60 protein-coding genes and 1 pseudogene (1 of these 61 cut by a window edge) are annotated in these 55,291 nt (G+C 52.2%); 36 read left to right on the top strand and 25 right to left on the bottom strand.

Annotated features, from left to right (window positions below):
* The 10 genes from QCD69_RS17970 to QCD69_RS17925 all read right to left on the bottom strand — a co-directional run.
* Positions 1-230, bottom strand: the 5' portion of a protein-coding gene (locus tag QCD69_RS17970; RefSeq protein WP_301252975.1) for a hypothetical protein. Its footprint begins 406 nt before the window's first position; the window shows 230 of its 636 coding nt (coding positions 1-230); the start codon lies at positions 228-230; its stop codon lies off the left edge, out of view.
* A gap of 173 nt (positions 231-403) precedes the next feature.
* Positions 404-640: a hypothetical protein gene (locus QCD69_RS17965; protein ID WP_111534594.1), complete on the bottom strand. Its 237-nt coding sequence runs from the start codon at positions 638-640 to the stop codon at positions 404-406.
* Between the two features lie 708 nt (positions 641-1,348).
* Positions 1,349-1,537, bottom strand: a complete 189-nt coding sequence (locus tag QCD69_RS17960; RefSeq protein ID WP_069025398.1) for a hypothetical protein — start codon at positions 1,535-1,537, stop codon at positions 1,349-1,351.
* Positions 1,538-1,645: 108 nt separating this feature from the next.
* Entirely contained in the window at positions 1,646-3,592 is a 1,947-nt protein-coding gene (locus tag QCD69_RS17955) for a replication endonuclease (protein ID WP_301252998.1), read from the bottom strand.
* A 166-nt stretch (positions 3,593-3,758) separates the two neighbouring features.
* Positions 3,759-3,986 carry a TraR/DksA family transcriptional regulator gene (locus QCD69_RS17950; protein ID WP_202940020.1) on the bottom strand — a complete coding sequence of 76 codons (228 nt, stop codon included), beginning with the start codon at positions 3,984-3,986 and terminating at the stop codon, positions 3,759-3,761.
* Positions 3,986-4,213, bottom strand: a complete 228-nt coding sequence (locus QCD69_RS17945) for a DUF2732 family protein (protein WP_064690408.1) — start codon at positions 4,211-4,213, stop codon at positions 3,986-3,988. The genes QCD69_RS17950 and QCD69_RS17945 overlap by 1 nt, the downstream gene beginning before the upstream one ends.
* A 69-nt stretch (positions 4,214-4,282) precedes the next feature.
* The gene (locus tag QCD69_RS17940) at positions 4,283-4,621 is read right to left on the bottom strand and encodes a DUF5347 family protein (RefSeq protein ID WP_033786606.1); all 339 of its coding nucleotides are present in this window, start codon (positions 4,619-4,621) and stop codon (positions 4,283-4,285) included.
* On the bottom strand, positions 4,585-4,773 hold the full coding sequence (locus tag QCD69_RS17935) for a phage filamentation protein Fil family protein (protein WP_074399313.1): 189 nt from the start codon (positions 4,771-4,773) through the stop codon (positions 4,585-4,587). The genes QCD69_RS17940 and QCD69_RS17935 overlap by 37 nt, the downstream gene beginning before the upstream one ends.
* 3 nt (positions 4,774-4,776) lie before the next feature.
* Positions 4,777-5,286, bottom strand: a complete 510-nt coding sequence (locus tag QCD69_RS17930) for a phage regulatory CII family protein (RefSeq protein WP_301252971.1) — start codon at positions 5,284-5,286, stop codon at positions 4,777-4,779.
* Between the two features lie 34 nt (positions 5,287-5,320).
* A complete protein-coding gene (locus QCD69_RS17925; RefSeq protein WP_211728512.1) occupies positions 5,321-5,557 on the bottom strand; it encodes a regulator in 237 nt (78 codons plus the stop codon).
* An 89-nt stretch (positions 5,558-5,646) separates the two neighbouring features.
* On the opposite strand from QCD69_RS17925, the gene QCD69_RS17920 reads away from it, so the two are divergent.
* The 10 genes from QCD69_RS17920 (at position 5,647) to QCD69_RS17875 (ending at position 14,838) form a co-directional block, all read left to right on the top strand.
* On the top strand, positions 5,647-6,252 hold the full coding sequence (locus tag QCD69_RS17920; RefSeq protein WP_301252969.1) for a phage repressor protein CI: 606 nt from the start codon (positions 5,647-5,649) through the stop codon (positions 6,250-6,252).
* A 9-nt stretch (positions 6,253-6,261) separates the two neighbouring features.
* On the top strand, positions 6,262-7,281 hold the full coding sequence (locus QCD69_RS17915) for a phage integrase (protein ID WP_301252968.1): 1,020 nt from the start codon (positions 6,262-6,264) through the stop codon (positions 7,279-7,281).
* 95 nt (positions 7,282-7,376) lie between these two features.
* A complete protein-coding gene (locus tag QCD69_RS17910) occupies positions 7,377-8,105 on the top strand; it encodes a hypothetical protein (protein WP_301252966.1) in 729 nt (242 codons plus the stop codon).
* Positions 8,102-8,986: a hypothetical protein gene (locus QCD69_RS17905; protein ID WP_301252964.1), complete on the top strand. Its 885-nt coding sequence runs from the start codon at positions 8,102-8,104 to the stop codon at positions 8,984-8,986. The genes QCD69_RS17910 and QCD69_RS17905 overlap by 4 nt, the downstream gene beginning before the upstream one ends.
* A gap of 1,211 nt (positions 8,987-10,197) precedes the next feature.
* Complete coding sequence (locus QCD69_RS17900) at positions 10,198-10,578, top strand: hypothetical protein (RefSeq protein WP_253455684.1); 381 nt, start codon at positions 10,198-10,200, stop codon at positions 10,576-10,578.
* A gap of 19 nt (positions 10,579-10,597) precedes the next feature.
* Positions 10,598-10,816 carry a hypothetical protein gene (locus tag QCD69_RS17895; RefSeq protein ID WP_301252963.1) on the top strand — a complete coding sequence of 73 codons (219 nt, stop codon included), beginning with the start codon at positions 10,598-10,600 and terminating at the stop codon, positions 10,814-10,816.
* A 664-nt stretch (positions 10,817-11,480) separates the two neighbouring features.
* Positions 11,481-12,395: a TauD/TfdA family dioxygenase gene (locus QCD69_RS17890; RefSeq protein ID WP_301252962.1), complete on the top strand. Its 915-nt coding sequence runs from the start codon at positions 11,481-11,483 to the stop codon at positions 12,393-12,395.
* Between the two features lie 11 nt (positions 12,396-12,406).
* Positions 12,407-13,219: a sulfite exporter TauE/SafE family protein gene (locus QCD69_RS17885; protein ID WP_253455693.1), complete on the top strand. Its 813-nt coding sequence runs from the start codon at positions 12,407-12,409 to the stop codon at positions 13,217-13,219.
* The gene (locus QCD69_RS17880; RefSeq protein WP_253455696.1) at positions 13,219-13,797 is read left to right on the top strand and encodes a GNAT family N-acetyltransferase; all 579 of its coding nucleotides are present in this window, start codon (positions 13,219-13,221) and stop codon (positions 13,795-13,797) included. Before QCD69_RS17885 ends, QCD69_RS17880 begins: the two co-directional genes overlap by 1 nt.
* Before the next feature lie 153 nt (positions 13,798-13,950).
* Positions 13,951-14,838, top strand: a complete 888-nt coding sequence (locus tag QCD69_RS17875; RefSeq protein WP_253455699.1) for a LysR family transcriptional regulator — start codon at positions 13,951-13,953, stop codon at positions 14,836-14,838.
* A gap of 119 nt (positions 14,839-14,957) precedes the next feature.
* Here QCD69_RS17875 and QCD69_RS17870 read toward each other — a convergent pair whose 3' ends face one another.
* From QCD69_RS17870 to QCD69_RS17850, 5 genes are all read right to left on the bottom strand, one after another.
* On the bottom strand, positions 14,958-16,172 hold the full coding sequence (locus QCD69_RS17870) for an acyltransferase family protein (protein WP_253455702.1): 1,215 nt from the start codon (positions 16,170-16,172) through the stop codon (positions 14,958-14,960).
* 156 nt (positions 16,173-16,328) lie between these two features.
* The gene (locus tag QCD69_RS17865; RefSeq protein ID WP_253455704.1) at positions 16,329-17,168 is read right to left on the bottom strand and encodes an MBL fold metallo-hydrolase; all 840 of its coding nucleotides are present in this window, start codon (positions 17,166-17,168) and stop codon (positions 16,329-16,331) included.
* 10 nt (positions 17,169-17,178) lie between these two features.
* Positions 17,179-17,505 (bottom strand): hypothetical protein, encoded by a 327-nt coding sequence (locus QCD69_RS17860; protein WP_301252961.1) that lies wholly within the window; start codon positions 17,503-17,505, stop codon positions 17,179-17,181.
* Between the two features lie 26 nt (positions 17,506-17,531).
* Positions 17,532-18,095 carry a peptidylprolyl isomerase gene (locus QCD69_RS17855; RefSeq protein ID WP_253455710.1) on the bottom strand — a complete coding sequence of 188 codons (564 nt, stop codon included), beginning with the start codon at positions 18,093-18,095 and terminating at the stop codon, positions 17,532-17,534.
* A gap of 62 nt (positions 18,096-18,157) precedes the next feature.
* On the bottom strand, positions 18,158-18,940 hold the full coding sequence (locus tag QCD69_RS17850) for an alpha/beta fold hydrolase (protein ID WP_253455713.1): 783 nt from the start codon (positions 18,938-18,940) through the stop codon (positions 18,158-18,160).
* A gap of 545 nt (positions 18,941-19,485) precedes the next feature.
* On the opposite strand from QCD69_RS17850, the gene QCD69_RS17845 reads away from it, so the two are divergent.
* The 7 genes and pseudogenes from QCD69_RS17845 to QCD69_RS17815 all read left to right on the top strand — a co-directional run bounded on the left by QCD69_RS17845 (position 19,486) and on the right by QCD69_RS17815 (position 28,092).
* On the top strand, positions 19,486-20,913 hold the full coding sequence (locus QCD69_RS17845; protein ID WP_253455715.1) for a bifunctional 2-methylcitrate dehydratase/aconitate hydratase: 1,428 nt from the start codon (positions 19,486-19,488) through the stop codon (positions 20,911-20,913).
* Between the two features lie 44 nt (positions 20,914-20,957).
* Positions 20,958-22,100 carry a hypothetical protein gene (locus QCD69_RS17840; RefSeq protein WP_253455718.1) on the top strand — a complete coding sequence of 381 codons (1,143 nt, stop codon included), beginning with the start codon at positions 20,958-20,960 and terminating at the stop codon, positions 22,098-22,100.
* The gene (locus QCD69_RS17835; RefSeq protein WP_253455721.1) at positions 22,097-23,077 is read left to right on the top strand and encodes an aminoglycoside phosphotransferase family protein; all 981 of its coding nucleotides are present in this window, start codon (positions 22,097-22,099) and stop codon (positions 23,075-23,077) included. The genes QCD69_RS17840 and QCD69_RS17835 overlap by 4 nt, the downstream gene beginning before the upstream one ends.
* A gap of 27 nt (positions 23,078-23,104) precedes the next feature.
* Positions 23,105-24,487 carry a DHA2 family efflux MFS transporter permease subunit gene (locus tag QCD69_RS17830; RefSeq protein WP_253455724.1) on the top strand — a complete coding sequence of 461 codons (1,383 nt, stop codon included), beginning with the start codon at positions 23,105-23,107 and terminating at the stop codon, positions 24,485-24,487.
* Between the two features lie 154 nt (positions 24,488-24,641).
* On the top strand, positions 24,642-25,007 hold the full coding sequence (locus QCD69_RS17825; RefSeq protein ID WP_253455727.1) for a hypothetical protein: 366 nt from the start codon (positions 24,642-24,644) through the stop codon (positions 25,005-25,007).
* A gap of 49 nt (positions 25,008-25,056) precedes the next feature.
* Positions 25,057-26,268 (top strand): annotated as a pseudogene (locus QCD69_RS17820) (FAD-dependent oxidoreductase).
* Positions 26,269-26,886: 618 nt separating this feature from the next.
* Entirely contained in the window at positions 26,887-28,092 is a 1,206-nt protein-coding gene (locus tag QCD69_RS17815) for an FAD-dependent oxidoreductase (RefSeq protein ID WP_301252957.1), read from the top strand.
* 26 nt (positions 28,093-28,118) lie between these two features.
* On the opposite strand, the gene QCD69_RS17810 is transcribed toward QCD69_RS17815, so the two are convergent.
* Both QCD69_RS17810 and QCD69_RS17805 read right to left on the bottom strand, forming a co-directional pair.
* Positions 28,119-29,228: an AI-2E family transporter gene (locus QCD69_RS17810; RefSeq protein ID WP_253455732.1), complete on the bottom strand. Its 1,110-nt coding sequence runs from the start codon at positions 29,226-29,228 to the stop codon at positions 28,119-28,121.
* 641 nt (positions 29,229-29,869) lie between these two features.
* Positions 29,870-30,025: a Hok/Gef family protein gene (locus QCD69_RS17805; protein ID WP_253455735.1), complete on the bottom strand. Its 156-nt coding sequence runs from the start codon at positions 30,023-30,025 to the stop codon at positions 29,870-29,872.
* A gap of 387 nt (positions 30,026-30,412) precedes the next feature.
* Between QCD69_RS17805 and QCD69_RS17800 the strand changes: the two genes are divergently transcribed.
* The 3 genes from QCD69_RS17800 to QCD69_RS17790 all read left to right on the top strand — a co-directional run bounded on the left by QCD69_RS17800 (position 30,413) and on the right by QCD69_RS17790 (position 33,597).
* Positions 30,413-30,757, top strand: a complete 345-nt coding sequence (locus QCD69_RS17800; RefSeq protein ID WP_301252955.1) for a hypothetical protein — start codon at positions 30,413-30,415, stop codon at positions 30,755-30,757.
* An 11-nt stretch (positions 30,758-30,768) separates the two neighbouring features.
* Complete coding sequence (locus tag QCD69_RS17795) at positions 30,769-32,772, top strand: NADPH-dependent 2,4-dienoyl-CoA reductase (protein ID WP_301252954.1); 2,004 nt, start codon at positions 30,769-30,771, stop codon at positions 32,770-32,772.
* A gap of 111 nt (positions 32,773-32,883) precedes the next feature.
* Positions 32,884-33,597, top strand: a complete 714-nt coding sequence (locus QCD69_RS17790) for a polyphenol oxidase family protein (RefSeq protein ID WP_301252952.1) — start codon at positions 32,884-32,886, stop codon at positions 33,595-33,597.
* Here QCD69_RS17790 and rlmG read toward each other — a convergent pair.
* Both rlmG and QCD69_RS17780 read right to left on the bottom strand, forming a co-directional pair.
* Entirely contained in the window at positions 33,594-34,721 is a 1,128-nt protein-coding gene (gene rlmG / locus QCD69_RS17785) for a 23S rRNA (guanine(1835)-N(2))-methyltransferase RlmG (RefSeq protein WP_301252951.1), read from the bottom strand. The genes QCD69_RS17790 and rlmG overlap by 4 nt on opposite strands.
* Before the next feature lie 195 nt (positions 34,722-34,916).
* Positions 34,917-35,432, bottom strand: coding sequence for a thioredoxin family protein (locus QCD69_RS17780; protein WP_301252949.1), 516 nt, complete (start codon positions 35,430-35,432; stop codon positions 34,917-34,919).
* A 146-nt stretch (positions 35,433-35,578) separates the two neighbouring features.
* Between QCD69_RS17780 and QCD69_RS17775 the strand changes: the two genes are divergently transcribed.
* A complete protein-coding gene (locus QCD69_RS17775; protein ID WP_253455745.1) occupies positions 35,579-36,079 on the top strand; it encodes a M48 metallopeptidase family protein in 501 nt (166 codons plus the stop codon).
* A 45-nt stretch (positions 36,080-36,124) separates the two neighbouring features.
* On the opposite strand, the gene QCD69_RS17770 is transcribed toward QCD69_RS17775, so the two are convergent.
* Positions 36,125-37,816: a chloride channel protein gene (locus QCD69_RS17770; protein ID WP_301252947.1), complete on the bottom strand. Its 1,692-nt coding sequence runs from the start codon at positions 37,814-37,816 to the stop codon at positions 36,125-36,127.
* A gap of 166 nt (positions 37,817-37,982) precedes the next feature.
* Here QCD69_RS17770 and QCD69_RS17765 point away from each other — a divergent pair, with 166 nt between their 5' ends.
* The 3 genes from QCD69_RS17765 to sstT all read left to right on the top strand — a co-directional run bounded on the left by QCD69_RS17765 (position 37,983) and on the right by sstT (position 41,601).
* Positions 37,983-38,972: a Gfo/Idh/MocA family protein gene (locus QCD69_RS17765; protein ID WP_301252945.1), complete on the top strand. Its 990-nt coding sequence runs from the start codon at positions 37,983-37,985 to the stop codon at positions 38,970-38,972.
* Positions 38,973-39,216: 244 nt separating this feature from the next.
* Positions 39,217-40,185: a TerC family protein gene (locus QCD69_RS17760; protein ID WP_301252943.1), complete on the top strand. Its 969-nt coding sequence runs from the start codon at positions 39,217-39,219 to the stop codon at positions 40,183-40,185.
* Between the two features lie 177 nt (positions 40,186-40,362).
* Positions 40,363-41,601, top strand: a complete 1,239-nt coding sequence (gene sstT, locus QCD69_RS17755; RefSeq protein WP_253455753.1) for a serine/threonine transporter SstT — start codon at positions 40,363-40,365, stop codon at positions 41,599-41,601.
* A gap of 99 nt (positions 41,602-41,700) precedes the next feature.
* Here the strand turns inward: sstT and QCD69_RS17750 are convergent, their stop codons facing one another.
* Both QCD69_RS17750 and uxaC read right to left on the bottom strand, forming a co-directional pair.
* Positions 41,701-43,191: a UxaA family hydrolase gene (locus tag QCD69_RS17750; RefSeq protein ID WP_301252941.1), complete on the bottom strand. Its 1,491-nt coding sequence runs from the start codon at positions 43,189-43,191 to the stop codon at positions 41,701-41,703.
* 179 nt (positions 43,192-43,370) lie between these two features.
* Positions 43,371-44,780: a glucuronate isomerase gene (gene uxaC, locus QCD69_RS17745; RefSeq protein WP_301252940.1), complete on the bottom strand. Its 1,410-nt coding sequence runs from the start codon at positions 44,778-44,780 to the stop codon at positions 43,371-43,373.
* Positions 44,781-45,131: 351 nt separating this feature from the next.
* On the opposite strand from uxaC, the gene QCD69_RS17740 reads away from it, so the two are divergent.
* The 9 genes from QCD69_RS17740 (at position 45,132) to QCD69_RS17700 (ending at position 50,792) form a co-directional block, all read left to right on the top strand.
* A complete protein-coding gene (locus tag QCD69_RS17740) occupies positions 45,132-46,433 on the top strand; it encodes an MFS transporter (RefSeq protein WP_253455761.1) in 1,302 nt (433 codons plus the stop codon).
* 67 nt (positions 46,434-46,500) lie between these two features.
* Positions 46,501-47,277 carry a transcriptional regulator ExuR gene (exuR, locus tag QCD69_RS17735; protein WP_301252938.1) on the top strand — a complete coding sequence of 259 codons (777 nt, stop codon included), beginning with the start codon at positions 46,501-46,503 and terminating at the stop codon, positions 47,275-47,277.
* Positions 47,278-47,581: 304 nt separating this feature from the next.
* On the top strand, positions 47,582-48,256 hold the full coding sequence (locus QCD69_RS17730) for a DedA family protein (RefSeq protein ID WP_253455768.1): 675 nt from the start codon (positions 47,582-47,584) through the stop codon (positions 48,254-48,256).
* The gene (gene mzrA, locus QCD69_RS17725; protein WP_253455772.1) at positions 48,253-48,627 is read left to right on the top strand and encodes an EnvZ/OmpR regulon moderator MzrA; all 375 of its coding nucleotides are present in this window, start codon (positions 48,253-48,255) and stop codon (positions 48,625-48,627) included. The genes QCD69_RS17730 and mzrA overlap by 4 nt, the downstream gene beginning before the upstream one ends.
* A gap of 165 nt (positions 48,628-48,792) precedes the next feature.
* The gene (locus tag QCD69_RS17720; RefSeq protein WP_148101255.1) at positions 48,793-49,167 is read left to right on the top strand and encodes a DUF1090 domain-containing protein; all 375 of its coding nucleotides are present in this window, start codon (positions 48,793-48,795) and stop codon (positions 49,165-49,167) included.
* 41 nt (positions 49,168-49,208) lie between these two features.
* A complete protein-coding gene (locus QCD69_RS17715) occupies positions 49,209-49,514 on the top strand; it encodes a DUF883 family protein (protein WP_125290365.1) in 306 nt (101 codons plus the stop codon).
* 2 nt (positions 49,515-49,516) lie between these two features.
* Positions 49,517-49,909 (top strand): phage holin family protein, encoded by a 393-nt coding sequence (locus QCD69_RS17710; RefSeq protein ID WP_125290364.1) that lies wholly within the window; start codon positions 49,517-49,519, stop codon positions 49,907-49,909.
* Positions 49,909-50,190 carry a YqjK-like family protein gene (locus tag QCD69_RS17705; RefSeq protein ID WP_253455775.1) on the top strand — a complete coding sequence of 94 codons (282 nt, stop codon included), beginning with the start codon at positions 49,909-49,911 and terminating at the stop codon, positions 50,188-50,190. The genes QCD69_RS17710 and QCD69_RS17705 overlap by 1 nt, the downstream gene beginning before the upstream one ends.
* 209 nt (positions 50,191-50,399) lie before the next feature.
* Positions 50,400-50,792 (top strand): DoxX family protein, encoded by a 393-nt coding sequence (locus QCD69_RS17700; RefSeq protein WP_125290362.1) that lies wholly within the window; start codon positions 50,400-50,402, stop codon positions 50,790-50,792.
* 160 nt (positions 50,793-50,952) lie between these two features.
* On the opposite strand, the gene QCD69_RS17695 is transcribed toward QCD69_RS17700, so the two are convergent.
* Complete coding sequence (locus tag QCD69_RS17695; RefSeq protein ID WP_301252936.1) at positions 50,953-51,240, bottom strand: hypothetical protein; 288 nt, start codon at positions 51,238-51,240, stop codon at positions 50,953-50,955.
* Between the two features lie 328 nt (positions 51,241-51,568).
* Between QCD69_RS17695 and QCD69_RS17690 the strand changes: the two genes are divergently transcribed.
* On the top strand, positions 51,569-52,555 hold the full coding sequence (locus QCD69_RS17690; protein ID WP_301252935.1) for a glutathione S-transferase family protein: 987 nt from the start codon (positions 51,569-51,571) through the stop codon (positions 52,553-52,555).
* Positions 52,556-52,561: 6 nt separating this feature from the next.
* Here the strand turns inward: QCD69_RS17690 and QCD69_RS17685 are convergent, their stop codons facing one another.
* Positions 52,562-53,476 carry a LysR family transcriptional regulator gene (locus QCD69_RS17685; protein WP_301252934.1) on the bottom strand — a complete coding sequence of 305 codons (915 nt, stop codon included), beginning with the start codon at positions 53,474-53,476 and terminating at the stop codon, positions 52,562-52,564.
* A gap of 128 nt (positions 53,477-53,604) precedes the next feature.
* Here QCD69_RS17685 and QCD69_RS17680 point away from each other — a divergent pair, with 128 nt between their 5' ends.
* Complete coding sequence (locus QCD69_RS17680; RefSeq protein ID WP_301252933.1) at positions 53,605-54,309, top strand: pirin family protein; 705 nt, start codon at positions 53,605-53,607, stop codon at positions 54,307-54,309.
* A 47-nt stretch (positions 54,310-54,356) separates the two neighbouring features.
* On the opposite strand, the gene QCD69_RS17675 is transcribed toward QCD69_RS17680, so the two are convergent.
* Complete coding sequence (locus tag QCD69_RS17675) at positions 54,357-54,584, bottom strand: hypothetical protein (RefSeq protein WP_253455785.1); 228 nt, start codon at positions 54,582-54,584, stop codon at positions 54,357-54,359.
* A 148-nt stretch (positions 54,585-54,732) separates the two neighbouring features.
* On the opposite strand from QCD69_RS17675, the gene QCD69_RS17670 reads away from it, so the two are divergent.
* Positions 54,733-55,089: a hypothetical protein gene (locus QCD69_RS17670; RefSeq protein WP_301252931.1), complete on the top strand. Its 357-nt coding sequence runs from the start codon at positions 54,733-54,735 to the stop codon at positions 55,087-55,089.
* Positions 55,090-55,291 lie beyond the last annotated feature (202 nt).

The raw sequence follows: 55,291 nt of genomic DNA, 5'->3' as shown, positions 1-55,291 counted from the left end.
TGCTTGAAAAAGGCAACCTGTCCATTGTCGTTCTTGAAGCCGCTCAGTATGTTAGCTGCCAGATAGATCCCAAATCTTGCTGCCTGAGTCCATACCACAGCAGCAAGAACCATACTCAGAGATAAAAGTATCAGCCATGATGCCAGACGGTTATCTTTCGAATTATTGCTGAGGTCAATCCATGCTGTTAGCCATGTTGCTAAAGTGAAGCCAGGTACAAGCCATTTCATCAGATAAGCGGCGCAGACAGAGGCGATCAGACACCATATGCCATATGTGGCCACCTTCATGTAGAGAAGCTGGCCATCATATCTGTGTAAGCGGAAGTAGGTTTTGATTCTGTAGGGTGAGGAAATTATTATCTGCCCACTAGCGAGCAATGGAATTATGAGAAGTGCGAACATTAGTCGTCGTCGCTGTCCTTGCTTCCTGCAGCAACAGCATTAGCGTCTTGCTCTACAAAACGCTTAGCTGCTTCACGGTAATGAGACAACTTCTCTCCGTTATCATGCACGATAACCGAACCGCGACCAACAACGCGTATGTCCTTAACTCCGGACTTTTCTAAGCGATCAGCCATGGCCTTACCACCTGCCACATAACCATTCAGACCGAACATTTTCATCACTAACTCTTGCATACAAACCTCCTTAACCTTCCCACGTAAACCGGTTCAATTCTTAACGATTTACAGGTACTGCCCGTATGGGGCGGCGAAGTTTAGCACAGATGCGCCACGGCATTAAGCGCTTTATCTGTACAGATTAGACAGAACTTATCCTTCATAGTTCTGTTTTGGGTTGACCACCTTTTGACCGTAATTAACAACGTCATCTTTAAAAGCTCACTTAACTTAAGTTGCAGCCAGCCATTTAATCAAGTGCAAAATTCGCACAACACGATAAAATTTACTGCTTAAAGTTTTGAAGGAAGGAATGGTAAGCTTTGACACTTCACTGCAATGTTTCAGTACGGAATCTAAATGTAGCTTCAATTCTCGACTTGCTGAGTTAGTACATTCATGGCTGATTTCATCAAATACCCACCAGAGCGCCTCAGCACCATCCTGCGAGGCGCTCTTTTTTTTCAACCTCTAACCTGTCCTGTTCCCACCGAGACGCCAGCGGCCCGGAAATTGCGCCGCATTCTGACCATCAGCCCCCATCAGCGCGCGCTCGTAGCCCCGCCACGCCTGCCCGCTTTATGCAGTGGTTTTCATGCACCTGCATGACATAAACAAAAGCCCGCCAGTACTGGCGGGCCTGAGCATCAGAGATCCTTTTGGGATCATGCGATTTCATGCAGCATAGTCATGCACTCACGGCTCGTAGTTCTGTTAGGCCTTTCATCACTCAGCCTGATTCATTGAAAGGCTGTATTCATGCTTGCGTAGACGAGCCATTAACTCATCTGTGAGTTCGGAAACCCACTCAATTGCCATGCGTTTTTCTTGATCACTACATTCGCTGACAGCAACAAGTTTTAAAAAGAAATCAATACGCTGAAGCTTCACCGACTCCAAAAGATAGTCCTGCATGTTCCCTCCTCCGCTTACAACTACTGTTTATGCATACAGTATAGAAAATCCGGTCGGAATTGAAACTATTTTTTATGTATCAATGGGATTGATCTGAACGTTGCCAGATCAGAATGGTTCTTCCTGAAGTCTGCCGTTCCGGTAGAAAAGCCGCATTTTCGCCCCTGCATTGAGGCTACAGCCCTTAAGCAACAGTCCAATCTCATATTCATCACCGTTAAATCCCCTGGCTTTTAGTTCCAGCTCTAACCGTCGGCGCTCTGGCCCCGTACAGTTATTGACAGAACTCCAAGGGGCGGCAATGCCGCCAGAAAAACCAGCCTCCGCTGGCGCTTCGGCCAACTTAGCAACCTTTTCCCATTTGACCAGGCGTGTCATGACTTCTGAATCCGGAACCATCGGCGAATAAATACCCTGCACCCGTTGAACATCTTCGCCGTACTCATTACCCATTTCGGTCAGTTCATAGCAAAGGCGGATCACTAAATCCTCACGCGCAACTAACGGCCCACCCTGCGCCATCGTATAGGACGCCCAACAGCTGGCAACAGAAGCTGACGCCAGCACCGCATCCATCTGCTTATCTGGCAGATGTGCATCACCCATACGGCGCAGCTCACGCCAGACAGTCACAGGCGCACCGCCGATCTGCTGAAACTGACGAATACGCCAGCGTGAAGCCCATGCCGAAACAGCCTTAGCCATGTCGCGCATATTTGCGCCGGTTTCATCATCTTTCTCGCCGTCCATCGCGTAACCGTCGATATTCTTTGAAATATATTTGGCGATATAGCCTGTCGCACTGCCCTTCTCAGGGTCGATCGGCTCGGCATGAAATCGTGCTTTCATTGCCTGCGGTGTGGTCAACTCCCCGGAATCCTCTTTATAAGCCTGATCACGCATGATTTGCTGAACCCGCTGGACGTTTTCAGGGCGCATAAACAGCAGCATGTGCCAGTGCGGCGTGCCGTCGTGGTGAGGTTCAACAACGCGAAAGCCAAAGACATGAATAGCTTCGCGTGACAGTGCCGCGCGGATCCTCACCCATACACGGCAGAGATAACGCTGGGTGTCACGTGGGCTTGAACCGTTCCACTGAGAAACAAAGCCGCCCTGGCTGTAAACTGCGTGATAACGTGATGGTGCTGTGATTGTATAAAACTCACCTACGCACCCTGTTTCATTAGCGACATCCTCAAACCCACGCATTCTGGTCATCAATTCGCGGCGGCGTATTGCCGGATTGGACACGCTGCGGTTGACCATTTCATCCAGCGCAATACGTTCCCCGTCCTGATTGATGAGATCAAAGCGTTTGAAGAATTCACGGTTACGTTTTTTCTGCTCTATCCATTCGGCCAGCGTGCTGCGGGAAACGTAAGGTGATGCGGCTTTCTGTACCTGCCCAACCGCGATAGCCATGTGTTCACGCTGTAAATCTCGCATCTGCTTCAGGCGGCCACGCCACCATTCAGGAGCCACCATGCGAAGCAGACCAGACTGGGCTTTGCGCAGAGGCAATTCACCTTTAGCTGAACAGAACTCTGCCCAGTAAGGTGGCTGCGTTCCTGTCAGCGCAGCCAGTTCAGCGATGTAACGGTATCCGGTGAGCGTCACGGGCAGTTCGTCCGCCTCCTGTGGTATGGAGACCTTATCAACGAACTCAGCCAGACTTTGTGACAGGAAGGAGGCCATCTTATAAGCCAGATCGCGAATGTCCTGGCGGTCTAGCGTCGGAAGGCGATCAAGCTGTTTGAAAAAAGGCAGCTCAAACTGCGCAGCATCGTTCAGCCGGTAGCGGGTGCGTACAAGCTGCAGGCGTGGCAATACGCTCTGGCCAATGGTCTGGCGCAGAAACGCATTGGCCCGCCGACGGCCATGTTTTCCTGAAAGGATTTTTTGATAACGGTCAGCGAAGTACCCGGCTAGGTAGTCTGGCATGTCATGCAGGTATTGGCTGCGCCAGCTGTGATCGTCGGGGTTAGCGTTCCACAGCTTCAGCTCAGCCAGGGTCATGTTACGCGGCGTTCTGACGCCATAATTCTCACGCTGCATTTTCAGGGCAGCGTGATAGTCACCATTAAACTCAACGGCGTTTACGGCAATATCGGTCACAGTGAAGCCACATGCTCAATATGCGGGACGAGAATGATCTTGATTGCGCACTTGCCTTCTTCGGCAGCAAGGCCGGACTTACTGCCGGCCGACTTCAGGATGCTGCTCATAATGCCGCACCTTTGTAATGCGCACTTTTTAGCTCACTGACTTCTTTGCAGGTTACGCAGAGGGAAACGCCCGGCAGTGCGCGGCGGCGCTTCTCCGGGATTTCTTCGCCGCACGACAGGCAGAAAAACTCACTCGCCCCTGCCGGGCGGTGAGTAGCGTTAGCCAGATTGCGCGCCAGCTCTTCCTGCACGCGCTGCTGTACCAGATCCATTGAGTCAGCCATCAGTGCAGCTCCTGCGCCTGGTTCTCAAAGCGTTCCGCCTCTTTGTCCAGCAACTCGATGATTTCCGCTGCGGACATTTCATTTTTACGGGCATGAATTGCCAGTGCGGCCAGGCGGATAGAAACGGACAGCGCATCATCACTACGCTGTTCGGTTTTGGCCTTACTCAGCAGGACGGCCAGCGCGTCCTCATCGGCTTTAAAATTACGGGTCTCGATATTTCGCATTTCACTTTCTCCTGAATTCGGGCAAAAAAATGCCCGGCGGGTTTACGCCATTTAATTTCGTTGGGTTAATTAATTAGGTAACGTCAGATTCTTTGGAAATAAACTCACGACTGCCTTTAAGTGATTCATCGCGCTAATCAGCGCCGTTAATTCGTCACTCGTCAGTTCACTGAAATCAACGCTGTGACGTTCTTTGCTGATATTTGCCAGGAAGAATATTGCGCTCAGTGCGCGGCCATTTTGTTCAGCCTGGTGATCGCGCTTATTACGCATATCTGCGATAAAGCGTTTGAGTTCGTGGCTGCAATCGCCGTACATCATGGTACGAAGCGCAGAGATATGATTAAGCGCACTTGCACGCTGCCCCGCGTTCATCTGAACAGTGATACTCTCAGCTTTGTAACCCATGATTCTTTCCTCTTACCGGTTAATTCTGCCAGCAGTTCGGCCTGTGAAATTGCCGGATGCCAGCGCCTGCCCTTATCTGCTGCAATCCAGCCGTGGCCGTATGCGTGGGATGGGCTTTGCCGCTTCAGAAGCGGGGCCACTGAAAAGGCCATATCTCACACCATCCCGATCGATGCACCGATACCACTTAACACGTCAGCAGTACCTGAAAGCGCAGGGTTAGAATGAACGCGAGCCTGAACCGCCAGAGCTGCAAGAGTCAGGCACCGGATACCTGCGTGTACGTTCTGAACCAGTCCACGGCGGCAGGCTGCTGTTAATTGCTCATGGCTCACAACGCCCGCAGCTAACTGCCCTACTTCAGCGGTGGCTTTAAGAACATAAGCAGGCAGATTCTCCTGCGCCATTTCGTTAACCGGAACACATGGCAGGCATTGCAGTTGTGCCAGCGCGCCGTCAATCAGCGTTGCGTCTTCCGTCAGATCGGTCAGTAGCAGCAATTCACGAACGGTTAACTGGTGAACCTGCTCTGGGTTGAGTTTGTTACGGATGGTCTGTGGATTCAGCCCGGCTTTGTTAGCCAACTGAATGATGTTGTGCTTCAGCGCAAAAGCTCGGCACGCATCATCGAAATGGTTATGTGTGGAGACACGAAAATCAAACATGATAAATCCCTTTTGCTATCCCAATATGGATGCGTCAAGCCTGCATTGTGATTTCACAGCCAGCGGCCGCTTCAATCGTCAATGCAACCATGTTGATCTCGATGAGACCGTTAACGCCCTCTTTCTTCCTGATGGGCAGGCGGTTCTCGCGGTACATCTGGCGCACGGTGCCTTCCTTGTAACCAGTGCGGCGGCAAAACTCTTCAACCGTAATGTACGGTTCGGAGATGACCAGATTGATTGATGGGCGCATTGAAAGTTTACGGGTCATGATGCACTATCCTCTGTTGAGTTTTAATCAACTCTATTTATCACTATTAAACACGTCGCCATACGACGAGTGAATATTAGGATCACAAATTGGAAAGGTCAACGAAAGATTTTACGAATCGTAAAGCACCAAGTTTACCAGAGGGGGGTAAAGAACCCATTGAACGTATCGTTAAGGCTTATGGTTTTTCATCCCGGCAAGCGCTATGCCGTCATTTGAACGTGTCTCAAAGCACTATGGCTAACCGCATAATGCGTGGGAATTTCCCCGCTGATTGGGTTCTGATCTGTTCTATGGAAACCGGTACTTCGCTGGAGTGGCTGACATATGGCCTCGGTGATTCAAACATCACAAACGAAGACATGCCATCAACCAAAATCGAACTTAAAAAAATCACAAATGGGAACTTTTCATCATCTGATTGGGTTGAATATGATGCGCAACTCTTACCCAGTGATGTTAAAGCCCCTTTGTTAGTAAATTTTGAGAAACAGAATTACTTGGTAGACATGACCGCCGCAGAGATCACGGATGGGCTGTGGCTCATCGAGATCGATAAGCTCATCAGCATTAAGGAGCTATATCGTTTTCCTGGCGGGCGTATTCGCGTTGAGAATGGAAAAGCCTCATTCGAATGCAAAGCAGACGACATCAAGGTTTTGGGCAAAGTCGTTGCCCGCATTGAGTATCTATAAAGGCACAGCATGGCGATCAGTAAATTATCCAACGGGAAATGGCAGGCACAGGTTTTCCCAAACGGCCGTGACGGCAAAAGGATTCGCCGCCAGTTTGCAACGAAGGGCGAAGCACAATCCTATGAGAAGTTCGTAAAAGAGCAGGCTCAAAATAAGCCTTGGCTGGGAGAGAAAGCAGATAAGCGGCGAGTAATTGAGTTGGTTGAATTGTGGTTCAACACGCATGGCATCACGTTAGCGGATGGTGAGAAGCGGCGAACCACAATGGCGTTCGCCTGCGAGGCGATGGGAAACCCACTCGCAACCGAGTTTAACGCGAAAATTTTTGCGTCTTACCGCGAGCAGCGGTTAAGCGGGAAGATCACCCGCTCCAGTCGAGTGAAGACGGTTACGCCGCGCACGGTTAATTTAGAGTTGGCTTATTTCAGAGCGATGTTTAACGAGCTACGCCGGTTAGATGAATGGACCGCTCCAAATCCGTTAGAGAACGTGCGCGAGTTTAAAATCAGTGAATCAGAGATGGCGTATCTCACCATTGATGAAATTAGAACGCTCCTCACCGAGTGTGAGAAGAGCCGATCCAAAGACCTGACAGCCATCGTGAAAATCTGCCTGGCTACTGGCGCACGATGGAGTGAGGCCGAAGGCTTGAAGGGCAACCAAATCCGCGCCGGTCAGATCATCTACGTGAAAACTAAAGGCAAGAAAAACCGAGCGGTGCCGATAACTGAAAAATTACAGGCTGATCTGCCATCCAGTAGGAAAGCGCAGTTGCTCTTTAAACCATGCTATTCAGCGTTTAGAAAAGCTATGCAACGCGCCGGTATCGAGACACCTGCCGGTCAGCTTACGCACGTTTTACGCCACACGTTTGCCTCTCATTTTATGATGAACGGTGGCAATATCCTTGTATTACAGCGAATATTGGGGCATACAGACATTAAAGTCACAATGCGTTATGCGCATTTTGCGCCAGATCATCTTTTAGAGGCTATGCAGCTAAATCCATTGTTCCAAATGGATTTATAAGGGAATATGTGTAGAAAAATATCTACATTACTTATTTCTTCGAAAGATTAACTAATAACTCACTAAATATCCAAGCAGAATTGAGAGGCAACCTTATGATTAGCGCTAGTTCAAGAGAGCGTTGGAATACTAAAACAATAATGGTTATTACATTTTTATTTTCGATAATACTAATCATCAGCTCATTTTTTTATACAGAAAACTATAGTGATTGGAAGAACATACAAATTAGTGTCGCTTGCTCAATACTTGCTAGCAACATAATTATGTATTTAAGCTCTGAGTTTATGATAAGGAGTCAACGGAGAGCAGAATTAATTGACAGGTGGGGCATGGAGGCAATATATAAAACAAGAGCTGAGATGAATGAGTCCTCTAACATTTCACTATCTTTATGTAAACAGGAAATTGAAATTATAGCCTTTGGCTTAAAATCCTTCAGAGAATCAAAATCTGATATAATTGATGGACTTTTGTCTAAAGGCGTCCGTATCAGAATTATAACAGCAAGTCCTACATCGAAAATCTTAGAATATGTTGACAAAAGGGAGAATGTAGTTGAAGGCTCTACCAAGAAATCGATTGAAGGATTAATTACTTGGGTCGGAGGGTTAAAAGAAAAATCAAAGAAATATAATATAGAAATAAGATATTATGATGAACTACCATTGGATTTTTATTTTAAGGTAGATGATAAAGTTTATGTTGGCCCATATCTTAAAGGCATTTCAAGTCAGCAAACCATATCATATGAATTTTCAACAGGGGAAGGTTATAGTTACTGGAGTAAATACTTCTCTATTTTATGGGAAAATTGCAAATGATCCGGAAGCCTGATTATGAAAGAGGCCGCTTCTTTGTTAGCCCTTTATTGGGGTGTAATGCTAGTTGCCGTTTTTGTTATATATACGATAAAGGATACACTAAGAAGGCCATCAGAAATGAATTCGATATTCACCTAGTTATGGATTTTCTCGAATCACATGAAAGTTTTTCAAAAGGGATTCAGGGTTCAATTATTTCAATCGGCGCTTGGGGAGACCCATTCCCAAGATATAATAAAGAACTTTGTACGCACAGCTTGGAATGGCTGAAAAAAATATCTGAGTTGCAAAACCCAATTCAAATTATGAGTAGGTACGAGTTAAATACAGAAATTATTAATGGAATAGTTGAGTGCAACAAATACAAAGGCCATATTTTATATTCAACATCTATAAGTTCAATTAATAATTTTAGAAAAATAGAGCCTTATGCCGATGATCCCATAAATAGACTTAGAAGCATTGAAAAACTTGATAATTTAGGTGTAGCTACAAATGTTATGATCAAACCTTTCATACCGGGAATTACTGACATTGATGTTGAAAATATTGTTAAGGCATTAAAAGATCACAATGTTAGGCAATGTGTTGTTGGCGATCTCCTTTTGGATGATACGATTAAGATAAAACTTTCAGAGATTGGCTTTAATATATCAGAACCTATTGATATGCAAGTCCTTGATTGCACCTCTGGTGAAAGTTACGAATTAGGAAATTCTGGACAATCAGAATCGTTCTGTCAGAGTATTTCAGACTCAGGCATAAAGGTTTTCAGAAAATCTAGTTGTGTTAATTCATACATCCTCAACAGACCTAATCCAGCGAATTATATAAATTTCGACCCAAATAACTACTGCATAAAATGTGGGGTTTGCAAATGAAATTTTCTGAGCTTGAAAGTCTCAATAATTTTTTCTAAAAAACTTATTTGTTATACTCAAATTTACCCGGCAGTGGCAGCAAAGTGGCAGCAGAGCTCAACGCTATGTGCCACTTTTCATCACTATTCGGCCTAAAGAAAATATAAAAATCAGTAAGTTACTGATTTTAATCAGTTCAAATTGGGACTCATAATCGCTTGGTCGCTGGTTCAAGTCCAGCAGGGGCCACCAGATTTAATGATGAAAATCATGCAGTTAAGCCACCCTTTATGGGTGGCTTTTTTGTTTGTGTTTTTTGAGTGGCGATGAAATGGCGATGTATTTTTCATTCCTCTGAAATTAGCGACAAAAAATCCCGCTTTCACGAGCCCTTCATCAGAGCAATCATGCTTTGTCTGTCATTGTACTAAAAAATCGACACCTTTCCGTCTGGCCGGGCAAACGCTCTCCCCGTCACGCCTGTCCGTTTTGTAAATCAATTTTTCATACAGCCATATCGAGCCATTAAAACGGTGCTAATACAGGTCGGCAATATCAAAAATGAGAGGAAGTAATGCATGTATAATAATGCACTCAATGCATGCATAACTTTGATGAAGGTGATTATCGGTAATGCATGCTTCACTTGCTCTCAGGGCGTGACCATGATCGATAGATTTTGCTCACAGCGGAGACAGTGAGAAAAGCCAAGACGACGGAAAAAAGGCCCAGGAAAATTATTAGCGAGAGTAAGGGGTTCATCGCTCCCCCTAAGCTCGTAAAATCACTCATCCTCGCGAGCTGCTCAGGCGTTAATACACGAAGAATGACCTCCGGTATAATTAAAAATAAAATAATAACAGTCGAGACATAAATCAGCAATTTTTTTGTTTTTCCCATCTTCTTTCTTGCTCTTGTTGGTGAATATGATCAAAAATTGGGCGAATAACACAACAAGGATCTAAGGTAGATCACAAACCTATTTGCAATTGAAGATGCAGGCCAATAAGAAATTAGCTATTGCATTAACAAACTCTCTAAATGACCTCAATGATGATTATATGTCTACTATCGAAAAGATAAAGCTGGGTGAGCTGCGTATTATTAATTATGGATCTTGCCTTGTTCCAAATTAATATTATCGTAGTTCATGCCGCGATACATTCAGAGAAGATAAACGGTTAGTCTTTTCTTTAAGTGAGATATATAGAAGAAACAATATAGCTCTGGATATGGTTGAAATTTACTTCCGCAAAACATTAGCAAGACCTGGAGATGAAAAAAGCTATAAACTTGCATCTCATATCCAAAATTTGTTAGGTAAAGCAGCAGAGCATGCATCAACCAAAGCCAGCAAATTGGTTCTGTCCTTCACAATTGCTAACCTGGTACTTAATAGTGCCGAATTCAAAGAAAATCATATAAGAATTGTTAATTCTTTTTCAACGTGGTTTGTGAATGCCGCGACACTTTATGCAAAAGCGCAAGTAGCTGCATCAGCCGCAAACAGGCTAAAGTTCCAGAACCCTTCATATTATCAAGCGCTATGTAAAGAAAACATTGAAATGCTTTATTTTCTTATTGAATCCCAAACATCTGAAATAATCTATTAGGTAAACTCTGAAGATAACAATGAAGAAAAAATTGCAGATGCGCTGTATGAGATTTTACGCAAATGAAGCGCGCATTATTATGGCTACTTCAGTAATTTTTTATTTGGTACCTGCCGCAATCATTGTGGCAGGCGTGTATGTTTTTATACGTTTCATCCCTGGCTATGCCGCACCTCTTATTTTATTATGGGTAATTATCGTTTCTTTGGTATATGTCAGGTATAATAAATGGTATTAATAATACCCAGCCCCCTAAAAGTTAGCTTGTAAGGGCAGTTATTAAAATTATTATAAGATGCTGTATTATGCGCTCATAGAAAATATCATCATGTTTAATAAGGCGTATAACACCATTCCTGAAAAGTAGATCCTCAGCCTTTTGATGCTGGCAAACATCGTTATATTCATCGGTGAAACAAGATGTGTAATACAGCAGACGGGTAGCTCCTTTTTTCAACTCTCAGCTTGATTAGCAACCGGCTGCCCGACCGCAGAAACAGCCTAGTAAAGCTGAGCACTGCCACCATGAAAACGCCGCCCCGGAAAGATGAATAATTTTGTTGTGGGGAACAGCCCTGTAAAAAACTCACACCCCGAAAGACTCCACTAATCGCTGGCCCTACTCCACCATTACAAGCATCTCAAATACGGGTTTCCCCGCTGCTAAAGCGCCTCAGAAACCTTCTCATAACGTCGGAACAAAAATTTGTTAGCGCACCTTCTGCAAGAACTTTCGACTGTAAAGAAACGTAGTTAAATGTAAATAAACCAATTTTTAGATAAACGTTATTTATGCATTTGCCGCACGTTAATCATATGTTAAATATATATCCACCTTCAAATCAGCATTTTATCTTAGTTGAATCAGAGCTATTTCTATTGAAAGGTTGGCAGTTCAAATAATGAAGAATGGACTAATTTTAACAAAAGCGGGCAGGATACGTGATGCACTGCCGATGAGTACCGTGGAATTTACCACCGGGTTAAAAAGAGAGTGTTTTGTATTATGGTCTTTGCCGCAATTCAGGGCAGACGAGCTTACCAAAACGCCTCTTTTTCCATCAGATGCAGATCTTGTTGAAAGTAAAAATTCAGATTTACACGGGGCTTTATTATCGGCGCATTTCGAGGCTGGCCTGTGGCCCGTAGTCTATCAGGGTGAGAATAACGGCCATTTAATCCGCCACGTCTGTCCGATGATGAAAGCAGAAGATAAAATCAGTTCTCAGGGAGGAAAGTATGATTTTTATCCGCACGTCGATAATCCCGATCTGCCGATTACCGGAGAAACGCCGTTTTCAACCTTAGGTAATTGTCCCGATACGCTGACGCTTCTTTGTTTACGAAAAGAAGATAATGTCAGGACCAGTTTACTGAAGCTGGATTCAGTCATCGCCCTTCTGTCTGAAGAAACAAAATTTATTCTGACGCAGCCGTTTTTTAAAGTCGACAGGCCGGCAAGCTTTGAAGGAAATGCTTCTGTAGAAGGCGTCCCTGTTCTTGTAGCAGAGAGCGGCGTATGGTACTCGCGCTTCGACTGGCACAATACCAGCGGCATGAATCCTGAAGCAGAAAACGCGCTGAAAATTATGCGTGAACTCACTCTGGACCGAAGCCTGTGGTTTGATGCGCCGCTCAATCCCGGCGATGCCATTACTTTTTTAAACCAGAGAACCATGCATACCCGAAATGCATTTCAGCCACGTTTTGACGGCACGGACAGATGGCTGCTGCGGGTCTTTGGTTTACTCAATCGTCCGCTTAACAGTCAGCTGCTTGACGCTGCAAACTGCCTTCATCACTTACGCACTATTTAACGGAAAGAAGTATGCCTGAATTATTTAATTCCTCATTTTTTATTGAGGGAAGCCTCATTGCCCACTATTTTTTTATTGGCTTAATTCTGCTGGTCGCAGCCTCTTTTGTCGCTGGTTATATTGATGCCATTGCCGGTGGAGCGGGTCTGATTCTTATTCCTGCCTTTATTTTAACCGGGCTTCCTCCGCAGCTCGCGCTCGGTCAGGAAAAATTAGTCAGTACCATAGGCACCATTGCAGCAATAAAAAACTTTATTAAAAACAAGTCAGTAATATGGAGTGTCGTACCAGCCGGTCTGATATCTGCGCTCGTTGGCGCCTATGTCGGTGCCCGGGTAATACTTTTATTACCTGCTGAGGCGCTATCTCTGGTTATCGTTGCGTTGCTGCCTGTCGGCTTACTGGCCGCCACCATCAAAGGCAGGGTAAAAACCACGGCGCAATCTGCAGGTAATGCCTCGTTTCTGGCCGTGTTCCTGGTTTGCTTTACCGTGGGTTTTTATGATGGTTTCTTCGGGCCGGGCACGGGGAGCCTGTTTATTATTGCGTTGACGGTAATTAATAAGTTTGGGCTTTTACAGGCCTCTGCTACCAGTAAAATATTCAATTTCTCTTCAAATATCGGCGCGTTTGTGGCTTTCGCCATTGCCGGAAAAATGGCTTATCTTATCGGCATTCCAATGATCGTTGCCAGTCTGCTGGGCAATCATATTGGCAGCCTGCACGCGATACGCACTAACGGTGAAATAATAAGAAAAGTTCTTTTTGTTTCCGTTGGCGTGATGATGATTACTTTACTGGTTAAATATTTTACGGGTTTTTAATGATGAAAAATTGTGCTGAAAATATCACTTACCGTTTGGCAACCCACGATGATATCGCCGGAGTTAAACAGCTGCTGGAGCGGCATCACGTTAAGAATCTGAATAGCGACCAGCGTGAGAACGGCTTTGTTACTACCGATATGACCGAGCAGCAGCTACAGGATTTAAGCGATAGAGAGAACGGCGTGACCATTGCTTACGATGAAAAAGAGAAAAAAGTCGTTGGCCTGTTATTAGGGGCATCATGGTTTTTTTTAAAACCCTGGCCGATGTTCGATTATATGGCGAGCATTCTTAAAGATTATTCGTTCAATGGCGAGGCGCTTTCCGCCGATACTTCCTATCAGTACGGGCCTGTTTGTATTGATGTTGCCTACAGAAGCCAGGGAATTGGCGAGAAATTGCTGGCCCATCAGCGTAAGGTTTTTGCCTCTCGTTATAAGCACACCGTGACTTTTGTTAATGTGCTTAATCCTCGCTCTTACGCTTTCCACCACAGGAATAATTTCGAAGACTTAGGCTTCTTCGAATTCAACAGCAATAAATATTATATGCTGGCCATTAACACCGCAGAGTAAAAAGCTTTTCAACCCGGCCCTGGCGACGTCAGGGCTTTAGTCTGAAAGTGAATTGTCCGTACGGCCACAGAAGCAAAAGAAAGTGACAAATTTATTAATAAACCTTATAAATTGTTTTGTGCCGATGGTTTGGTTTTTAGCATGGGGTATTAAATGAAGTTAAATGAACTTCTTGCGTTCGTAACGGTTGTGGAGACAGGAAATATTACTCAGGCCGCCGAGCGTCTGAATCGCGTGCAGTCGAGCATTTCACACCGAATCAGAAGCCTTGAAGATAATCTGGATGTCACCCTGCTCGACCGGAAAAGCGATGGCTGTTCGCTGACGGCGCAAGGCCAGATACTCTACGACTATGCAGTTAAAATACTGAACCTCGCGGATGACTGTAAAAGCAACATCTTCCACTCCAGAAGCAGCCAGGTGAACATGCGTATTGGCATAATCGAATGCCTGCCCGCGTGGGTGATCAGTTCAATGATCGACTCAGGTTACGATCTGGGCTGGAACATCGATGTGTCGATTGGCAATACTATCAGCCTGCTCAACGCTTTCGATCAGAATGAATATGATGCAGTAATCATTGGTGCCGGTTTCTCTAATGCGCAGCATACGCGGTCGACTTTGCTATCCAGCGAGCTGGTCATCATTACAGAAAAGGATTTTCCGACCATCACGGATATCTCCACGCTGGATGACGAAGTTTTTATGCTTAGCAGCAAAAAGTGTGCAACCTCGACCCGCAACTATACCACTTTGTTCAAAGAAGGCCGTATCACCCCAAGACGAATTGTCGAGTGCGGCTCTTATCCCGTGCTGTTTTCAAGCGTTGCTGCGGGTAAAGGCGTCTCTCTGGTATTGCGCTGTTCAATCAGCAGCGAGGTACAGAACAAAATTAAAATCCATGAGCTCTCCGGCCAGTTTAACGACTTCAGAATCGAGCTCGTTTACCGTGCCGATTGCGCTAACCTGGACAGCACGAAATTCAGAAGCGTGATGACATCCGTTTTTCAGGATCCCCGTCTGCACAATCCCGGTCATTAAGACCTGGCCTTTCCGCCAAAGCGCATACGGACTTCCTGCTGAGCCAGCAGGAAGTCCGTAATCTGCTACATGCTCTCAACCTGAATAACCGAGCTGTTTGTTGATCCCGTTGCCTTAAGTTATGAAGGCTTACGCACAATGACCAGCGCCTTGGTTCGGCACTTTTCCAGAATCAATTTCATCACTGGCACTTCAAAATACTTGTACATAAATGACGCCAGCGAAACGGAGAGCACCAGCGCAACGGCGATCAGCGCGATACCTTCCGGCAGGCTGAATTTTCTTCCCGCCGTAAGGTTTAAAAAATAGAACAGTACTAAAAAGTGAACCATATAGAACGCATAGGATATTTCTCCCAGCCATACCGAGGTCTGATTATTCAGCACGGTCTTTCTGGTTTTCAAATCATCGCCAGCCATAGAGATAATCAACAGGCAAACAGGAATGATGAATACCACGCTCATGCTGAACTGGTAGGGAATATACATTGAGCCGACGTAAGTCGCCGCCAGAATGGCAAGCGAGGCCGTTTTACTCAGCACCAGTGCCCGACCGTTAATCAACAACCTGGCGGCAAACATACCGGCGAGAAACTCAAATATACGCGCCGGGGGAAAAATATATGACACCCAAAAATGCTGCTGCGAAATCGGAAATGCGCCCATCATGTGGTTCGGCTCAACCCAGAGATAAATGCCGGTCTGCACCAGCAGGGAGGCAGCAGTAACGGCGATTAATCCGGGCAGGTCAAATTTTGCCGGTATCGCTTTCATGACCCTGAAGAGGAAAGGAAAGGAGAGGTAAAACATCGCTTCGATGCACAGTGACCAGCTGGGGCGGTTGCCCACAAAGAAATAATGTACATCATCAAACCAGGTATTCAGCAGCAGCAGGTTCACGGACCACAGCTTATATTGATAAAGGCTGGTCGCGCCAATAATAAACGCCATCACCCAGGTGAGGCAGTGGGTAGGATAGATCTTGGCAAAACGACGCAGATAGAAATCGCCAGGCGTATCGTTATTTTTCGCTGACCATACCATGATAAAGCCGCTGAGTATGAAGAAGTAGGAAACGCCGAGCCAGCCCGCTTTCCCTACCATCACCGTAAAGATGTGCTGGATGTTGGCATCAGCAAACGGCGCCAGATCGCTTGGCAACGATGAATGAAATAAAAAAACTAAAAAGGCGGCCCAGAATCTGCTCCCTGTTAATGAGGGAAGTTTAGGCAGCCTGGGAAGTTCTCCTGGGCCCAGCGATTGACCGTCATTAAAATGATTCACCTCGCCGCAAGCGGCATTAACACCTGTTTCTCTATTAAGCGCAGAATTCATTATATTCCCTATAAGGATAGTATTGAGATACCAAAATATATTCTGAAAGATAGCGATATGCAGAAAAAAGCAGCGATGACAAAGCAGCCTGAATAAATACTGCCTTGCCATTCGATAAAACAATTATTTTCAGAGCATGAAGCTCATTACGTTTTTTTATTTTTTAATATTGACGACTCCGTATCCTGAATTGCCCTTTTCAATATGGCCAAAGCCGTATTCTCCGAAATGCATGCCGCCAATAAGAACGCGATCGGAGCTGACCATATCGAGCACGCGAGAACGAGTTTCTGCCGCCATCTGAGCGTCGTAATCAAAGGCGATCGTCACTTCCGGTTTCTGCAATTGAATGTGCGGAAAATGTACAATATCGCCCCAAATCAGCAGGCTCTCCTGACTGCCTTCAATTCTGTAGCCCGTATGGCCCGGCGTGTGGCCTTTCAGCGGCATGGCAAAAATACCGGGCAGTACCTCACCTTTATCGAACGGGCGAAAATTCTGCTGATACTTTTCAAATATGCTGCGCGCCAGCAGGAAATTCCCCTTAACCCGATCGGCGACCGCCGCAAAATTTTTGTCATCCTCCAGATAGCGATATTCCTCATTATTGATCACCAGTTCGGCATTGCTGAAGACCGCTTCACCTTCCGCATTGAGCAGGCCACCGATATGATCGGGATGCGCATGTGTCAGCAGCACCGCGTCGATATTTCCCGGCTCCAGCCCCATTTTTGCCAGGTTAGCCACCAGCCCGCCTCCCCAGCCCTTAATGCCGCCGGCTCCGCTATCGATAAGAATATTTTTGCCCTGGCGGCGCACCAGGAAAGTATTGATATGCACATCGTTAAGCCCGTTTACCCGTGCGCCATTCTGAATGTTTTCGCACTCTGCTGCGTTGACGTTAGCCAGCATGCCAAAGTCAACCTGCAGATAGCCGTCGCTCACCGCAGTAATCGACATATCACCGAGTTCGAGGGTGGGAAATAGTGTACTCATAGCCTGTTCCTTAGTTTTTTACACAGATGTTATTTACGTCATAAGAGAAACAGCGGATCCTCGCAACGACCCCCATTTTCTCCCTAATTAATTCATCAACCTGATGCAAAAATTCTTCCAGTACCGGCGCGGTACGAAATGTTTCCTGCCTTAGCTTTGCTTCAAAGTATACCGGCGTACCAAAACCTATTTCGGCCGTAAGGTAACTAATATGAATATTGTTTTCTTTTGCCTTTAATACCTTCATAGCAATATGAGTTAACGAGGCTGAAAATTCCGCAAAGGCATCGTGGTTAATGCGATGGGCCGCGGATGTATAAAGGGTAATACTGGGCATTTTACCTCGCTCCTGCGAATGGATATTTACGCTGCTTTCAGTGGGATTAATCTCATGCTTTTTATAACGTCAGGATTGACCACCGTACCGAGTTCAGAACATCCACGGCGAAGCCCATCGATCAGTTCCATTCCGCGCGTCACTTTGCCAAAAGCGGTGTAATTTTGATCCATAAAGCGCGAGCGGGCGGATGTGATAAAAAACTGATGGCTGGCACTGTGCGGATGTCTGGATCGGGCCATGCCGAGAGTGCCGCGTTCAAACGGCAGGCTGTTAAATTCTGCCGCCAGTTTCGGTAGCCTTAAATAATCCAGGCCAGTCTCTTTTACCGGATCTCCCGTTTGTGCCATAAAGCCTTCAATAACTCGCGCGAACGGCATGCCGTCATAGAATCTGGCCTGCACCAGAGTTTTAATGCGATCCACGTGATTAGGAGCCAGCTCGGGAAACAGGCTTATGGTTACCGTTCCACTGTGCAGCTTCATTTCAATGAGATCATGACGGTTATTTGCCCGGTTAATCATGCCGGGCAATATCAGCGCCCCGGCACACAGGCCCAGGCTACCGCCAATGAACTTCCGACGATTCATAGTGTTACTCCAGTTGCGCGGCCGGATCTTGCCGGGCATAGTTTGCTCAGCCCGAACCTGCCTCAGGATGGCTTATCGGCACCAATAAACGAGAGAATTTCATTCGTAAGGGCATCAGGCTGCTCAAAATTGGGCAGGTGTGCCGCCCCAGGTATGGTGTGCAGCTCTGCGTGCCATTTTTCAGCCAGGCGTCGCGCATAATCTGGCGGCGTGAGCAGATCGTCCGCACCTCTCACCACTACCGCCCTGACGCGTGGAAAAGTCATATTGGTCAGATCGGTATCGGCGATGGCATAAGAACAGCCGGCGAAGGCTTCAACCGTGGTGCGGCGCAGCATCTGCTTCATGCCGTCTGCGTAGGGCGAGTCGATAAACTTCGGCGTGACCCATTTACCCAAAATACCCGTTTCAAGATGTTCAACACCGTGGTGAAAAACATCTTCCGCTCTGGCTCGCCAAAGTGAAGGCGGAGCGGCATTGACCAGCGAGGTATCGACAATCACCAGTCCCTGTACACGCTCAGGTATCTTGAATCCGATCCACTGCGCGATGGTTCCACCAATTGACACTCCCGCAACCGAAAACTCAGTGATGTGCAGATGGTCCAGCGCGGCGATGACATCGTCGGCCAAATCGGCCATGGAGAATGGCAGCGCGTCGATTGCGCTTAAACCGTGGCCTCGAATATCCAGCCGCACCACGCGATAGCGTTCGGTTAAACGCGGCATTTGCAAATCCCACAGGTGCAAATCCGTGCCCAGCGAATGAAGAAGTACCAACGTTTTCGCATTTTCTGGCCCCTGCACGTCTACATGCTGAGTTATTTTAAGCGGCCGAATAAACATTCAATACTCCCCATTTTTATTTTTTCTTTCTCTTCGGTTCCATCGCTTGCACTATTTGAATTTGCAATATTTACTTATGGAATCCGTGAATTTTTTTGAGCTGCAGGACTATGCTGCCGCTCTTATTAATAGGGTAATCCGGCCGTTTGCCCTAATGGATAATTTCGATACCGCTATCGAAATTATTGAGTCGCCCCGAAAATTCGCACCGACGCTGATGTTAAACAGCACCAAACGGATAGCTTCTCCTGCCAGGATAATATAAGTAATCAAAAAATATTCAGCCCGATCTCCCGATTTTTTTCGTAATGCTGCCCATCTCATTAGCCATCTTCCATTTTCAGAATATCGCCAGAATATTCATATTTTCGATGAAGATCTCGATTTTATTCGCTGGCGTTTACCTGACGTGAAAAATAACATCTGGCGAACAAGACCCGGCGATAACTCACAGGTTAATGCTTTATTTTAATTCTCTGCATATAGCCGTAGCGGATCGCCGTTGCTGATTTCCTTTAAATCTGTTTTAGCGTATGGGATAAATTATGGCGCAGGCCGAATTTGATAAAATAATGGTTGAACTGGTTGATTATGCCTATGAGCAGTCAACCTTTGATGATGAGACTTTGCGCCTGGCGCGTTTCTGTCTGCTGGATTCCGTCGGCTGCGCGATTGCCGCCTCCAGCGATGACGACTGCTTAAAACTGATGCGCAGCGCACAGTTCAGTAAGAGCAGCGAGGGTGTTCCGGTGATGGGGACCGCCCTGAAGCTGGGACCGATTGAGGCTGCCTTTCAAATCGGGTCGATGATCCGCTGGCTTGAGTATAACGATACCTGGCTGGCGCAGGAGTGGGGACATCCCTCCGATAACCTGGGCGCAATCCTGGCCGCCGCAGCATGGCATAGCCTGACAGACGGTAGCCAGCAGGAACCCGATATGGCAGCCGTATTAAATACGCTGATTCGCGCCTACGAGATCCATGGCGTGCTCTGCCTGTCTAACTGCTTTAACGCGCTGGGCATCGATCATGTTGTGCTGGTCAAGCTGGCCTCGGCGATCGCCTCAGCTCAGCTGCTTGGCCTGTCAAAAGCGCAGGCGCTAAGCGCCCTTTCCAACGCCATTATCGATGGCCATTCTCTCAGAACCTACCGGCATGCGCCCAATGCAGGCACGCGTAAATCCTGGGCGGCGGGTGACGCGACAGCACGCGGGCTTCAGCTGGCGCTGTTCGCTCAGACCGGCGAAATGGGCTATCCCTCCGCGCTTACCGCCAGCCGTTGGGGATTTGATGATGCGGTTTTACGCGGAAAGCCCTTTAATTTGTCACGCGGCCTCTCCGACTTTGTTATCAAAAATATCCTGTTCAAGGTTCCCAATCCTGCGGAATACCATGCGCAGACCGCAGTGGAGGCGGCGATTAACCTGCGCGAGCGGATAGTCGCCGCCGGATTCTCGCCCGAAAGCATTGAATATGTCCGCGTGGAAACGACGCGACCGGCCATGCAGATTATTGATAAGTCAGGGCCGCTTAAAAACGCCGCCGATCGCGATCACTGCCTTCAGTACATGATTGCGGTTGGGCTGCAGACCGGAAATCTCACCGTACAGGATTTTCACGAACCGCTCGCCGCCGATCCGCAGCTGGATGCACTACGCATGAAAATTACCTGCACCGAGCGGCCTGCTTTTACCGAGAGCTACTACGACCCGGAAAAACGCGCCATTCCCAATGCGCTTTACCTGAAGTGTCGCGGCATGACGGAAGAGATCGCTGAAACCATCCACTATCCGCGCGGCCATGTACGTCGTCGTGGAGAGTGTTTCGATGCGCTGCTGGCCAAATTCCATCTGAATCTTTCAGACAGCCCGCTGCGCAACCGTGCGTCGGTTCTGGCCGACACCCTGATTTCTGAATCAAAGCTGGATGCGATGCCCGTTACCGACTTCCTGAAGATGTTCTCATGGCTATAGATCCCATAAAAACAACATCCGTTAATTTATTTCGAGGTGATGAAGTGAAAAAAGCAATACTGGTTGGCTGCGGCGCGGAGATCGGCGCAAACCTGCTGATTCAAAACGATCCGGCAAAAGATGGCTTCGCTATTCAAACCGTGGTGACCAATCCGCCGTCTTTAGATAAGCATTATCCGGACCTGCGCCCGATTGACGGCATCATTGCCCGCCTGGCGATGGCGCAACCCGGCATGCAATCGCGTATTGAGATTATTAGCGACAATACGCTCAACATCGAAGGTCGCGAAGTTCACTTCTTCTTTGGCAATTTAGCCGAAGAGCTTCCGCCGCAAAGCGGCCGCTTCGACATCGGTTTTATCGCCACCAGCAAGCTGGATATGGACAGAAACAGCCCGGTTGCCCGTAATATGCTGGAGCTCGCCGACGTGGTGCTGGGCGTTGCAGAGGCAAACGAGCTGCCGAGCATTTATGGCTGCCTGGAGGATCTGACCAGCGATGAGATCGGCACCATTCAGCGCCGGGTGGTTGATTCCGGGATGTACTGCCTCGGCTCCTGCCAGACGAACGGCATGCATGCCTCGCTACGTGTCGTGACCGAGGCGCTGAAAGCCGTTCATTGCAATGCCTCGCATATTATTTCGGTAGAAACCGATATTGTGCATCCCGATACGCCTAACGGCGTGCTCGGCACGCGATCTTTTGAAGGGCGCATGCAGGACGCACGCGACAATCTGCGTCCCAGCTTCTCGCAAATCGCCATGAGTCAGGAGAAAGTTATGCCCTGGGCGCCGCTGGTGAATACCGTTTCACTACGCGCGCCCGTCCACGCGCCTGGCTATCAGATTAACCGTTTTATCGTCCGGGACAGCGGCGCGTTAAGTCTCGATCTTATCAAGACGGCGATCGAGCGCGTGAGTGAAACGCATCCGCACGTCGTCAGAGCATCCCAGACGCCTTTGGGCAGCCGTGCCTATGCCTGGGAGCGCCGCTGCTCCACCATCCTTTCCGACAAGAATCACCTACTTATCCTGCGTCCGGCCTGGCTGGCAGAGCAGAATTTAAGTGAGATTATCGTTCAGTCATTTGTAAACAATACGGTTGGCTATAGCGCAGTCGTTCGCTCCGTCGCGCGCAGCGTCGCGCTTGGCCTGCCCGTCGCCACTTTCCAGGGGATTGAAAAATGACACGCTCCCACACGGTCGATCTGTTGAGTTCAGGCCTTGTCGTTAAGACGGCCAGCTCCGCCACGTTTAACGGCAAACTAAAAGCTGAAGTCGATCAGATACGCGCGCTGCACGATATTTACCCGGATTTGATGGTTCCGGTATTGCACGACGGGCTGGCCGCCGGACGGCAGTTCTATATTCTGGAAAAGATCGACGCCCTTCCGCTGTCGAAAATCGTGTTTGACGACGGGCGCCCGCTGGCTGAACGCAGAACAATTGTTATCAACGCGCTGGAAAACGTTCAGCGAGCCATCGGCATGGAGCTGGATAATCAGCTGGCGACGTTCGACGATATGCCGGCCAGGCTACGGGAAGAGTGGGAAGGCGCGCGTTTCGCCCATGACCTGTTCGATAAGCCGATTCTGCTTAACGGGGCGAGGTGCAACCGAACCGCCCGCGAGATCGTCGAAAAGTCGCTGGAGCTGGCGCGAACGGAAAAATTCAGATCGGTGGAAAAAGCCCACTTCAATTTTCACTTTGGCAACGTGCTTTACAACGAGGAACAGGCGCAGACCCGCTTTATCGATCCCGATTTTTCAGTGCGGGGACTCGATCCGCTTTTCGGTTTCTCCCGATTTGCCTTTTCTTTTTGGCACGAACTTGCCGCCGAAGTGAAGGATGCGGTGAAAGTGGTGCCGATGGCTGACGCGTTGATGTTCGTGCTGGCGAAGCCCGACTACGGCAACATTCTCGGTGCCATCCCGGAGCTGGGAGGCATTGCCGGGCTGCTGCCGCTGATGGGCGAAAGCATGCGGAATCGGTTCTACGTGCTCACCACCTACTGCTTCCTGAGAAGTATCCGCATCAACGGCAGTAAAACGCTCTGGAAAGCCCCACGCTCCCCTATGGTAGCCAGCCCGGAAGAAGTGCTGATGCTGGGCCTGGTGGCTTACCTCGAAGGGGCGAATGTTGAAACTGAAAGTCTCTGTGCATAATTTTCACCCACTACAGGATGTTAAGGCATGTCGTTGGTAAGCAGCAGTACCCTGGAACAGGGATTTGAGGCCCCGAGACGCTATCTGGCGGCAGCGGCTATTTTAATCGGTGTGATCATGGCGGCGCTCGACAGCTCCATCGTTAATATCTCGCTGCCCTCAATCGCCGCAGCCTTACAGGTGGATTCAGCCTCTGTTATCTGGGTTACCAACGGCTATCAGGTTGCCAGCGCGGCGGCGATGTTGATTTGCGCCTCGCTGGGTTCGAGGATTGGGGAGCGGCGCTTCTACACGGCGGGAATGATTCTGTTTACGCTGGCGTCGCTGGGCTGCAGCCTCTCCCCAACCTTTGGCGTTCTGGTGGCGATGCGGGTGCTCCAGGGAATCAGCTACGCCGTTATGATTAGCGTCGGGCTGGGACTTTATCGGGTTATCTTTCCGCCGCACATGCTGGGCACCATACTGGGGCTGAACGCGCTGGCGTTTGCGGTGGGAACGGCGATTGGCCCTGCGCTGGGCGGGCTGATCATCTCTTATCTCTCGTGGCCCTGGCTGTTCTATATCAATCTTCCGCTGGGGGCGCTTGCCATCGTGTTTTCGTTTGTCTCTCTGGGCGTGGATGCGGAGAAGGAAAAAGGCTTCGACTGGGGAGGCGCGATAACGTCGGCCGCTGCATTAGGCCTGATGGTTGTCGCAGTCGATCAGATCGGCCGCTGGGATAGCCGCACGCTCGTGCTGTGCGGCGTCGCATCGGCAGTGCTGATCGCCATTTTTGTTAACGCGCAGAGGCGTTCAAAACATCCGCTGCTGCCTTTTGATATCTTCCATTCCCGGCAATACACCTTTGCGGTGCTCTCTTCCGTCTCCATGTTTGTGGCGCAGGGGATGGCGCTGGTCGGGCTGCCGTTTGTTCTGCAGCACGCCTTCCACTATTCCGTGCTGGAGGCCGCGTTTATCTTTACGCCATGGCCGATTGCCGTAGCCGTCTGCGCCCCGCTTGCAGGCAGACTTTCTAACCGTTTAAATCCGGCGCAAATTTCTACCGTCGGCGTGGTGATTTTCTGCCTGGGCCTGGGGTCGCTGGCGCTGCTGCCGGAAGCCGCCACGGTCAATGATTTCCTGTGGCGGGTGGCGGTTTGCGGGATCGGCTATGGGCTGTTCCTGCCGCCGAATAACAAAGAGATGTTTTCCAATGTCGCCGCGAACCGTACGGTAACCGCCTCTGGCGTTTTATCAACGGCGAGAACCGCCGGCCAGTCGATCGGCGCGGCGCTGGTGGCGATGGTCATTGCCCTGCTTAACGGATTGAGCGACCCGGCCGGAATGCGGTTCGCCGTCTGGGTATTTGGACTGGCCTGCCTGATATCGGCGCTGTCGGCACTTTCCAGCATGCTGCGCCTGCAGCGATAGCGATTGAGCCACTTCGCAGGAGGTGGCTTTTTTATCTCCTTTTCTTGCTTCAGCGGGAGATTAAAATAGCTTATCGATCCTTCACTTAGAGGGCTTCACATCTCGTAAAAATAAGATTAATCTTAACTGTTCGTTTTTTTTAAGGTTTTTCAGCATGAAAAAATTTCTGGGATTCGCGTTATTTTTTGCCGCCTGCGCGGCTAATGCCGCTTTTGTTCATCCAATGGATTTCGACGGTTCAGAAGCGCAAAAAAAAGGAGTGATTGAATATATTCAGGCCAAAGTTAAGAAGGATTACTGCGAAGGCAGCATCGATATGTGCCAGCCGACCACGCTTCGCATGATGGAAAAGCAGAATCTTAACGCCTTCAAACATCTCACCGCGGCGAAAGATCGAACCATTCTTAACAAGGTCATCAGCGATTACTGCAAGGGCTCAATTGATATGTGCAGTTATGTGACGCTGGATATGATGTATAAGCAGAATCTCAAAGCCAGCAAGGAATCGCTTTCCTGGTAAGCGACAAGATAACTATTATCACGTAATACTTATTTTTGGACGCAATGCCATGACCTCTTCCCGCGCCTCACTCCCCTCATCCTGCTGTATCGCAGGCGCGGGCCCTGCCGGGCTGATGCTCGGTTATCTGCTGGCCCGCAACAGCATTCCCGTCACCGTGCTGGAAAAGCATGCCGATTTTCTGCGCGATTTTCGCGGCGATACTATTCATCCCTCTACGCTGGAAATTATCTGGCGGCTGGGCTTTCTGGAGGAATTTCTGGCGCTGCCGCATCAGAAAGCGGAAAGGCTCTCCGGCGAGATCGACGGTCAGGAAGCCACCATGGCGGATTTCACCCGTCTTCCTACCCAATGCAAATACATCGCCTTTATGCCGCAATGGGATTTCCTGAACTTTATCAACGCGAAGGCCGCAGAACTGCCGGGCTTTACGCTTATTCATAATGCGCAGGTTGATGGGCTGATCGAAGCACAGGGTAAAGTGTGCGGTGTTAAAGCCACCATTGACGGTGAGCAGCAGGAAATTCGTAGCGAGCTGGTGATTGGCTGCGACGGCCGTAACTCGGCAGTGCGTAAACATGCTGACCTGGCCGTACAAAATTTTGGGGCGCCGTGCGATGTGCTGTGGTTGAAAATTGCCAAACTGCCCGACGATCCTGAATAGTCCGTGGGACATCGCGGGCCGAAGAAGCATTTTATTATGATCGATCGCGGCGATTACTGGCAGTGCGGCTACTCCATTCCCAAAGCGAGCCTGGAGGCGCTGCAGCAGGCCGGTTTGCCTTCATTTCTGGAAACGCTGGCGGAGGCATCGCCTTTTACCCTCGCGCGGCTGCGACAGGAAGTAACGGACTGGAATCGGGTAAAGCTGCTGGAGATCCGTATCGATCGCCTGCAGCAGTGAGCAAAGCCGGGACTGCTCTGCATTGGCGATGCGGCCCATGCGATGTCGCCGATTGGCGGCGTTGGCGTCAACCTGGCGATTCAGGATGCCGTTGCCGCTGCCAATCTGCTCTCTGCACCATTAAAGGCCGGTTCGCTTACGCTCAAAGATCTGCAAAAGGTGCAGCGTCGCCGGATTTTCGCCACATGGGCAACGCAGTCGCTGCAAATCATGATAAGCAAGGCAGGGCAGAAACCGCGCCGCAAACCGCCCGGTAACATGGAGAAGTGGCTGCGCAAGCGGAAGTTTTTGCCTTTCCTGTTTGGCCGCCTGATTGGCATCGGCTTTTATCGCGAGCTGCCGAAAGAGCCGCAATAAAAAACGAGATTGTTGACAAAGTCTGGTCAGGTCAGCGGCAAGATCGAGTCTGTGCAGGGAACACGGTCAGATCGGAAAGACGCAAAAAACGTCGTCCCTGACAGCTCGACCCACGCCGTCCATGGCGCGGGACGCTTTCCTCCTCTGCTTGTGTTCCCTGCACCTTGAGTCTATGGGGTGCTGCCAGATTCACCCTGTTCCAGGTTTGTCAGTACGCTAAACGGCCCTTTCGGGCCGTTTAGCGTACTGAGCAAAAAGCGGGCTCAGGCGCCGGAAGGTCGCTGCTGCCGCTATTACGCTACGGCCCTCTTTGCAGCCTTAGAAAGCAGAACAATTAATTGCCATGCTGATCATCCGCTGATGAAACGCTACAAAACTGCTCTTATTTCTAATTAAGTGAAGTAAGGGTTAGCCTGTTAATAATAAAAACACACGCCTTTTCTCATAGCGCTAAAACCTGCCGGACTATGCTAAACCGGTTGCCTGTATCGGCTTGCCGCAGCGCAGCTTTGCCAGCACCAATATGAAACATTAGTGCTGTCCGGCCCGATGTAGTTTGATCTTCTTCCTGACCAATGATAACAATTATCATTTATTGAGTTAGCCGGACGGTCCTGAATGAACACCTCTACCCCTTCTTCCTGCTGCATCGTCGGCGCAGGCCCGGCCGGGCTGATGCTGGGTTATCTGCTGGCGCGCAACGGCATTCCTGTGACGATACTGGAAAAACACGGGGATTTTTTACGGGATTTTCGTGGCGACACTATCCATCCCTCTACGCTGGAAATTATCTGGCGATTGGGTTTTCTGGATGAATTTCTGGCGCTGCCACACCAAAAAGCAGAGAGGCTTTACGGCGAAATCGATGGTCAGCCCGCGACGATGGCGGATTTCACTCGTCTGCCTACCCGCTGTAAATATATCGCTTTTATGCCGCAGTGGGATTTTCTGAACTTCCTGCACGCTAAAGCCTTACAGCTGCCCGGTTTTCAGCTAATCCAGAACGCAAAGGTTGACGCATTAATTGAAGAGCAGGGCCAGATCAAAGGCGTTAAGGCGACAGTGGAAGGCGAAGCGCGCGAATTCCGCAGCAATCTTGTTATTGGCTGCGATGGCCGCCGCTCCGTCATTCGAGAGCTCGCCGGTCTGGAAGTACAGCGTTTCGGCTCGCCACGCGATGTTCTGTGGATGAAAGTCGCTAAACAGGCCGACGATCCTGAATGGTCGCCAGGCCATCGTGGGCCTAAGAACCATTTTATAATGATCGATCGCGGCGACTACTGGCAGTGCGGCTATTCGATTACGCAGGGCAGCTTTACTGCTTTGCAGGAAACCGGACTTTCCGCTTTTCTGCAGCAGGTTGCCAGCGCTTCGCCTTTTTCCCTTGAGCGACTCCAGCTGGAAATTGCCGACTGGGATCGGGTTAAGCTGCTGGAGATCCGCATCGACCGTTTGCAGCAGTGGGCCAAACCTGGCCTGCTGTGTATTGGGGATGCCGCGCACGCCATGTCACCCATCGGCGGCGTGGGGGTCAACCTGGCGATCCAGGATGCCGTAGCGACCGCTAATCTTCTGTCAGGGCCTTTGAGAAAGGGTTCGCTGACGTTGAAAGATCTGGAGAAAGTCCAGCGGCGGCGCGCTTTCGCTACCTGGGCTACGCAGTCGCTGCAAATTATGATTAGCAAAGCGGGGAAAAAGCCTCGACGCAAGCCGCCCGGTCGTATGGAGCTTTGGCTGCGTCGTCGCCCTTTCCTGCCATTTTTATTCGGCAGGCTGATAGGGATGGGATTTTATCGTGAGCTGCCTGAAGAAGCGCAGAAATGAAAGCGGCCCCGCAGGGCCGCATTTAATCAGCTGGCCGGCGGTGTTTTGCCTTCCTCAATAAACTCTGGGTCCAGCTCTTCGCTGTTGCCTTCGTGATCGCGTCCGGAAAGCAGGTTCCAGCAGGCAATAAACATTGCGGCAATCAGCGGGCCAATGACAAAACCGTTGATGCCGTAGATTTCCATTCCGCCTAACGTAGAAATGAGGATCAGATAATCCGGCATCTTAGTGTCTTTGCCTACCAGCAACGGCCGCAGGAAGTTATCCACCAGGCCTACAATCACCACAAAGAAAGCGACCAGGAAAATGCCTTTCCAAATTAATCCGGTAGAGAAAAAGAAGATGGCGGCGGGCACCCAGACAATAGCCGAACCTACGGCCGGCACCAGCGACAGGAAAGCAATCAGCGCGCCCCACAGCAGGCTGGCATCAATGCCGGTCACGTAGAAGGCAAAGCCGCCAAGCGCGCCCTGCACCACCGCTACCACGACCGTGCCTTTTACCGTAGCGCGGGCCACCGCAGCGAACTTCGCCAGCAGATGGTGTTTTGCATAGCGTGAAAGCGGCAGCGATTTCAGAATAATGTTGACCAGCCAGGAGCCGTCTTTCAGCAGGAAGAACAGCAGGTAAAGCATGATACCGAAGCCTAACGCAAAGCTCAGGCTGCTTTTCCCGATCAGGAACACGCTGCCGGCCAGATACTGGCTGCCCCGCAACGCAACCTGAGAAAGCTTCTGCTGAATGCCGCCCACGGTATTCAGCTGATGATCGGCCAGGTAATTTTGCGCCCATTGCGGAAGATGGTGCACCGTATTCGTCATCATTGTCGGTAGCGGCGTGCTGTTAGCCTGAATTTTGCTGTAAACGATGTTGAACTCAACCGCCAGCGACGAGAGGATCAGCGCCAGCGGCGTAATAACGATCAGACAGATAATCGCCACGGTCACCAGGGAGGCGGCGCCGTTTCTTTCTCCCATCCACTGGCGGATTTTGTTTTTCATCGGATGGAAAATGACCGCCAGGATCGCTGCCCACAACACAGCGGAATAATAAGGTTGCAGCACCTCGAAAAAAGCGACGGTCACGATAAGCAGGATTAAGAGAAAAAATCCTTTGGTCAGGCCGGGAAATCTCATTTTATGCTCTCTGAAGCAAGAATTTGCTAACGCAGCATAGAGGGCTGTGCTGGTTTTGCAATACCAGTACAAAGGTGAGGCCGTACGTCCGGCCCTTTTATCCACGCTTTTTTCCGCATATGGCTTTAGTGCCGTAAAAAAACTCTCTTTGCAGCAGTGGTATAACGAGATGCTGATGGCAATCAGGCAACCTGACACACATCCCTCTCCCTGACTCCCTTCTCCGTTGCTTTTCAGCGGGTAAAAGGCTACCTTCATGTTGTTGTGACATAAGGGTTGGCCTCACTTTGATAACTTCGGGTGGGGCCTTTCTCTTTCTGTCCTTTGCTATGCCCGGGACCGAAAGATCCAGAGCACCCGCCGCGCAGTTTACCCCTTTCCCTTTGTTATCCCACCGGCAAAGCGCAGAGTTGCGTGACAGCTCGGCAATTCCTGCAACGGCGTCAACGGATCGCATTCCCGATCGTGGGGTCGATCAAAAAATACCGTACTGACCGTTAAAACAGAGCCGCCACAAATATAATCCGCAAGTCCATTTATCAATATTTATGGCCCTAAAAAAAAGAGTAACGTACAAAAAGAAGGGTGCTCGTGGATCATGCCGCAACAGGCGGCGGGACTACGCCCGCCGCCGGGTCGCCTTACCTTCCGGATTCGTAAGCCAGGCTGGCGACAACCTCCGTTCCTCCCTGTCTGATATGCAGTTCACACAGCGAGCCGCGCGTTATCCATGTAAATATCAGTACCGTTACACAGAAGATGAGCAGGCTCAAAAAGAGTAACTTTGCTGCCTTCATTGGCTTCCTTCTCCGTTGCTTTTCAGCGGGTAAAAGGCTACCTTTATGTTGTTGGACATAAGGGTTGGCCTCACTTTGATAATATCGGGTGGGGCCTTTCTCTTTCTGTCCCTTGCCATGCCCGGGACCGAAAGATCCAGAGCACCCGCCGCGCAGTTTACCCCTTTTCCCTTGTTATCCCACCGGCAAAACGCAGAGTTGCGTGACGGCTCGGCAATTCCTGCAACGGCGTCCGGGGAGCCAACACTCAGCTGTGGGGTCAATCAAATAACAGCGATCCGAACGTTATAAAAAGGTCCGCTATAAAATGTAAAATTTTAGTTTTTAATAATATGCACTTGGTACGAAAAGAAGGATGAAAGTACCTGAAGGTTAAAAGCTTCAGCGATGATGGCGAAACGGCTGAGTTCAGCCTCCACCGAATCTACCGAATCTACCGATTCCGTTAACTCTAACGACCGCACCAAAGCCATCAATTCCAACGACTCCACCAAGTCCAGCGACCATACCAAATCTATCAAGTCCACCAAGTCCACCAAGTCCACCAAGTCCACCAAGTCCACCAAGTCCAACGACTACACCAATTCCAGCAACGCCACTCATTCCAACGACTACACCAGGTCCACCCACTTCCGTTTTATCCAATTAGCCGGGCATACATCACAATTTTATCTGCACCGCTTTCGGAAACAGGGCGCCGCCGCTACAGTGGAACTCATCCGACCACTTTGACGATCGCAACTATGAGCCGCTCACTTTTTTCGCCTCTGGATTTAGGGTTCACGCAGTTAAAAAACCGTGTGCTGATGGGATCGATGCATACCGGGCTGGAGGAGCATCCCGACGGCCCGCGCCGCCTGGCCGCTTTTTATGCGGAACGCGCGGCCGCAGGCGTAGCGCTGATTGTTACCGGCGGGATTTCTCCCTCGGCGGAAGGCGTGGTCACGGCTGGCGCTTCCGTCCTCAACCATCCTGACCAGCTTGCGCACCACCGCGTAGTCACCGAAGCCGTGCATCAGGCCGGCGGCAAGATTGCGCTGCAGATTTTACATGCTGGTCGTTACAGCTATCAGCCAGGCCTGGTTGCGCCGTCCGCATTACAGGCGCCCATCAATCCCTTTAAGCCAGCCGTGCTGAGTCATGAGAGCATCCTGACGCTTATCGCTGATTTTGCGCGCTGTGCCGCACTGGCGAAACAGGCAGGCTACGACGGCGTGGAAATCATGGGTTCAGAAGGCTACCTGATTAACCAATTTCTGGCTGCCAGAACCAATCAGCGCGACGACGAATGGGGCGGCGACGAGCAGCGGCGCATGCGGTTCGCGCTGGAAATCGTGCGGGCGGTTCGTCAGGCGGTCGGCGAGGCGTTTATCATTATCTATCGCCTGTCGATGCTCGACCTGGTGGAACAGGGCAACACGCTACCGCAGACGGTGCGGCTGGCACAAGCCATAGAAAAAGCGGGCGCGACGCTGATTAATACCGGCATAGGCTGGCACGAGGCGCGCATTCCCACTATTGCCACCTCCGTTCCGCGCGGCGCTTTCGGCTGGGTGACAAAGCAGCTGAAGCAGCACCTGACCGTGCCGCTGATTACCACTAACCGCATCAATCATCCGGACGTGGCGCAGGCTTTGCTGGATGAAGGCTGCGCCGATATGGTGTCGATGGCGCGTCCTTTCCTGGCCGATGCGGCCTTTGTACGTAAGGCGCAGGAAGGCCGCAGCGATGAAATCAATACCTGCATCGGCTGCAACCAGGCGTGCCTGGATCAGATATTTGCAGGCAAGCTGACCTCCTGCCTCGTTAATCCGCGTGCCTGCCACGAAACCGAAATGGCGATCGCGCCCGCGGCAAAGCCGCAAAACCTGGCCGTAGTCGGCGCCGGGCCGGCCGGACTGGCTTTTGCGGTAAATGCTGCCGCACGAGGACATCGCGTCACGCTGTTCGATCGGGCAGCCGTTATCGGTGGTCAGTTTACGCTTGCCAGGCAAATTCCGGGCAAAGAGGAGTTCAGCGAGACGCTACGCTATTACACGCGCCAGCTGATGCTGAATAACGTTACGCTGCGGCTTAATCATGCCGTCACGGCAGAAGATCTGGCCGGATATGACCAGGTGGTGCTGGCAACCGGCGTATTGCCGCGCACGCCGGAAATCCCCGGTATCGACCATCCCAGCGTGCTGAGCTATCTGGCGGTGCTGCGCGATAAAAAACCGGTGGGCAAGCGCGTGGCGATTATCGGTGCGGGCGGTATTGGTTTTGATATTGCCGAGTATCTGACCCAGCACGGCGAGCCAACCAGTCAGAACATCGCCGCTTTCTGTCAGGAATGGGGCATTGACCGCACGCTGCAACAGCCTGGTGGCCTGACAACGCCGCAGCCGCCGCAGAGCGAGCGCCAAATCTGGCTGCTTCAGCGCAGGCCAGGCAAACCCGGCGCCAGCCTTGGCAAAACCACCGGCTGGATCCATCGCGCCAGCCTACAGATGCGTCAGGTCAAGATGTGGGGCGACGTGCAGTATCTGAAAATTGACGATGACGGCCTGCATATTCTGCATCAGGGCGAGCCGGTTCTGCTGGCGGTGGATAACGTGGTGATCTGCGCGGGCCAGCAGTCCGATCGTCGTCTGGCGGAAGCGCTGGGCGACCGTCCGGTGCACATTATCGGCGGCGCGGATCGCGCGTTAGAGCTGGATGCACGGCGCGCTATCGCCCAGGGCACGCGGCTGGCATTAACGATTTAGCCACACCAGCGCGGCGAAGCTTTTCCCGGCGGCGGCAACAAAAGTTATCCGCCGTTCACATCGCCAGGTTAAGCTATCAGGACTCAGGACATCCGTTAAAAAGGTCGCCCGATGCCGCACGCTTACCATTCCACCCTGCTCTCTTCTCTTGCCTGGCTCGATCATGCTTTTCAGCCCGCTGGCGAGCCGCCGCCGCCGGAAAGCATCATGAATCGTCAGCGCCACACGGCTAATGTCCTGCTGAGCAGCGAAGCGCTGCCGGTGAAAAGCCACGAGGCCGACGGCCTGATTGCCACAGATTTGTACCCCGTTGCGGTCTATACCGCCGACTGCCTGCCGGTGCTGATCGCCGACGTGCGGCAGAAGCAGGTCGCCGCCGTTCATGCCGGGCTGAACGGCGCGCTAAAAGGCGTGCTCATTCAGGCTATCCATCGGCTTTGCGAGCGCGGTGCAACGCCGGACAGCCTGTATCTTGCCGTTGGCCCGTCGATTGGGCCGTGCTGTTATGAACTGGGCGAGGATCGCATCGCGGCTATGCGTCAGGAAAACCCGCACGACCTGCGGCCGTTGCTGGCGTACTCCACGCGGCAATATCGCAATCCGCAGGCGGTAAGAGCGCAGGCGATTGGCACCACGCAGGGCGTCTGGTTCGATCTGCCGCTGCTGGCGAAACGCATGGCGATGCGCGCAGGCGTGCCGGAAGCGCAAATCGAGCTGAGCGGCATCTGCACCTATTGTATGGCGGAAGAACAGGCGAGCTATCGCCGCAACGGCCATTTTCAGCATGGCTATCAGCAGCGATATGCCTGGATCAGGCGGCGTTAACGCAGTTTTACCGAACGCAGGATCACAAACTTTTGGTTAGAGGCGACGGTGGTGCAGTTGCCGAACAGCTTCTTCATTTTGCGATAGTAGTCGAGATGACGGTTGCCGACGATGCGCAGCTCGCCGCCGTATTGCAGACAGCGGCGCGCATCGCGGAACATCTGCCAGGCAATATGATCGGTCAGCGTGTTCTGCTGATGGAAAGGCGGATTGCAAAGCACCGCATGCAGGCGATCGGAAGGGAAACCGGCCAGCGAGTTATTGACCGCAAAGTGGCTGCGCGCCATGTCCTGCGGGCGGTTAACCTCCACGTTCATCCGGCTGCTGGCAACCGCCATCCAGGATTCATCAACGAAATGCACTTCCGCCGTGGGATTCTGCTCCAGCGCCATCAGGCCGATCACGCCGTTGCCGCAGCCCAGATCGACAATTTCACCGTCGATATTATCCGGCAGATGCGCCATAAAGAAACGCGCGCCGACGTCCAGCCCGCTGCGGGCAAACACGTTGGCGTGGTTATGAATGTGGTAAGGCGTGCCGTCCAGCGGCCAGCTGTAGGTTTCCGCGCCTGCGGCCAGTTCCGGCAGCGCTGGCGTACAGTAGATCAGCCGCGCTTTTTTTACCGCCAGCGACGTGGTGGTTTTCCCCAGCACGCGCTCGAACAGCTGTAGCGTCGAGGTATGAATATCTTTTGCTTTACCCGCCGCGATAACCTGCGTTTCCGGCGTTACCACATGGCGCAGCGCGCGCAGCTGTTGCTCCAGCAGCGCAAGGGATTTAGGGATTTTTATCAGCACGCGGCCCGGGCTGGCGGGCAGCGCGGCCAGGCTGTCCAGGAAATGCACGTCGCCTTCGTCCATGCCGTTTTCCAGCAGGTTCTGCCGCGTCGCCTGCTGGCTGATCCACGAGTCGCTGATGCTAAAAAGTTCTTCGCCCACCAGCGCACAGGCCAGCGCGCCAAAGGTGTCGTTAAAGATCAGCGTCGTGCCGTTGGCAGGCTTGTCCGCAACCTGTTGCAGCAAATATTCATCGGCGGCGTCCCACGCCTGTAACGGGCTTTCTTCACGCATCTGGGGAAAACGGTGCAGCGTCAGCGTGCGGTGGCTCAGTTCGAATTGGCTCATGGGATCTCCGGCTGGATAAAAATTCCCGCGAGTTATCCCCTAAAATGCGCCGACAGTAAATGTTTTTCTTGTTCAGGCGAGAGTTGCGACCGCTGTCACCTTTTCTTCTTTTGTCGCCGCCGTGCCGCGCTGACTTTGTTATCGCCTGAAATTGCTGATTTTTTCCTGACGGATCCGCGCTGCCTGCGGCTGCCGTCAGCTGCGGGTTGCCTGATGCTGATGAATAATAGCGAGAATGTCCTCAATGGTTGCGTTTAACAGCCGACCTTCCCGATAGGCCTGTAGCTCGGCTTCACCGCCGTGGATCGCTTTTTCCGGTCTTTCCACAAAAGTGCCGATCGGCTCAAACTTCTCATCCAGCACCACGGTAAAAGGGATCCGCACCTTATCCAGCGCCAGCGCGGGCAGCAGCGTACGTTCCGCCCGGCTTTTGCTGATAATCGCCTGGGAGATGGTCGGCTGTAGCTCGCTGATAAACTGCATCGCGGTCACGTTGCGCTGGCAGTCCGGACACCACAATTCCGCTGCGGTCAGCAGATAATAAGCGCCGCGCACCTGTTTTACCTGCTCCTTCAGCTCGCTGGAAACATACTCTTCCGAGTTCAGCTTCGCGCGCGCCTCTTTGACGGCGGCAATTTCGCCAGCCAGGCCGGTTTTGGCAAAAGCCTCAAAGCCCGCGCCCGCGCTGAACAGCTCTCTGTAATCAATCATGATGACTCCGAATCATTCACTAAACCGACAGTATGCGAAAAGGTCTTAAGGCTTGCAACGTCACGCGCCGTCGACGCAAAGATCCCCCGGCGCGGCGTCCGCATGATAAAATCCGGCTTTCGACCATTATTTATGTGGGAGCGCCTGTGTCTTTACTCTATTTACAAGGTTATCCGGAGTCATTGCTGACTCAGGTGCAGCAGCTAATCGATCAGCAGCGGCTGGGCGAAGTACTGCAAAAACGCTATCCCGACACGCACGCCATCACCAGCGACAAAGCGTTATATGACTACGCGCTGACGCTGAAAAACCAGGCCCTGCGTAACGCGCCGCCGCTGAATAAAGTGATTTACGACAGCAAAATCAAGGTAATGAAACACGCGCTGGGGCTGCACACCGCCATTTCCCGCGTGCAGGGCGGCAAGCTAAAGGCGAAGGCGGAAATCCGCGTGGCGACCATTTTTAAACAGGCGCCGGAGGCATTTTTACGCATGATCGTGGTACACGAGCTGGCGCACATTAAAGAGAAAGATCATAACAAGGCGTTTTATCAGCTTTGCTGCCATATGGAGCCGCAGTATCACCAGCTGGAATTTGATACGCGCCTGTGGCTGACCGAACAGGCGCTGCGCGGCAGAGAAAGCTAGCGCCGCCGCGACGTGCCTCCGTGCTCGCCGCGACCTGCTGTCGCATTATAAAAAGTCCTTCGCTTTCTGGATCAGGCTGGTTTTGGTAAGCGCGCCCAGAAACTTGCGCTCGACGGGATTATTCAGCACCGGCAGACGCTCCAGCGTCACCCTGGCGAAGGCTTCCCAACCTTCCGTAATGGTTTGATTCTCAAAAATATAAGGGAAATTCTCGTCCGTTACGCAGCTTATCGGCGAGTTCAGCGTAATCTCCTTATCCAGCACCTTGCGCGAAATATCGTGGATCGACACCGCGCCCATAAACTGACCGGTTTCGTTAATCACATAGACGAAACGTTCGCGCTTCAGCGAGCTCACCGCCAGCGCCTTGCCGACGGGATCCTGCGGCTGTAGCGCCGCGCCGGAAACGATAAACTGCGAGATAATGCCGTTGTCAAAATCGAACTTGGCGTCCGAACGGCTGAAATGGCGCTGAATAACCGGATAGGTGCTGCTGGATTGCAGACGGTACACCACCATAAAAGCCAGCACGCAGGCGATCATGGTTGGAAACAGCAGGCTGCTGTTTAGCGTCATTTCCAGCACCATCAGCATCGCCATCAGCGGCGCCTGGCTGACCGAGGCCAGCACCGCGCCCATCCCCACAGCGGCGAAAATGACGACGTTATCCACCGGCAGCCCGGCCAGCGCGGCCAGGCTGGCAACCACCACGCCCAACAGCGCGCCGGTCAGCAGCGATGGCGTAAACAGCCCGCCGACAGCGTTGGAGCCAACCGAAATAGCCGTGGCCAGCATCTTTAACAGCAGCAGCGCAATCAGCCCTTTTAGCATAAAGCTGCCGGCCATGATCTCCACAATCACCTCATAGCCGTTGCCGAGCACCTTAGTGCTGCCGATAGCCAGCACGCCCACCATCACGCCGCCCAGCCCCAGCCGCAGCGGCAGGCTTTTAACGCGGCTAAAGCGCTTACGGCTCTGCGCGATCAGCCAAATCAGCGTCCAGCCGGCCAGGCCCGCCAGCAGGCCAATCAGCACCGTCAGCAGCATGTTTTCCGGCGTCAGCGCAAACTGCGCGTGGGCAAAAGGGTAGATGGCGGAACGATAGCCCAGCGCGGACATGGTCAGCACGGCCACGCCAGCCGAGATAATCAGCGGGATCAGCCGCTGTAAGGCGGAAATACCGAACGCGATTTCCGCCACAAAGATAGCCGAGGCAAGCGGCGCATGATAAACGGAAGAGAGCCCGGCTGCCGCGGCCATCGCCACGACGTCCGTATTCTTCAGCGGCAGATTTTTGAAGCAGAAGCGTCCCATCAGGCTGCCTACCAGCGCCGAAAGCTGCACCATCGGCCCCTCTTTACCAATGGACGCGCCGCTGCTGATGCTGGCGATGGAAGAGAGCGCGCGAAACAGCGAGGTTTTGGTCGGCACCGCGTCCAGCCTGGCGTTGATCACTTCCAGATAATCGGTGCGAACCGTCGCTTTCTGTTCAATAGCGGTGGCGTAGCGCAGAAAAAATCCGGCCAGTACCCCGCCGCCGCCGACAATCAGCGGCCACGTATACCAGGGCCAGACGCCGATAGCCTGGGTCACATCCTGACGGCTGCCGAACATCAGCAGATTGATGCCTTCTATCAGCAAGCGGAAACCCAGCGTCACCAGCGAAGCCGCCAGCCCCACAGGAATAGCGACCAGCAGGCTGGTCCAGTTAAGTGCATGTTTACTGCCTGTGGACATGAATTTTTTGACCTCGCCGCCGTTAACCTGCTCTTATCGTGAGAGAGGCAGCGTTAAAAATCAAATAGTCAGCGCGCCCGCCGCGCTTTTTTGCCTGCTACGCTGGTAGATAAGGTTACGGCGCGCACGGCGCCCGGCTCAATGAATCAACCGTTCGGGAAAAATTATGATCCGCTTCGCTGTTATTGGAACCAACTGGATTACGCGTCAGTTTGTCGACGCCGCGCACGAAACCGGCAAAATGAAGCTTACCGCCATTTATTCACGCACGCTGGAGCAGGCTCAGGCCTTCAGCCGCGACTATCCCGTTGAGCATTTTTTTACCTCTCTCGATCGGCTGGCGCAGTCGGAGGCGGTAGACGCCGTTTATATCGCCAGCCCTAACGCGCTGCACTGTCAGCAGGCGCTGCTGTTTTTACAGCACAAGAAGCACGTGATTTGCGAGAAGCCGCTTGCCTCTAACCTTCGCGAAGCGGAAGCGATGATCGCCTGCGCGCGCGCTAATCAGGTGGTGCTGTTCGAAGCGTTTAAAACGGCCAGCCTGCCGAACTTTCACATTTTGCGCCAGGCGCTGCCGAAGGTCGGCAAGCTGCGCAAGGCGCTGTTTAGCTACTGCCAGTATTCATCACGCTATCAGCGCTATCTGGAGGGAGAGAACCCGAATACGTTTAATCCGGCCTGGTCAAACGGCTCGATAATGGATATCGGCTACTACTGCCTGGCAGCGGCGGTCAGCCTGTGGGGCGAGCCGGCGCGCGTGGTCGCCACGGCTTCGCTGCTGGAGAGCGGCGTCGACGCCCACGGTACGGTGGTTATGAGCTACGACGGTTTCGACGTGACGCTGCTGCACTCCAAAGTCAGCCAGTCCGATCTGCCCGGCGAAATCCAGGGCGAAGCGGGATCGTTGGTTATCGGGCAGCTGGCCGACTGCCAGCAGATCCATTTCATACCGCGCGGCGCGAAGCCGCAGGATCTTAGCCAGCCTCAGCACATCAACACGTTACTGTACGAAGCGGAAACCTTTGTCCGGCTGGTGGAGGAACACGCTGTAGACCATCCGGGCCTGACCGTGACGCGCATCACGGCGGCGCTACTGACGGAGATCCGTCGTCAGACCGGCGTGGTTTTTCCTGCCGATGCGCTGGCCGTCGTGTAAATATTGCTAAATATTTCTGCGTAAGATTGACCAATGTGCTCGCGGCCACTATCTTCACTGCTGCAAAGGGGAGTAACTTCTTCGTCGGTCAATCGTCATTACGGTGCGTAAGCGCCCGGTTGCCGGGCAGTCAGCAAGCTGACTGTAAGTGAGACCTTGCCGGAAGGCGAGGTTTGCTCACAGCAAAAATAGTGTGGCTGACGTCTTCCGATGTTGGCCATTTTATTTTTGACAGGAAAAAACTATGAATACTGTAGGCACGCCGTTACTTTGGGGCAGCTTTGCTGTCGTGGTGGTGATTATGCTGGCCATCGATCTGCTGATGCAGGGGCGGCGCGGCGCGCAAACCATGTCGATGAAGCAGGCCGCCTTCTGGTCGCTGGTCTGGATTAGCCTCTCGCTGCTGTTCGCCGCCGGGCTGTGGTGGTATCTGAAAGAAACCGTCGGGCCGCAGATCGCCCATACGCAATCCCTCGCCTTTCTGACCGGTTACGTGCTGGAAAAAGCGCTGGCCGTCGATAACGTTTTCGTCTGGCTGATGCTGTTCAGCTACTTCTCCGTTCCTGCTGCGCTTCAGCGCCGCGTGCTGATCTACGGCGTGCTGGGCGCCATCGTGCTGCGTACCATCATGATTTTCGCCGGCAGCTGGCTGGTGTCGGAATTCAGCTGGATCCTCTACCTGTTCGGCGCGTTTCTGCTGTTTACCGGCGTCAAAATGGCGATGGCAGGCGGCGATGAAGGCGCGGTAGGCGATAAGCCGGTGGTGCGCTGGCTGCGTGGCCATCTGCGCATGACCGATAACCTGGAAGGCGAAAAGTTCTTTGTGCGCCGCAACGGCCTGCTCTACGCCACGCCGCTGCTGCTGGTGCTGGTTATGGTCGAGCTGAGCGACGTTATTTTCGCCGTGGACAGCATTCCGGCTATTTTTGCCGTTACTACCGATCCCTTTATCGTCCTGACCTCTAACCTGTTCGCTATTCTTGGCCTGCGCGCGATGTACTTCCTGCTGGCTAACGTGGCGGAACGCTTCTCTATGCTGAAATATGGTCTGGCGATCGTGCTGATTTTTATCGGTATCAAGATGCTGATCGTCGATTTCTATCATATTCCGGTGGCGGTTTCGTTGAGCATCGTCGGCGGTATCCTGGCCATTACGCTGCTGATTAACGCTCTGGTTAACCGCCGCAACGATCGTTTAGCGCTGCGGAAATAACTTTTACCCTGACGTAACAGCCAGGCCCGACAGCAGAATATTCCGCCGCCGTCGGGCCACTTTTCGCTTCCCCTGCCAACACATTTCCTTATACTGCCTGCGCAAACACACCGATGCCGTCAGTTCAGCGCACACGACGCTGAGGCGCATTCCATCACTTTTACAGCTGGTTTTTATATGAGTAATGAAAAGAATCGTCCCGGCCTGTTGCAGCGTCTGATGCAGGCAGGCCTGGTTACGCAGATCTTGATCGGTCTGGTCGCTGGCGTGGCGCTGGCGTGGTTTTCCAAAGAGAGCGCGCTTTCCGTCAGCCTGTTCGGCTCGCTGTTTGTCAGCGCGCTGAAAGCCGTAGCGCCGCTGCTGGTCATGGTGCTGGTGATCTCCTCTATCGCCAACCACAAGCAGGGCCAGAAAACCTCTATCCGCCCTATCGTGATACTGTATCTGCTGAGCACGTTTTTTGCCGCCGTGCTGGCTGTGGCGTTCAGCCATTTGCTGCCGCAGACGCTGACGCTGAGCGCCGCCAATAATGAAATCACGCCGCCGTCCGGTATCCTGGCCGTCTTAAACGGCCTGCTGATGAGCATGGTTTCCAACCCGATCGACGCGCTGATGCATGCCAACTATATCGGCATCCTGGTGTGGGCGATTGGCCTGGGCTTCGCTTTCCGCCACAGCAGCGACACCACGCGCGCTTTCCTGAATGATGCCTCCGACGCCGTGACTTACCTGGTGCGTATTGTGATCCGCTTCGCTCCTGTCGGTATTTTCGGCCTTGTAGCGTCGATTCTGGCCTCTACCGGCTTTTCGGCGCTGTGGCAGTACGCGCATCTGCTTGCCCTGCTGCTGGGCTGTATGCTGCTGATGGCGCTGGTTATCAACCCCATCCTGGTCTACTGGAAGATCCGCCGTAATCCTTACCCGCTGGTCTTTACCTGCCTGCGGGAAAGCGGCGTCACCGCCTTCTTTACCCGCAGTTCGGCGGCCAATATCCCGGTAAATATGGCGCTGGCGAAGAAGCTTAATCTGGATGAAGACACCTATTCCGTCTCGATCCCCGTGGGCGCCAATATCAGTATGGCGGGCGCGTCCATCACCATTACCGTGCTGACGCTGGCGGCGGTGAATACGCTGGGCATCCATGTAGATATCGGCACCTCGATCCTGCTTAGCCTTGTGGCCTCCATCTGCGCCTGCGGCGCGTCCGGCGTGGCGGGCGGTTCGCTGCTGCTGATCCCCGTCGCCTGCAATATGTTCGGCATCCCTAACGATGTGGCGATGCAGGTGGTAGCCGTAGGCTTTATTATCGGCGTTCTGCAGGACTCCGCCGAAACGGCGCTGAATTCTTCCGCCGATATTCTGTTTACCGCCGCGGCCTGCATGGCCGAAGAGCGTCGGGTGGAACAAAAAGCTTAACCGGCGGCGCCGTCAAAAGATGGCGCCCTGCTCAGCGAGAAATCCTGCCCTGCCGAACGGGTGGGGTTTCTCGCCCTGTCGCGCAGCGTTACGCGCCCGCTATAAAGTCACCCCGCTTTTAAAAATCGCCAGCTCGCGAAAATCATTCAGCTCGTTTCTGGTCTGACGGCCGCAGGCGATTTCCACCAGCAGATCGATAAATTTTTCCAGTAGCGTCGTCATCTCCACGCCCTGAAGCAAAGGCCCGGCATCAAAATCGATCCAGTGCGGTTTCTTCGCCGCCAGTTCGCTGTTGGTCGCCAGCTTAACGGTGGGCACAAAGCCGCCGTAGGGCGTGCCCCTGCCGGTACTGAACAGCACCATATGACAGCCCGCCGCCGCCAGCGCGCTGGTCGCCACGGCATCATTGCCCGGCGCGCTGAGTAAATTCAGCCCCGGCTTGCGTACGCGCTCGCCATATTTCAGCACGTCCACCACCTGGCTCCGACCCGCTTTCTGCGTGCAGCCCAGCGACTTTTCCTCCAGGGTAGTGATGCCGCCCGCTTTGTTGCCCGGCGAAGGGTTTTCAAAAACGGGCTGATGGTGCTGCAGGAAATAACGCTTGAAATCGTTAATCATATCGACAGTTTTGCGAAAGGTTGCTTCGTCCCGACAGCGGTTCATCAGGGTCTGTTCGGCGCCAAACATTTCAGGCACTTCCGTCAGCACGGTGGTGCCGCCGTTGGCTATCACCTCGTCTGAGAAACGCCCCAGCAAGGGGTTAGCGGTAATGCCGGAAAGGCCATCCGAGCCGCCGCATTCCAGGCCAAACGTCAGCTCGCTTAGCCGTCCAGCCTCGCGGCGATCGTTGCGCATCGCTTTATACAGGCGACGCAGTTGAGCCAGCCCGGCTTCCACTTCATCATCGTGCTGCTGTAGCGTCATAAAGCCGACGCGATCGGCATCCACTTCGCCCAGCGTCTCGCGAAAAGCATCGATCTGATTGTTTTCGCAGCCCAAACCTATCACCAGTACCGCGCCGGCATTTGGATGGTGCACCATATTTTGCAGCAGGGTGCGCGTATTGAGATGGTCTTCTCCCAGCTGCGAGCAGCCATACGGATGGGTGAAGAGGAAAACGCCGTCAATATCTGTCGCGCCCTCGCTTTCTGCCATAAAGCGGGCCACCATTTGCTTTGCTATACCGTTGACGCAGCCAACCGTTGGCAGGAGCCAGAGTTCGTTACGAATGGCGGGCCTGCCGTCACGGCGGCGGTAAATCTGCACTTCGCGATCGCCAGCCGGTTTTGGCAGCGTGACGAAATCCGGCCGATAGCGATAGGCATTCACGTCCCCAAGATTGGTACAGAGGTTATGAGAATGGACCCCTTCCCCTGCGGCGATCGCCTGGGTGGCACGTCCAACAGGCAGGCCATATTTTATAACCGGCTCATCCACAGCCAGCGGCACAAGGGCGAACTTGTGCCCACGCGCGACAGGCTGTTGCAACACGATTACGTGCCGGTTTGCTTCCAGCGCCTCGCCTTCCGCCAGGTCAGCCAGCGCGACGGCGACGTTATCTTCAGGATCGATCCGGATGTAACGCTGCATAATGTTTTCCTCAGCTAAGCGGGGCTGGCGTATGCCCTTGCTGATAAGTCGTGGCACAAATACCGTTACCCTTGCGGTCAGTCCCGGTACGGCATTGCGCTCCTTTCCCGGTATTGCGTTTCGCCCGGGGCGTTTTCTGTCCGTACTGGTAGCGGAGCCGCAACGGTTCAGGACGGCGGTTACAGCTCAACGGCAAAATAGTCGCGCGCATTGTTAAAACAGATGTTTTCCACCATTTTGCCCAGCAGATTGAGATCGGCCGGTGCTTCGCCGTTATCCACCCAGCCACCGATGGTTTCACACAGCAGCCGACGGAAATATTCATGCCGCGTGTAGGAGAGAAAGCTGCGGCTGTCGGTTAACATGCCAACGAAACGGCTGAGCATGCCCATTTGCGCCAGCTGCGTCAGCTGTCGCGTCATGCCGTCTTTCTGATCGTTGAACCACCACGCGGAACCGAACTGCATTTTCCCCGGCGCTCCTTCGCCCTGAAAATTGCCGGCCATCGTGGCGATAACTTCGTTATCCCGTGGGTTCAGGCAGTAGAGAATGGTTTTTGGCAGCGCATCCTTTCGGTGCTGGGCATCCAGCAAACGCGCCAGCGGTACGGCGATCGGAGCGTCGTTAACAGAGTCATAGCCCACGTCCGGCCCCAGCCGCGCAAACTGACGACTGTTGGCGTTACGCAATGCGCCGATATGATACTGCTGAACCCAGCCGCGCTGAGCGTACTGCGCGCCAAGCCATACCAGCACCGCCGTTTTAAATTGCGCAATCTCCAGCTCGTTCGGGCTTTTTCCGGCAAGACGCCGCGCCAGGATGCCGTCCAGCGTGGCTTCGTCCGCATCGGCATACAGCACAATATCCAGCGCATGGTCGGCAATTTTACAGCCGTGAGCGGCAAAATGGTCAAGCCGGCGGCTGAGTGCCTGGCGGAGATCGTCGAAGCGGACAATATCCGTATCGCTAACCGCAGCCAGTTTTTGCAGATAGTCACAGAAGCCGCCAGCCTCCAGATTGAGCGCTTTATCAGGACGCCAGCCTGGCAATATTTTGACAGCGAAACTGGCATCTTCAGCGAGCAGGCGATGGTAGCGCAGGTCGTCGACCGGATCGTCGGTCGTGCCCGCCATTTTCACATTCATCTGCTGCATGATACCGCGGGCGCTGAACGCATCCTGTGCCAACAGCGCGTTGCACCGCGACCATATTTCTTCCGCCGTTTCCGACGACAGCAGCGTGTCCGTAATGCCAAAAGGTCGACGCAGCTCAAGATGCGTCCAGTGGTAAAGAGGATTGCCAATGGTATCGGGCACCGTGCTGGCCCAGGCGGCAAACTTCTCACGATCGCTGCCGTTACCGGTAATCAGCGCTTCCGGTACGCCATTCGCCCGCATCGCTCGCCATTTGTAATGATCGCCTTTTAGCCAGATGTCATACAGATTTTTGAATCGATAATCCTCGGCAATCTGCTGCGGCGGCAGATGGCAGTGATAGTCAAAAATGGGCTGCCCGGCTGCAAACTCATGGTACAAGCGGCGCGCAAACTCTCCCGACAGCAAAAAATCTTCCTGCATAAATCCCGACATACCCTTCTCCTGTGGTCAATATCCTTTGCTGCAAAGTTATCATACCAATTATTGAGATACGGCGTAATTTTGTGCAATCCCGATCACAAAAATGCCATTTACGCCTGACGGCGTTGCCGTGGTAAAAAATAAGGCATTGATTAATAAAATATTAAAAAAACATTAGCCGTCTGGGCTGCAATTGTGACGTTTCTCTCCTTTAGAATCTGTATGACAAGTTATTGTTGCGGCATTCAGCCTCCTGACAGTACGGCGGTTGGAGAGTTAACGTGCGGGTGCCAACCAGCAAGCCGTCCCGCGTTGAAAAGGAAGCCATAAATCAATAGGGATTAGAAAAAGCGGGAGAATTTTATGCGTAAAATCAAAGGACTGCGTTGGTATATGATAGGTTTGGTCACGCTGGGCACCGTGCTGGGCTACCTGACACGCAATACGATTGCCGTTGCCGCGCCTACGCTGGAATCACAGCTGCATATCACGACCCAGCAGTACTCCTATATCGTCGCCGCCTATTCGGCCTGCTATACCGTGATGCAACCCGTCGCGGGTTATATCCTTGACGTGCTGGGAACGAAAGTGGGTTACGCTCTGTTTGCCATTCTTTGGGCGATTTTTTGCGGAGCCACGGCGTTGGCCAATAGCTGGACGGGACTGGCGCTGGCTCGTGCCGCCGTAGGCGCGGCAGAGGCAGCGATGATCCCCGCCGGATTAAAAGCCAGCAGCGAATGGTTTCCGGCCAAAGAACGATCTATCGCGGTAGGCTATTTTAATGTCGGCTCGTCCATTGGCGCCATGCTGGCACCGCCTCTGGTTGTCTGGGCTATCGTGGCGCACAGCTGGCAGATGGCCTTTATTGTTACCGCCATCCTTAGCTTTATCTGGGCGTTATGCTGGCTGATTTTTTATCAGCATCCAAAAGATCATAAAAAACTGCATGAAACCGAGCGTCGGTACATTCTTTCAGGCCAGGAAGCGCACCATCAGGTCAGCAATGCGACCAAAATGAGCGCCTGGCAAATTGTTCGCAGCAGGCAATTCTGGGGGATCGCGCTACCGCGCTTTCTGGCTGAGCCCGCATGGGGAACGTTCAACGCCTGGATCCCCCTGTTTATGTTTCGGGCCTACGGCTTCAATCTGAAAGAAATTGCGCTGTTCGCCTGGATGCCGATGCTGTTCGCCGATCTTGGTTGCATCATCGGTGGCTATCTACCGCCGCTGTTCCAGCGCTGGTTCGGTGTCAATCTTATCGTCTCGCGTAAGCTGGTGGTTACTATGGGCGCGCTCCTGATGATTGCTCCCGGCACCATTGGCTTATTTAGCAGTCCCTACACCGCGATTGCCCTGCTTTGCGTAGGCGGCTTTGCTCATCAGGCGCTGTCGGGCGCGTTAATAACCCTTTCCTCCGATGTGTTTGGCCGCAATGAAGTGGCGACCGCCAATGGCCTGACGGGGATGGCGGCCTGGAGCGCCAGCACGCTGTTTGCGTTGATCGTCGGCGCCCTGGCGGACACGCTGGGATTCAGTCCGCTGTTCGCCGTGCTGGCGCTGATGGATGTGCTTGGCGCAGTAGCTATCTGGACATTATTAAGCAACCAACCCGCAGTCGATCAGAAGCAGCAGAGCGTCAGGTCGGCCGGGGCCGCCGCGCGCTAGTCCGGGTTTCTCCCGCCCGGCGGAAGTGGTATAACAAATTCCATCATTGTGCGGCAGGAGAAAGATTATGGTGTTGGCCGAATCCCGACGTCTTTACCAGCAGCTCGCTGCGGAATTTAAACGTCGTCTGGAGGAAGGGGTTTATGCCGTTGGCGAGAAATTACCGGCTGAACGCTTTATTGCAGAAGAAATGGGCGTCAGCCGCACTGTGGTGCGTGAAGCGATCATCATGCTGGAAGTAGAAGGATACGTTGAGGTACGCAAAGGCTCAGGTATCCATGTGATCTCACAACACCAGAGAAACAGCGTCGTTCCGGACGAACAGTCAGAATTTGCCAGCTTTGGCCCGTTTGAACTGCTACAGGCTCGCCAGCTGATTGAAAGCAATGTGGCAGAGTTTGCCGCCACTCAGGTAACCCGGCAGGATATTCAGCAGTTAATGGAAATCCAGCAGCAGGCCAGAAAAGAAGATCGCTTCCGTGATTCAGAATGGGATTTAAAATTCCATGTGCAGATTGCCCGCGCCACGCAAAACGGCGCGCTGGCCGCTATTGTAGAAAAAATGTGGCTGCACCGTTTGCACAACCCCTACTGGCTGAAACTGCATGAACACATTGACGACAGCGCTATGGAAAGCTGGTGTGACGATCACGATCGCATACTTAACGCCTTGATGCGTAAAGATCCGGCCGGCAGCAAGCTGGCCATGTGGCAGCACCTTGAACATACCCGCCAGATGCTGTTTAAAGCCACTTCAGACGATTTTGAACCCAGCATCGATCGTTACATGTTTACTGAAAATCCCGTTGTCGCCATCAAAGGCATCTCTGTGACCGATAAGTAAGGGTTTTGCCGCCGCCAGGCGGCGAAATTATTGCAGTTAACCCTCTAATTATGTCAGCCTGTGTAAAACTCCTTTGCACCTCCTGATTGCGCCTGTACAACAACGGTAATGCTGGCTTTGCCCAGGCTTATCAGACCGCATTCATAACGATTTGACGGCCCGGCGTATCAAGCCCGACAGGCCGTTTATTTTCACCTTTGTTTCTTTTTTTCGTGTTAAGACCAGGTTCCGCACGCATACTAACTACAACCATTTGTGATGAACTTTGCCGGAACATGGCGAAAATGCTATTCAGGGACACTTTATGGATATTTTAAAAGCGCTGGTCCATGCCCTCTGGCACCAGGATTATGTCATGCTGGCCGATCCCTCCTTGGTCTGGGCAATCTATTTAGTGCTGTTTATGATCTTATTTCTGGAAAATGGCCTGCTTCCTGCCGCTTTCCTGCCGGGCGACAGCCTGCTGATCCTGGTCGGCGTGCTGATTGCCAAAGGCACGATGAATTTTCCGCTTACGCTGCTGGTATTGACTACCGCCGCCAGCCTGGGCTGCTGGGTAGGCTATATTCAGGGGCGCTGGCTGGGCAATACGGCCACGGTGCAGCGCTGGCTCGCCCATCTACCCGCGCAGTATCATCAGCGCGCGCACGCTTTGTTCCATCGCCACGGGCTTTCGGCCCTGTTGATCGGCCGCTTTATCGCTTTTGTCCGCACGCTGCTGCCGACCATTGCCGGGCTGTCGGGCTTAAACAACGCGCGCTTTCAGTTCTTCAACTGGGTGAGCGGGCTGCTTTGGGTACTGATCCTGACGGTGCTGGGCTTTGCGCTGGGCAGAACGCCTCTTTTTCAGCGGTATGAAGATCAGCTGATGGCTTGCCTGATGATGCTGCCGCTGATTTTATTGGTTGTCGGCCTGTTTGGGTCGCTTTATGTTTTATGGAAAAAGAAACGCACTATGAATGAGAAAGGAAACTCATGATGAAAAATTACGCTTCCCGCAAACGAATACTGGGCCTGGTGGCGCTGGCATCGGTTGCGCTGACAATGATTGCGCTTTTGCCTGCCCTGTTTGGCGGTGAAACGGCGCTGCAAATTCGGGCCTCTCGCCAGGGTATTACGGTGCCAGACGGCTTCTATGTCTATCAGCGGCTGAACGCGGAAGGCATCCATATTAAAAGCATCACGCCGGATAAAAACACGCTGGTGATTAAATTTGATTCACAGGAGCAAAGTACCGCCGCCGAGAAAGTACTGCGCCGCCTGCTGCCGGAAGGCTTTGATATCGCTCAGCTCGAACAATCTTCTGAGTGGCTCAGCCGCATCAGCCCGCATAAGCAGAGCATCGGCTAAGAAACGTGCCCGGCAGTGCCACTTCCGGGCCTCTATCCTTAAGAATCTTCTCTCTTTTTGAGCTTTCCGCATTTCCTGACTATGCTTAACTGGCCGGCGTAAGCGGCAAGCATGACAGGATTAACGGGGTTGTATCAGCGAACCCAAACAATGGAAGGTCACTTTATGAAATACCGCACGATCCTTGGCCTCAGCCTTTTATCCCTGACCACTTTCGCTCAGGCGGCAGACTCGCTGTGCCTGCAAAAAGAGCAGGACATTCAGCACGAGATCGATTTAGCCCGTCAGCACGACAACCAGCGCCGCGTTACTGGTCTGGAGCGGGCGTTGACGGAGGCTCGCGCGGGCTGTACGGACGACAAACTGAAGGCGAGCCATCAGGAAAAGATCGATGAGCTGCAGCAGAAAGTGGAAGAGCGGCAAAAAGAGCTGAACCAGGAGAGAGCGGATGGCGATGATAAAGAGAAAATCGCTAAACGTGAACGCAAGCTGGCAGAAGCAAAACGTGAACTGAAGGAAGTCCAGGCCGCCCCTTACTGAGGCAGGCAGGATTCTCATTACTGATTATAAAGGAGTTTGTTATGTCAAAAGATATCACTTCCGATCATCTGCGTGCGGAATTAAAGAATCTGGCGGATACGCTGGAAGAAGTGCTGAGCAACACCACTGACAAATCAAAAAACGAGCTGGACAAGCTGCGTAGCAAAGCACAGAGCGCGCTGAAAGATACCCGCGCACGTTTAGGCGACTCCGGCGATCGCCTCGCCAAAACTTCGCGTGAAGTTGCCGATAATGCGGACGTTTACGTGCGCGAAAATCCATGGACCAGCGTGGGCATCGGCGCCGCTATCGGCGTAGTGCTGGGCGTGCTGCTGACGCGTCGATAACAATGAAAGATTCCCAGCAAAGCCAGGGCCCAGGCAAAGGGGTCATCAACATCGGGCAGCGCCTCGTCACCACTCTGGTCGGGATTGTAGAAACCCGCGTCAGGCTGGCCGTCGTGGAGCTGGAAGAAGAGAAGGCGAACCTGATCCAGCTGTTGATCATGGTCGGGCTGACCATGCTCTTTACCGCTTTTGGCCTGATGAGCCTGATGGTGCTCATTATCTGGGCGGTGGATGCACAGTATCGCCTGATGGCTATCGGCATTACCACGGCGGTGCTTTTTGCATTAGCGCTGTTCTTTGGACTCTGGACGCTGGCCAAATCTCGTCGTTCCACCCTTCTGGGCGCTACCCGTAAAGAACTGAAATCCGATCGTAAGCTACTGGAGAACGATTAATGAGCCGCGAGCGTGACGAGCGTAAGGCCGAACTGCTGCGTCAGATCCAACAGCAGCGGCTCGATCTCAGCATCCAAAAGAAATTCTGGCTGGAAAGTACTGCCCGTTACGATCGCGGCTGGCTAACGCTGCTCAGCCTGAAGCGTTATATTGCGGTCGGCAGCGGCCTGGCGGCTATCTGGTCGGTGCGTAATCCACGCCGTATTACCCGCTGGGCCAAGCGCGGCCTGGGTATCTGGAGTACGGTGCGTATGGTACGCAACTTCCTGCCGGGCCGCTGATGCTTTCTGTTCCTTCTCAGGTTCAGCCTCGCTGAACCTGAATACTCAATTTTTCTGAAGAACTTTGACAGTTTAACTCGCTTACAATCCTCTCTCCTGACGAATATTATCTTCTGCAACGACCGGGAATTAACGCGTATTCAGCGTCACAACCGGGCTTCATGCGGCCAGGAGCTATTCAGGCCAGATAAAATTTATCGGGGATTAACATGAAAAAATTAGAAGATATCGGCTTTCTGGTCGCGCGTATTTTGATGCCTGTCCTGTTTATCGTGGCGGGCTGGGGAAAAATTACTGGTTATGCGGGCACGCAACAGTATATGGAAGCAATGGGCGTACCGGGCTTTTTACTGCCGCTGACCATTTTGCTGGAGTTCGGCGGCGGTCTGGCTATCCTGTTTGGCTTCCTGACGCGCTTTACCGCTATCTCCACCGCTATTTTTACGTTGATTACCGCATTTGTGTTTCACAGTAATTTCAGCGTGGACGGTAACTCTATTAACTTTATGAAAAATATGAGTATCTCTGGTGGTTATCTGCTGCTGTTTATTACCGGCCCTGGCGCATACAGCCTTGACCGCTTAATTAAAAGAAAAAAATAAAAAATGATGAAAGCAGGGCTTTATGCCCTGCTTTCAATAAGCGCCAGCGTATCTGATTAAAAGATTAACCAATTTCTTAACCAGACGACTATAACGTTAATTTTTCTGTATGGTATAAAAATAATACCAGGAGATGTGACTCTCCGAACCAGACCGCTAATTAAGCCGATTTATTTTTGATCTGTGAGATAGCGCTGATGCCAAAATTAACGATACCGACGATGCCGGAACCGATATTCGTAATAGCGCTAATGAAATCCAGTTCCAGAATGCTGCCGATACCGGATCCCAGCGTACCCGCCGCCGAGGTTGCATCCGTTGTCAGGCCGCCAGCAGAGGTGCCCAGATCTACCACGCCTCCAATTGCTGCGCCAATGCTTTTACCTAAATCGGCAAAGAAGCCGGCACCTGAGACGACGTCAACTTCCTGGCTGTTTAATTCACGCATAAAATTCTCCTTTTTTATTAATAACCCCACGCCATAAAACAGGCGAGGAACTATTTTAATGACAGCCAGCAAAAAAAGTCAAATATCTACAGGCCCAAATCAATACAGAATAAAGGCAGCCTTAAAACAGGCATTGTATTAATGGTGAAAACCAGAATGTAATTAGCGCTTTTAATTATAAAGCCGGGGCATTACATCCAGTAAAGTTAAAAAAACCAACCTGATACCCTCTATTTTATCGCATAATTATTTTTAGGAGAAAGTAACGAGCTTTTTTCTGATAACAGGTTATATTCTTTTATTATCATTTAATTATCAGGGAGTTTACATGGGACAGCTTATTGACGGCGTCTGGCACGATAACTGGTACGACACAAAATCCACGGGCGGACGCTTTAAACGTTCTGATTCTGCCTGGCGCAGTTGGGTAACGCCCGACGGCTCTGCCGGCGCAGACGGCAAAGCTGGTTTTCGTGCCGAGGCGGATCGCTATCACCTCTATGTTTCGCTTGCCTGCCCCTGGGCGCATCGAACGCTGTTGATGCGTAAGCTAAAAGGGCTGGAAAAGCTTATTTCCGTGTCGGTAGTCCATCCGCTGATGCTGGAAAACGGCTGGACGTTTGATGAAGATTTTGCGGGCGCGACGGGCGACAGCCTTTATCAGAACGAATTCCTGTATCAACTTTATTTGCACGCTGATAAGGACTATACCGGCCGGGTCACCGTCCCGGTACTTTGGGACAAGCAGCAGCAGACTATCGTCAGTAATGAATCAGCCGATATTTTGCGAATGTTTAACAGCGCATTCGACGCGGCAGGCGCCCGCGCCGGCGATTACTATCCGGCGGACTTACGCGCCAAAATCGATGAGGTGAACGGCTGGGTTTACGACACCGTTAATAACGGCGTCTATAAAGCGGGGTTCGCTACTTCTCAGGCGGCCTATGACGAGGCGGTCACCGCCCTTTTCCAGTCACTGGACAGGCTTGAACAAATGCTGGGGCAGCATCGCTATCTGACCGGCGACCGGCTGACCGAGGCGGACCTGCGTCTGTGGACGACCTTAGTTCGCTTCGATCCGGTTTATGTGACGCATTTCAAATGCGATCGCTATCGTATTGGCGACTATCTGAACCTGAGCGGCTTTTTACGAGAAATTTATCAGCTGCCGGGCATCGCTGAAACGGTCGATCTGGCGCATATCCGCCATCATTATTACCGTAGCCACAAGACGATCAATCCCTACGGCGTTATCTCGACCGGTCCGGCTTTCGACTGGGACGAGCCGCACGGGCGCGATGAACGCTTCCGCTAGCCGGCGTTATCCCCTGAGCGGCGCGTGACGCTTCGCCAGCAGCTTAGGGATCTCCCGCAGGCACCATGATTTGGCTTCGCCCATGCTGTCGCGGCGCCAGGCCATAATGATATCGACCTCTTTGCTGTATTCAGGGCTGACAACACGCAGACGCCCTTCGGCAATATCCTGTTCCACCATCGGGTACGGCATGGACGCCACGCCCAGCCCGGCCAGCAGCGCACGGCGCTTATCTTCGATTGAACTGACGGTCAGCCGCTGCTGCTTATCCAGTAGCTGTACGGTCAGTACCGGGCGCTCGCGCGCCGTATCCGCTACGGCAATACCCCGATATTTCACCCGTGATGGTTCCGATAACGGTTCCGGTTCCTGATGGATAGGATGATCCGGGCTGGCGACGATCACACTCATAATGCTGTACAGTTTGCGGGTGTTGATCTCTGAAGAGGCGCGAAAATGCATATCCGGCGCGATAACGATATCCGCGCGGCCCTGCTCCAGCCTTTCCCAGGCGCCCGCCAGTACTTCCGTCACCAGCGCGATTTGCGTATTGGCTTTTTCGGCAAGTTTATCAATCAAAGGAAAGAGATATTCGCAAGGAACCAGCGCTTCGGTAACGATAGTCAACTGTGTTTCCCAGCCCCGCGCCAGCGCTTCCGCATCGGTGGTCAGCTTATCGGCCGCTTCCAGCAAAATCCGGCCCCGCTCCAGCAGCATGCGTCCTACGTTGGTAAACTTAGTTCGGTGTCCGGAGCGGTCAAACAGCACCACGTCCAGCTCCTCTTCCAGCTTTTGCATGGTGTAGCTGAGCGCTGAAGGGACGCGGCCCAGCTCATCTGCCGCCGCCGCAAAGCTGCCGCGTCGATCGATAGCATCCATTACTCGCAGCGCCTCCAGCGTCAGAGCGCGATCTTTTGCCATAGCGGTTCTCTTTCAGGATTTTTGAATATGGCAAGCAGATTAACTGGCTAACAATCTGGCGTCCAGCGCCTTACTATAGCGGCATAATAAATGACCGACGCGGTTTGCCGGTTAATAAGGAGGAAAATATGATTACCAGTCGCACCGTACAACAGTGTGGTCAAGCCGATTACGGCTGGCTCCAGGCGCGATACACGTTTTCCTTCGGCCACTATTTTGATCCTCAACTGCTGGGCTACGCCTCTTTACGCGTGCTCAATCAGGAAGTGCTGACACCAGGGGCTTCCTTCCAACCCAGAACCTGGCCAAAGGTCGATGTTGTTAATCTGATCCTGCAGGGCGAAGCGGAGTACCGCGACAGCGACGGCAACCATGTCGTGGCGCGCGCGGGCGAAGCTTTGCTGCTGGCTGCCCAACCGGGGATCAGCTACAGCGAGCATAATATCAGTGGCGAGAAGCCATTGACGCGTATGCAGCTTTGGCTGGACGCCTGTCCCGACAGGGAAAACGCGGCGATTCAATGCCTGTCGATCCCGACTAACGCGAGCGCCATACTGCTGGCCTCGCCGGACGGTGCACAACAGAGCCTGCAGCTTCGCCAACAGGCCTGGATTTATCATCTGAGACTGCAACCGGGCGAAGATGTGACGCTGCCGTTACGTGGTTCGCGCGCCTATCTGCAATCAATTCACGGCGGCTTTACCGTGACCGCATCTTCAGCGGATCGGCAGACGCTTGCCTGCGGCGACGGCGCATTTATCGAAAAAGAGCAGAGCGTGACGATAGCGGCAACCACGCCAACGCGCGCGCTGGTGATTGATTTAGCCGAGTAGTCGCCGTTGCCTACTCCTGTAAAACTCGCCAGCGATGCATGACGGGTTTAGCTGCCTGATACGTCAAATAAGCTGATGGGCACGGCGACCCTCTCGCCGATTGACCAGCCTTTTTTGCCTAAAATATGCTGAGGCGTGTTTTCCGGCACGGTAAAAAAGAAGGTGTTGCTCTCTTCTTCTACTTTTCCCTCGTCTAAATCTTCAGGGTCCAGATCCATCTCGTCCAGCTCTTCTTCAGACAGCCCTAAATGGGTGGCCAGTATCGATCTTTTCATCGTTTATCTCCTCAGCGTTAACGCTTACGGTTAAAATTTTCAAAGCGCCGTAGTTATTTTATATCCTCAGGTAAATTTCGTTCGTTAATCGCACGTTGATTTTCTCTGGCCTATTGTCAGAGGTGAGCGATAACACGAGGAGCAGGGAATGAAAAAGCTGGCTGTGATGTTTGTGTTTTTACTGGTTGGCTGTGTCGATTTAGGGCGCGTTGGGACGCATCCTGACATGAAACAGGTCTACCTGAAGGGATATCCACACAACGTTGCCGACTGTCTTTTTGCTGCGGCGCAGAGTCAGCACCTTCGGCTGGGGCGGGACGGTCGCCTGACTCAAGGTATTGAAAAGTATAATCTGACGGACAGAAATTACGACAACGTGGCCTGGATTGAAATTGCGGCAGCAGGCCGTCAGCAATCCAGCGTGACCTTCTATTATGCTAAGGAGCCTGACGTCAGCGCAGCGGTTTCCGCCATGGCGGCGCGCTGCAAAGACTCGCGCTTTTAAGCTTTTGCTTTCACAAAAAGCGTTGTGAACAGGCCGCACCGTAGAAAGCAAAAAACCCGCCGAAGCGGGTTTCTTACTGAAAATGTTGAAGCTGACCGGTAAGCCGCTTTCCTTTCATAAAAAGCGTCGTGGACGGTTCTGCCGTAAAAAGCAAAAAACCCGCCGAAGCGGGTTTCTTACTGAAAATGTTGAAGCTGACCGG

It is taken from the genome of Erwinia sp. PsM31 (genome assembly GCF_030433775.1).
GTDB classification, from domain to species: domain Bacteria; phylum Pseudomonadota; class Gammaproteobacteria; order Enterobacterales; family Enterobacteriaceae; genus Erwinia; species Erwinia aeris.
The sequence above is the reverse complement of the archived record's forward strand: the minus strand, read 5'-3'. Positions and strand labels throughout refer to the sequence as shown.

What these genes read in the sequence shown, in the direction of transcription:
- QCD69_RS17965 (WP_111534594.1), bottom strand. Translation starts at nt 640, where the DNA reads ATGCAAGAGTTAGTGATGAAAATGTTCGGTCTGAATGGTTATGTGGCA.
- QCD69_RS17960 (WP_069025398.1), bottom strand. Translation starts at nt 1,537, where the DNA reads ATGCAGGACTATCTTTTGGAGTCGGTGAAGCTTCAGCGTATTGATTTC.
- QCD69_RS17955 (WP_301252998.1), bottom strand. Translation starts at nt 3,592, where the DNA reads ATGCAGCGTGAGAATTATGGCGTCAGAACGCCGCGTAACATGACCCTG.
- QCD69_RS17950 (WP_202940020.1), bottom strand. Translation starts at nt 3,986, where the DNA reads ATGGCTGACTCAATGGATCTGGTACAGCAGCGCGTGCAGGAAGAGCTG.
- QCD69_RS17945 (WP_064690408.1), bottom strand. Translation starts at nt 4,213, where the DNA reads ATGCGAAATATCGAGACCCGTAATTTTAAAGCCGATGAGGACGCGCTG.
- QCD69_RS17940 (WP_033786606.1), bottom strand. Translation starts at nt 4,621, where the DNA reads ATGGGTTACAAAGCTGAGAGTATCACTGTTCAGATGAACGCGGGGCAG.
- QCD69_RS17935 (WP_074399313.1), bottom strand. Translation starts at nt 4,773, where the DNA reads ATGGCCTTTTCAGTGGCCCCGCTTCTGAAGCGGCAAAGCCCATCCCAC.
- QCD69_RS17930 (WP_301252971.1), bottom strand. Translation starts at nt 5,286, where the DNA reads ATGTTTGATTTTCGTGTCTCCACACATAACCATTTCGATGATGCGTGC.
- QCD69_RS17925 (WP_211728512.1), bottom strand. Translation starts at nt 5,557, where the DNA reads ATGACCCGTAAACTTTCAATGCGCCCATCAATCAATCTGGTCATCTCC.
- QCD69_RS17915 (WP_301252968.1), top strand. Translation starts at nt 6,262, where the DNA reads ATGGCGATCAGTAAATTATCCAACGGGAAATGGCAGGCACAGGTTTTC.
- QCD69_RS17910 (WP_301252966.1), top strand. Translation starts at nt 7,377, where the DNA reads ATGATTAGCGCTAGTTCAAGAGAGCGTTGGAATACTAAAACAATAATG.
- QCD69_RS17905 (WP_301252964.1), top strand. Translation starts at nt 8,102, where the DNA reads ATGATCCGGAAGCCTGATTATGAAAGAGGCCGCTTCTTTGTTAGCCCT.
- QCD69_RS17900 (WP_253455684.1), top strand. Translation starts at nt 10,198, where the DNA reads ATGGTTGAAATTTACTTCCGCAAAACATTAGCAAGACCTGGAGATGAA.
- QCD69_RS17895 (WP_301252963.1), top strand. Translation starts at nt 10,598, where the DNA reads ATGAAGAAAAAATTGCAGATGCGCTGTATGAGATTTTACGCAAATGAA.
- QCD69_RS17890 (WP_301252962.1), top strand. Translation starts at nt 11,481, where the DNA reads ATGAAGAATGGACTAATTTTAACAAAAGCGGGCAGGATACGTGATGCA.
- QCD69_RS17885 (WP_253455693.1), top strand. Translation starts at nt 12,407, where the DNA reads ATGCCTGAATTATTTAATTCCTCATTTTTTATTGAGGGAAGCCTCATT.
- QCD69_RS17880 (WP_253455696.1), top strand. Translation starts at nt 13,219, where the DNA reads ATGATGAAAAATTGTGCTGAAAATATCACTTACCGTTTGGCAACCCAC.
- QCD69_RS17875 (WP_253455699.1), top strand. Translation starts at nt 13,951, where the DNA reads ATGAAGTTAAATGAACTTCTTGCGTTCGTAACGGTTGTGGAGACAGGA.
- QCD69_RS17870 (WP_253455702.1), bottom strand. Translation starts at nt 16,172, where the DNA reads ATGAATTCTGCGCTTAATAGAGAAACAGGTGTTAATGCCGCTTGCGGC.
- QCD69_RS17865 (WP_253455704.1), bottom strand. Translation starts at nt 17,168, where the DNA reads ATGAGTACACTATTTCCCACCCTCGAACTCGGTGATATGTCGATTACT.
- QCD69_RS17860 (WP_301252961.1), bottom strand. Translation starts at nt 17,505, where the DNA reads ATGCCCAGTATTACCCTTTATACATCCGCGGCCCATCGCATTAACCAC.
- QCD69_RS17855 (WP_253455710.1), bottom strand. Translation starts at nt 18,095, where the DNA reads ATGAATCGTCGGAAGTTCATTGGCGGTAGCCTGGGCCTGTGTGCCGGG.
- QCD69_RS17850 (WP_253455713.1), bottom strand. Translation starts at nt 18,940, where the DNA reads ATGTTTATTCGGCCGCTTAAAATAACTCAGCATGTAGACGTGCAGGGG.
- QCD69_RS17845 (WP_253455715.1), top strand. Translation starts at nt 19,486, where the DNA reads ATGGCGCAGGCCGAATTTGATAAAATAATGGTTGAACTGGTTGATTAT.
- QCD69_RS17835 (WP_253455721.1), top strand. Translation starts at nt 22,097, where the DNA reads ATGACACGCTCCCACACGGTCGATCTGTTGAGTTCAGGCCTTGTCGTT.
- QCD69_RS17830 (WP_253455724.1), top strand. Translation starts at nt 23,105, where the DNA reads ATGTCGTTGGTAAGCAGCAGTACCCTGGAACAGGGATTTGAGGCCCCG.
- QCD69_RS17825 (WP_253455727.1), top strand. Translation starts at nt 24,642, where the DNA reads ATGAAAAAATTTCTGGGATTCGCGTTATTTTTTGCCGCCTGCGCGGCT.
- QCD69_RS17815 (WP_301252957.1), top strand. Translation starts at nt 26,887, where the DNA reads ATGAACACCTCTACCCCTTCTTCCTGCTGCATCGTCGGCGCAGGCCCG.
- QCD69_RS17810 (WP_253455732.1), bottom strand. Translation starts at nt 29,228, where the DNA reads ATGAGATTTCCCGGCCTGACCAAAGGATTTTTTCTCTTAATCCTGCTT.
- QCD69_RS17805 (WP_253455735.1), bottom strand. Translation starts at nt 30,025, where the DNA reads ATGAAGGCAGCAAAGTTACTCTTTTTGAGCCTGCTCATCTTCTGTGTA.
- QCD69_RS17800 (WP_301252955.1), top strand. Translation starts at nt 30,413, where the DNA reads ATGATGGCGAAACGGCTGAGTTCAGCCTCCACCGAATCTACCGAATCT.
- QCD69_RS17795 (WP_301252954.1), top strand. Translation starts at nt 30,769, where the DNA reads ATGAGCCGCTCACTTTTTTCGCCTCTGGATTTAGGGTTCACGCAGTTA.
- QCD69_RS17790 (WP_301252952.1), top strand. Translation starts at nt 32,884, where the DNA reads ATGCCGCACGCTTACCATTCCACCCTGCTCTCTTCTCTTGCCTGGCTC.
- rlmG (WP_301252951.1), bottom strand. Translation starts at nt 34,721, where the DNA reads ATGAGCCAATTCGAACTGAGCCACCGCACGCTGACGCTGCACCGTTTT.
- QCD69_RS17780 (WP_301252949.1), bottom strand. Translation starts at nt 35,432, where the DNA reads ATGATTGATTACAGAGAGCTGTTCAGCGCGGGCGCGGGCTTTGAGGCT.
- QCD69_RS17770 (WP_301252947.1), bottom strand. Translation starts at nt 37,816, where the DNA reads ATGTCCACAGGCAGTAAACATGCACTTAACTGGACCAGCCTGCTGGTC.
- QCD69_RS17765 (WP_301252945.1), top strand. Translation starts at nt 37,983, where the DNA reads ATGATCCGCTTCGCTGTTATTGGAACCAACTGGATTACGCGTCAGTTT.
- QCD69_RS17760 (WP_301252943.1), top strand. Translation starts at nt 39,217, where the DNA reads ATGAATACTGTAGGCACGCCGTTACTTTGGGGCAGCTTTGCTGTCGTG.
- sstT (WP_253455753.1), top strand. Translation starts at nt 40,363, where the DNA reads ATGAGTAATGAAAAGAATCGTCCCGGCCTGTTGCAGCGTCTGATGCAG.
- QCD69_RS17750 (WP_301252941.1), bottom strand. Translation starts at nt 43,191, where the DNA reads ATGCAGCGTTACATCCGGATCGATCCTGAAGATAACGTCGCCGTCGCG.
- uxaC (WP_301252940.1), bottom strand. Translation starts at nt 44,780, where the DNA reads ATGTCGGGATTTATGCAGGAAGATTTTTTGCTGTCGGGAGAGTTTGCG.
- QCD69_RS17740 (WP_253455761.1), top strand. Translation starts at nt 45,132, where the DNA reads ATGCGTAAAATCAAAGGACTGCGTTGGTATATGATAGGTTTGGTCACG.
- exuR (WP_301252938.1), top strand. Translation starts at nt 46,501, where the DNA reads ATGGTGTTGGCCGAATCCCGACGTCTTTACCAGCAGCTCGCTGCGGAA.
- QCD69_RS17730 (WP_253455768.1), top strand. Translation starts at nt 47,582, where the DNA reads ATGGATATTTTAAAAGCGCTGGTCCATGCCCTCTGGCACCAGGATTAT.
- mzrA (WP_253455772.1), top strand. Translation starts at nt 48,253, where the DNA reads ATGATGAAAAATTACGCTTCCCGCAAACGAATACTGGGCCTGGTGGCG.
- QCD69_RS17720 (WP_148101255.1), top strand. Translation starts at nt 48,793, where the DNA reads ATGAAATACCGCACGATCCTTGGCCTCAGCCTTTTATCCCTGACCACT.
- QCD69_RS17715 (WP_125290365.1), top strand. Translation starts at nt 49,209, where the DNA reads ATGTCAAAAGATATCACTTCCGATCATCTGCGTGCGGAATTAAAGAAT.
- QCD69_RS17710 (WP_125290364.1), top strand. Translation starts at nt 49,517, where the DNA reads ATGAAAGATTCCCAGCAAAGCCAGGGCCCAGGCAAAGGGGTCATCAAC.
- QCD69_RS17705 (WP_253455775.1), top strand. Translation starts at nt 49,909, where the DNA reads ATGAGCCGCGAGCGTGACGAGCGTAAGGCCGAACTGCTGCGTCAGATC.
- QCD69_RS17700 (WP_125290362.1), top strand. Translation starts at nt 50,400, where the DNA reads ATGAAAAAATTAGAAGATATCGGCTTTCTGGTCGCGCGTATTTTGATG.
- QCD69_RS17695 (WP_301252936.1), bottom strand. Translation starts at nt 51,240, where the DNA reads ATGCGTGAATTAAACAGCCAGGAAGTTGACGTCGTCTCAGGTGCCGGC.
- QCD69_RS17690 (WP_301252935.1), top strand. Translation starts at nt 51,569, where the DNA reads ATGGGACAGCTTATTGACGGCGTCTGGCACGATAACTGGTACGACACA.
- QCD69_RS17685 (WP_301252934.1), bottom strand. Translation starts at nt 53,476, where the DNA reads ATGGCAAAAGATCGCGCTCTGACGCTGGAGGCGCTGCGAGTAATGGAT.
- QCD69_RS17680 (WP_301252933.1), top strand. Translation starts at nt 53,605, where the DNA reads ATGATTACCAGTCGCACCGTACAACAGTGTGGTCAAGCCGATTACGGC.
- QCD69_RS17675 (WP_253455785.1), bottom strand. Translation starts at nt 54,584, where the DNA reads ATGAAAAGATCGATACTGGCCACCCATTTAGGGCTGTCTGAAGAAGAG.
- QCD69_RS17670 (WP_301252931.1), top strand. Translation starts at nt 54,733, where the DNA reads ATGAAAAAGCTGGCTGTGATGTTTGTGTTTTTACTGGTTGGCTGTGTC.